Genomic DNA, 54,888 nt, shown 5'->3' on the forward strand with positions numbered 1-54,888 from the left:
GCGCAGTTTCTCGTCGACGTGGAGGTTCCAGGTCGTGGTTGTATCGAAGCAGGCGAGCACGGCCTCCTCGTAGCCGCGTGTCTCGCGGGATTCCTGGAGTTCGACCTGGGTGTTGCAGTTCTTGCAGAACACCCCCTCGAATGGGATGTGGGTGAAGACCTCCTGCCCGCAGACGGGACACCAGAGGAACTCGAACAGTGCCTCGCTGTGTCGGTCAAGTACTTCGAGACTCATTGGTTGACTCACCCGGTCGTACCGGGCCACCACCTCGTGCCCGGCCGAAAAACAGCGCCCACCGCTCACTCACTCACCGTTCGGCGCCATAGACGATGCGTGAGGGGGCTTCGTATCCACAGTCGGGGCAGTCGTACCATCGCTGGATTTTCGCCCCGTCTGCTGCCTTCTCGCCGACGCGAACGTCGTTGTTCGGACACTCCGGACAGCTGAGGTCCGGGACCGGCCGCTCCCGGAGTTCGTCACGGAACGACGTCGCGTCCTTCGTCTCGTATCCCCGCGACCAGACCGGGTAGCCGTCGGCGATGATTGCTCCGCGCCACTTGTACCGGTAGGAATCCGGGGCTCGATGCAGGACGGCTCGCGCACCGGTCTCGGTGTTCCGATACGCAAGCGTCGGCGAGCGGCTCTCGCGTCGCCAGTTGGTGATCCTGGGCATTATTCAGAAGTGGACGTCAGCGGGTACGATCCAGGGCTCCTCACTCTCCTCGAGGAGTCGATCCAGCTGTCCACGGTGGCGAATGCCGGTTCCGTGTTCGGTGTACAGGAAGATCGTCGGGCCGTCGTACGCACCGACCTGGTGGAAGGCGTGCCGGGCGAGGTCCTCGTCGCGCATGATCTCCTCGTCGGAGAGCTCGTCGATGGCCTCCTTCACCCGGTCGAGATTACGCTCGAATTCCTCCTTCGTCGCCTCCCAGCCACGCTCGAGGAGATCTTGGCCGTCATCAGAATCGACGGGGGCTGCAGTCGGGAGCTCACCCCATCGCGCCTTCCCCGCAACGGACGTGTCCTCCTCATCGAAGGTCACGTAGTAGTCGAAGACGGCGCCGGCGTGTGGGTCCGCGCCGACCAAGCGGTCGAACACCGTCTTTCCGGTGGCCAGCGCGTCGTCGTGCGTCGATGCCTCTACGAGGGCGTAAATCACCATATGCATCTCGAACACCTCGAAACGCCGACGCACCGGGAGTGGTTGATCGTTCGCTCCTGCTGCGCCGGCACCCATCGCCGGCGCTCGAAAAACCCTGATCTAGCGGTCGATTCTTAGGACTCGTTCGTTCGATCGACTGTGATGGTCAGGTTTCCGGACTCGTAGTCAGCTTCGAAGTCGACGGTGAACGCATCCGAGTCATATGCGGCGTGGTAGGCGCGGTGACGCCTTAGCGAGCCCGTCGCCTTGAAGTGGAAGAACGCAGCCGACGTGTAGGGCTTACTCTGCGTCTCGATTTGCGTCTCAACTGACGCCGGAAGTGCAATCTGTGGCGTGTCGGTGTCAATACTCGCAGCGAACTCCTTCGCTTCCTCGACGGTCGCCTGTGAATGTGCGGGCGTCTCGCCAGTGAGCACGTTCACCGGTGTCTCCGTCTCATCGGTGAACAGGACATCGTGGAAGGTGCGCGTCCCGAGGACTGCGTCGGGATCTAACTCGCAATCGTGGAATGGATCGTCGTCTGAATTCTCGGGCATCAAATCACGAGCCAACGGTGGGGCTCAGTCCTTTCTGCCCCAGACAAACCACAACTAGTCTCGATGTAGCGGAGGTAAGTCCCGAAAGAAGAGCGTCCTGCCCGCACTTCCCGCCGCAGAATCAGGCGTCGATGATTCGATCGGGCTCGATTCGTGACAACCGCATCGCGTTCCCGGTGACGCCGAGGCTCATCCCCATATCTCCGACAACGACTGCCAGCGCAACGCTGACCAGGCCCAGCGGCACGCCTAACGCGAGCAGAAGCTTCACGCCGAGGCTCGCCCAGATGTTCTGCCGGATCACGCCGTTGGCCGTATGCGACAGGTCGTACAGGTACGGGAGTTTCCCGATGTCGTCGCCCATCAACGCAATATCAGCCGTTTCGAGGGCGGTGTCGGTGCCCGCCGCGCCCATCGCGATGCCGACCTCCGCAGTGGCCAGCGCGGGGGCGTCATTGATGCCGTCGCCGACCATCGCGACCTCCCCGTACTCCGCCTGTAACTCCTCGACTGCGTCGACCTTCTCGTCGGGTAGGAGTTCGGCGCGATATTCATCGACACCGACCTGCTCGGCGATGGCGCGGGCGGTGCCCTCGTTGTCCCCGGTCAGCATCACCACGCGCTCGACGCCCAGCTCGTGCAGGCGTTCGACAGCCCGCTTCGAGGCCGGGCGCACCTCGTCGGCGATGGCGATTGCACCCAGCAGTTCCGACTCCGTCCCGACGATAACGACCGTCTTGCCCTCCCGCTCCAGTGAGGTGAGCGCGTCCTCGGCGAACGCCCCGTCGTCGGCCTCGGTCGCCTCTTCCGCCACGACGCCGCCGTCTGTCTCGCGGCGTGCTCGAGCGAGGTCGAAGCCCAGCTCCTCGAAGAGCGCGGGCTTGCCCGCATAGTACGTCTCGCCGTCGATCTCGCCCCGGATGCCCTTCCCCGTGAGGCTCTCGAAGCCACTCGGGTCGGGCAGGTCGCCCACGCCCGCCTCCTCAGCACGGGCGAGAATCGCCGCAGCGATGGGGTGCTCACTGCGCCGCTCCAGCCCGGCGGCGCGACGGAGCAGATCATCCTCAGTGGTGTCGCCGACCGGGACGACATCGGTGACGGCGAGTTCGCCCTTCGTGAGCGTCCCCGTCTTGTCGAGCGCGACGGCATCGACTTCGCCCATCGCTTCGAGGTAGTTGCCGCCCTTGATCAGGACGCCGTTCTTCGCGGCGCTGGTGATGCCCGACACCACCGAGACGGGTGTGGAGATGACGAACGCACAGGGGCAGGCGATTACCAGCAGGGTGAGCCCGCGGATGAACCAGGTCTGCCAGTCGCCGGCGAAAGTGAACCCGTACCCGGCCACGTCCACCGAGATGGGGTCGGCGATAACCAGCGGCGGGATAGCGGCGGTCAGGATTGCCAGCACGACGACGAGGGGTGTGTAGTAGCCGGAGAAGCGGTCGACGAACTGCTCAGACTCGGTCTTCTTCGCCTGTGCGCCCTGTACCATCTCGATGATGCGCGAGAGCGTCGAATCGCCAGCGGTCGAGGTGACCTCTACCTCGAGGTACCCCTCTTCGTTGATCGCGCCGGCGTAGACCTCGTCGCCGGCAGTCTTGTCGACGGGGACGCTCTCGCCCGTGATCGGCGACTGGTCGACTGCACTCTCGCCGTCGATGACCGTTCCGTCGAGCGGAATCTTGTCGCCGGGGCGGACGACGACGGTCTCGCCAACGTCGACCTCCTCGGCGGGAACGGTCACTTCCTCACCATCGCGAAGGACGGTCGCCTCGTCGGGCGAGAGTTCCATCAGCTCGCGCAGGGAGTCCCGTGCCCTGTCCATCGCGTAGTCCTCGAGCAGCTCGGCGATGCTGAATAGGACGGCCAGCGTGGCGGCCTCGACGAAGTAGCCGATACCGGTCGCCGCGATGATCGCCGTCCCCATCAGCAGGTCGATGTCGAGGCTTCGGTTCTTCGCGGAGTAGTACCCGCTACGGACGACGGGGATGCCGCTGGCGGCGACGGCGCCGAGGAACAGGACATCTGCGATGTGGAGCGGGTACTCGAGGACGCTCGCCACCGTGACGTTCTGTCCGGTGAGGAGGAATTCGAAGAGGAGGCCGAGCGTGACGAACGCCGCGCCGAGCCACGTCTTCTTCGCGCGAGGACTCGTCCAGACCTCCGATGGTGGCGCGATGTCGACGCCGTCGGTCGCCTGGTTGTCCTCATCATCGCCCTCAGCGTCCGAGCCCCCGACGACCTCGTAGCCGGCGCCTTCAATCGCCTTGATTACGTCGGCTTCGCTAGTCCGATCAGGGTCGTACGTGACGTTGGCCGTGCCGGTGGTCGGCTGGAGCGTGGCGTCAGTAATGCCGTCGACACGCTGGAGGCTCTTGTCCACCTTTTGGGCGCAAGAGGGACAGTCCATCTCGGGAACGGCGAGGCGGGCGGTCAGCTCACGTCGCTGTCCGCCGCCGCTCGTTTCTCCTGCTGCGTCCGGATTCTCTGTCATTACCTCACGGTAGGAGTGGGAGTTCCATATGTCTTTGTTGGAATATTCCAACTGCGGCCCTCAGTGCGATGCCAGCCGTTCTTCCGCTACCCGCTCGCCGGCGACATGTTGCTTCGCCAAATGTTCTTCCGCCCGACGGAGTCGGTAGGTGAGTGTTGACCGTGGCACGTCGAGATGCTCGGCGAGTTCGCCGACGTCGACCTCGCGGGGTGACTCGTAGTAGCCGTGTTCGACAGCGGCCTGGAGTGCGGCCTCCTGTGCTGGCGGCAGGCCGCTCGGTGTCCCGTCGCCTCCCCCAGCTGATGTCGTCGTATCCGCGGTGCGGAGCATCTCCATCTGGGCGCATTCCCCGACGGCAACCCCGAGGGAATCGAAGAACGCCGCCACATCGCCCTCGTCGGAGTGAATGAGCCGCCACGTGTAGTGGCGGCCCTCGTGACGGGTCTCGAACAGCACACCGTCGCCGAGGTGGTCGCGGGCGATGTGGGGGACTGAGGCACAGGCAGGGGTCCGCTCCCAGTCGGAGTAGAGGATGAGCGTGTCGTCCGTGCGGTCGAGGACACGGGTGGTCTGGGTTGCGCCGCAGTCCTCGGTGGCGAGACAGTCGGCGTAGTAGTCGCTGTTGCGAAACGCGTCCTCGATGGCGTCGAGTGCGTCCGGAGTGCCGGTGGCATGGTCGACTCGCCAGAGCTGGTCGGCAGTGGCGTGCAGCGAGAGTGAACGAACGCGAGCGTCGGGGTGGTCTGCGAGGGCGTCCGCCACCCTGTTGCAGCCGGGCTCGTATTCGAGAGCGAAGACGAGTTCGCGCATACCCCGACTAAGGCCTGCCACGACATAACCCATGGCTTGGGGCGATGTCTACTGGCGGGTATCAGATCACGTCGTCCGGGTCGTGAACCTCCTGCATTCGCTGTGCTTCGGCCGCGTATTGCTCTTGGAGGTCGGGGTCATCGACCATGCCAAGATTGCCGGGTTCAGCATCGACTGCTGCTGTCGTGTCTCGGACGTCGGTGAAGGACGTGAGTGCGCGTTCCTTCCGATAGTACTGTTCTCCATCGGGCGTCGCGTAGGTGAGGATGATCAGGTTCTGTTCGTCATCGGAGTACGTTCGTTCGACAAGCCAGACACGAAGACCGTCTTCAGATTGATTTGACATACTTGTGTGTTCCCCGGTATCCACTAAGGGATTGGTGTTACGGCTTGCCGAGACTCGCTGTCTCGAAGGGTGATTCTTCGGTCGGAATGAGCAGCTCCTGTCGGTCTCCGACTCGCTCAGCGAGCTTCCGTTTCAGGTACTGTCTCGCCGTCGACGGCGTGAAGACGCCCTTGTCGAGCATGTCGCCGACGACGTCTTTGAGGGCCGCGAACTGGCCCTGCAGGTGGCCGTCGCCGACCGGCTCGCCGTCGTACCAACGCACCGTCGCAAGCGCGCCGTTCCCGACTGTTTCTCCCTGTTCGACCGTCTCCGAGTCGTACTGGAGGCCGAACCACAGCGTCCGATAGGCGGCCACCTCGAACGTCGTCGACACCACGAAGAACGCCTCGTGGTGGAGGTAGTCGAGGTGGTCAGCGACGATCTCCTCAAGGGTGAGCCCGGTGGCGCGGGGCTTCAGCTCGACGACCGTCGACGGTCGATCCTCGTCAGCGAGGTAGCCGTCGATCGCATCTGCCTCAAGGCCATCGGCCAGTTCAGCCAGCAGCTGTTTCGCCCACTTGGAGTCGGTGTCGTCGCCACCGAACGGCGACTCAGCCGAAATTCGGTGCTTGAGCTTGAGATTCGCTGCACCCCAATGAGAGTAGTGGAGCGTGTACTGTCCGTCAGTTCGTTCGTACGCAACGAGTGCGCGGTGGCCCATTGAACAATCACCTCGCAGGACGACCCACGACTGGATCGCCCCGCACCCCTCCCGGGGGACGAACAACGCTACTCGTCGATCGGGTCGGGGGAACTGAGGTCCGCGTGGAGGACTTCGCCGTCGCGAACGACGTACCGTTTCGCCAGCACGGGAAACCGGCACTTGGTAAATCCGGCTGTCTGGATGTCGAATTCTTCGTTCGGTTCGAGATACTCCGCGAGCGACCGGAGGAACTCGTGAGTGACGATGCCACCGTCGTAGTCAGGAAGACCGTTCTCACGGGCCTCGTACACTTCGAAGCTGTCGTAGCCCCAGATAACGAGTTCGCCGTCGTCGTCCACTTCCCAGTTGAGCGTCCCGAAGCAGTGGTTCTCACAGAGCTCGCGGACTGCCTGTGGATCCGATACGAGCGCGCCGGTCGATGTCGTTGCGGCTTGCAATGTTGCCATGGATTGTTCTCGGGAGCGGTCTCGCGCCCCCGCACCCTTTCAGGGGGCGAGCAACTGCTCACGCTGTGACGGCCACATGACGTTGCGCTGCCGATGCGTCGAGCTGTCAGGATTCTCTGTTGATGTCACCGTCCCTCGTCGTATTCGGTTGGGTGAGAAAATCTACCTGCTCGAGGAGCGTCGTCGCGGTGCTAATTCGCTCTCGATCAGCGGGCTCCAATTGGTCGCTGTCGATACTGGTGAGGCTACTGAGCGCGCGGTGGAGTCGATAGCCGGGGGTGTCTCGTGGATCCATGTGTGCGCCTCCGCCAATTCTCGGCGCCGAAAAACACCGGCGGGCAGTCAGCAGGTGTGGTATCGTCGGGTGGTCGCGAGCTGGCTTCTGTTAACCAACAACTCCGAGCCGACACCAGAATTGTTGGTTAATTTGACGTCGTCTTTACTGATCGGCTTCGGGTTCGGGCCCGTAGCGTGGCGTGCCGCACCGCTGACAGCCCCACATTGGCTGCCCGGTCCACTCGTCATCGGGGACAGCCTCGAATTCGCGGAATCGATGCTTCGTCTCCCGATCACACTCTCGACACTCGAGGTGAGTTCTGTTTGGGCGCTCGCGTCGTGGCTGTTCGATATCGGTCTTGTCAACGAATTCCTGGAGCGCAATCGCTGGCACCAGCCAGAGGTCGTCGTCTGCGTCCTCACGTAGGCTTGCAAGACGATCTTCGGAGCGAACCCCACTCCCGTTTTCGTCGTAGAGGAACGTCGCGTGCTCACCATCATGACACGATATCGTCGTCTCTGTCCACGCCGTCCGCTCACGAGCAGCCGCGAGCAGCTGATTACCACATTCAGACGTGATCCGTGTTGCCGAGAGGAGCGAGGGCCACTGATCGACAAGCTGTGGGGCCGGTTCCTCGTCGAGATCGTATATTAGCTTGCAGTCATCGACTACTGGGTCATCATCTCCCTTCGCGAGGAGGGTGGCCGCAGCAGATCCCTTCCCGACTGCGCCGTAGAACGTCGACGCCTCAAAGAGCAGCTGGATGACGTGGCGGTGAGTCCGTTCGGCAGTCGATGTGTCCTGATCATCGGCTGCTTCGAGATGGTTCGTGAGACAGAACCGGCACTTCGACTGGTCGGCGGGGATCGACGCTCCACAGGAATTGCACTCGGTCTCATCTGCTGTCGGGCCGTCTGGATAGTCCGTGTCGACGCCACCAGAGTGTTGCCGCCGGGGCTCGCCACTACTACTGGCGAGTTGATCGTCGGGAACTTGGGTCGCTTCGCCGAGCGGTCGGAGGGCTTCGTAGTCGGCGTACTGGTCGGTCATAGAGTGATCTGGCCGTATCATGCTTCGTCTTCGGGTTTAAACAATAGCTCTCACATCAATTAGCCTACAGACAGGGGGTGTCATAGAACGGTTCGGCTCTATTGAAATCCTCAACGGATAACATATTCTGACGCAGGTCGGTAAGTACAGATGAACTGCTTAGCAATTGTACCTGAGAGGTGGATGTCGAATTAATCGGATTCCAGCAGAGACGGAGGATTCAATTGTTTAATACGTCCGACAGTCTACAACCCATATGCCACAGGCAGTGGCTCCTATCAAGTCCAGTTTGACAGGCAACTCTTCAGCGTTGGCGATCCATCAGAGTAGAAGCGTTGCCAGACCTTCTAGGACCGTTGCAAATATAGCTATCCTTCAGATTGTACTTCATGATGACAAAGGAGTATCCGTCGGATTGGGATACCCGAAGAAATGAGGTCTACAACCGTGACGAGTACACCTGTCAAAACTGTGGTGTCCGTGGTGGCCCAGTCGGAGATGCTGAACTTCACGCCCACCACATCGTCCCGAAGAGCAAAGGTGGCACTCACAAGAAAAGTAACCTCAAAACGCTCTGTAAGGAGTGCCACAACGCAATTCACGGCAATAGCATGGCTCCTTCCGATACTAATACGCAGTCTGATTATTCTTCTTCACTCTCTTTCCCCCTCTCAGAATCCAACTACCCTTATGCAGTATCTGACGAAGTGAATCTTGGGAACCATCTTGTACAGAGCGTTGAAACTATTGAGTTGATCGCCAATCATCTCGAAGAATTAGCCAAACACGCAAAACTCTTCGCTACGCTCGATGACGAAGACGAGACTAATCAACTCCAAGCAGCCTTTTCAGAGGCCAAAGAGAGCGTAAATAGAGAATTGGGATCTTTCGAGGAACACGTCATGGCAACCCGCGACATCACTCCATCAGAGACATCAAATAACTATGGAAAGCTATTCGATGAGGCGTCTGAATTCATCGACAAAGTTCGATCCTATCGAGATCTATCAATCCGTGTTAAGGATACTCGGACGATCGAGAATATCGATATCGCCGATCTCGACGTGATTAGTAGTGACGTGGAAAACACTGCTGAGAAGTACATCGACACTGTCGAAGATATCGTTGCTAATCTTCTGAAGATAATTCGTGATGAGATATCCCATATTGAGGAAAAGTCTAAGCCATTCGCTAATCGGCCTGATTATTGCCCAGTCTGTGGCGAGTCTATCAATAACAGGAATTTCACATACTTCGACGGTGATGTAACGATAGCAGTCTCACGCTGTGATGATTGCCGAACAGAGTGGGCGGCTTCACCCAGCAATATGGAAGTCGTCTCAAGCCCATACGACATCGAAGGCCTTCAAGTCGTGCCCGACGCTCTCAAAGCGGGATACGAAGAAGGATATCGCCTTCCTGCTAATCGAGAGCAGTACAATAAACTAAGTAACCGATATAATTCGGCCAAATCAAAAGTCGTAATTTCGACTATTGTTCTCTCTCTGGTCGCAACTGGCATGGCGTACGTACTCGGGAGCCTCCTGCTTTTCATCGGGGCTATCTTGTTGATCCTACTGATATCACAGCATATGTTGACTCAATGGGTTCCCCAACAGATTCGTACCGACAAGATGTGAATACCCAACCGCGCAAGCACCTTGCATCTCCACTTATCGGCGTGTTCACCGTAGAGATAGATGAAATCAACTTCGCTGAAAGCGTTCTATGACAGCCTCTACAGACAACCGAAAATCAGCAGTGGGGGCGTTAGACAGCCAGTTCGTCCAGTGTGTCGCGGTGGGTCCGCACGGTGACCACCGAGACGTTCGCAACTTCAGCGATGTCCGACTGGGTGAGCCACCGCCCGTCTTCGCGTCCAGCTTTGTACAGACAGGCTGCAGCGAACCCGGACGGCTGAACCCCCGTGGTTGCCCCGGTCGATTCGGATGCTTCTGCCAGCTGCCGAGCCCGCTGCCGGATCTGATCGGAGACGTCGAGCTCCGACGCCAACCGTGGAACGAACGCACTGGGCGTCACGGGCTGGGCAGGAAGGCCAAGCTCCGTATTCAGCGTCGTGTATGCGTTCGTCACTCGCGACTGCTCGACACGCGCCGGGTCGGTGACGTCCTCGAGGGTTCGCGAGAGTCCGTCGCAGCGACAGGCGCCGTAGACGCTCGCGGTGGCCATCGCTTCGATCGACCGGCCCTGCAGGAGGTCCTCGTTCTGGGCGCTCCGGAAGAGCTGGCAGGCCTGGTCACGAATCGTCTCGGACAGCTCGAGTGCGCTCACGATTCGGCGAACTTCACCGAGGCCATGCGCAAGGTTGCGCTCGGCTTTCGACTGAAACCGCCCCCGGCTTTGCTCTCGGCGCAGCCGAGCGACCTGACGGCGCTTCCGTCCGGAGAGTGTATTCCCGTTCGCATCGGTACCCCGACCGATTTCGGTCGACAACCCCCGGTCGTGCCGCGTCGCCGTGAGCGGCGCACCCGTCCGTTCGCGTTCGTCCTCGTCGAATGCTCGCCATTCGGGCCCGTGGTCGATTCGCTGCTCGTCGACGACGAGGCCACAGTCCTCGCAGACTGTTTCGACCGCATTGGTGGTGACTCGACCGTCGCATTCGGGACACTGCTTTGCACTTGAGTCCGTCTGTACATCTTCGTCGAACGTCGTCTCGTAGATCTCGCTGGTTGCCATGATACTCACGAGGGACATTACAATGAATCGCGTCTCTCAGAGCGCCCCTCACCCGTCAGGGGCAGATAAACATCGAGCGGTGCGGAGCCGGCGCAGTGCGATGTTGTGGCGAAAGCCCGGCGGCTGTGTGAGCCGCCCGGAACGTGGAGGTTGGGTGGGGCGGCGGGAAGCGGGTGAACGGGCATCAGCAAAAAAGAAGGCCGCGTTAGCTGACTACTCCCACCACTGGCCGCGCTCTGGGAACAGCACGGTGCTCCACCCGGTCAGGGCCACTGAGACGCGCCCCTGATACCAGTTCCGCGCCGCCCCGTGAATCCGCACACGCTCGCCTTCCTCCATCCAGGGTTGATTCGATTTCTCCCAGACGGTCACCTTCGTTCGTCCGCTCTCGTCCTCGATGAGTCCCACTTGGGCAATAGCCGGACTCGATGACTCCCAAAGCTGTGTAATTGTTCCCTCGATGCTCACCTCCTTTCGGTTCACGTCCTCAACCTTTTCTATCGGGATCACCTGTCCTGGCGCCGTCTGCAACTCCTCGAACACCCCGACGACCGCACTCATCATGTCTTTCCCCGTGACGACCGCCTCGGCCAGCCGCCGACTGATCGCCGCCCGCGACCATCCATCCAGCTTTTCGGCCAACCGCATCGATTGTTCGTTCACCGCTGCCAACTGCTCCTGTTCGAGTTCTGCACGCGGGTCAGCCCGTTCTGGGTCTGCCAGCGGGTCCACGCTCGCTCGCCGCTTCTGGAACTCTGCACGCCGCTCAGCGCTCCGCTTCGCCGCGATGTCTCGCGTTCGTTTTTCTCGACCCTCTTGCGTCCCGAGTTCGGCCTGGGCACTGATGCGCTCCAGCTCAGCCTCTTGCGCCTTGATACGCTCTTCCTGTTCGAGGGTCTTCCCGAACATGTGATCCGGTCCTTCCTCGACTCGCGCGTCCGGATGGTTTGAATCGACTTTCGCCTGCACTTCCATGTCGACCGTCGCCTGGAACTCCGGGGTCTCATCGACGACTTCGAAACCGTCCTCATCGACCGTCGCTTCATCGTGTTTCTCGAATGCCTGTTCATCGACCGAAACTACTTCACTGGTAACGTTCTTACTTGACATTGGAACTCACTGGTTCCTGAAGGCGCTCACGCGCCCGACACCGCGATGCTCCTACATCGCGGATTTCCTCGACGACAACGACCGACAGACTCGTCTGCGCGCTCTCGCTCGCGCCTTCGCGAGCGCCCCCTGGGGCGCGAGCGAGAGCGCGCCCGAGGCGGACGACCATCCAGCCCCGCGCGTCGCCCCGCCCGGAGCGAGCGGCCAGCGCATTCCCCGTTTCGCCCGCGACGCAACCACGTCCGTCGTGGGTCGGCGAGTCCCGGAATCCTCCGGAAGTCCGGGACCGAAACGGGAGAAGCGCTGGCGCCGAGGGCACATGCATTTTAGCCCGGAACGGGCGCTCGCGGTGCGGAGAGCGCCCGCACGCCCGGAATGGTCGGTCGCGAGCGACGCGGAGGGCGGCACGCGGCGCGCGGGGCGTGCCGTTGAGAAACACCATTCAACCGGGCCCGACGCTTAGTGACCCAGCCGACGTCCTGGTGGACGCAGAAAGGGCGAGGCCGTCTCGGTCACCGGGAGACAACGTCTCCCGAACTCACGGCGCAAAGCGCCGTGAACGTCCCCCGATCCCGCTAGCACCGCAGGAACGAGGAGCGCAGCGGTGGTCGCGGGATGTCGAGCGGCCGAGGGCTTTCAGGCTGCGTGTGTCACGTCTCCGATTGGGCGTTCAGCTCTCGAAGGTACCAGCCCGCGGTCGTTCCGATCCAAACGCCCTCGACCGGGCGCATATCGAGATCGGTCGCAGCGGTTCGATGCGTCAGCCCCTCGGCAAGAATCAGTCGAACGATATCTCGAACGGTATCCTTCCCATACTGATCGACGATCGTTGCCATCGCCGCATCAACATATCCGTCCTCGTAATCGTCACGCGGCGCTGCCGCTCGCGACAGCAGGAGCTCACAGACGTCATCGACCGACGCATGGGCACCGTTCCCCGTTCGGTCTTGGACCTCGTAGCGCACGTCGCAATCAGGCATTGTAGCGTCCTCTCTACAGATAAGCAAGGCGAGTGCCTCGGGGCTTGACCCCAAGGCGGTTCACTGAGTGTCGGCCGGCGGATCGAGATACGTCTGCATCGTCTCGATGACGGTCCGGACGAAATCCTCTTGCAGTCGGCCCTGACGCCGGACGATTGCGGCGTGCTTCGGTGAGGCGACCGCCCAGGGAGAGGCGTAACTCTGGCGCGGCATATCGCCCTCGACCCAGTCAGCCGACTCGATTGGGACGGTTGCATCGTGTGGCGTCGTGGTTAGCGTGACCGTCATGTACTCCTCCTCACCGAACGGATGGGCGTCATTATTGAGGATCAGCCATGGGCGTGGATTCTCGGTGGACTTGAACGGATCTGGCCCCCAGACAACATCACCACGCTGATAGCTCATTCCTGATCCTCATCGTCGACGGCGTGCTCCAACCATTCGTCCATATCTTCCTCGCCGAAGCGGTCGTTCGCAGCGCGCGTGCTCTCGAGCATACTGGTGTATGCTGCGATGTCTTCGTCCTCGCCGAGTGTCCAGTAGTTGCCCTTGTGTCGGACGAGGTCCCGATCCTCGAGACGGGAGAGCACGACGCTGATACTCCCAGCTTTCACGTCGGTTGCATCGCGGATCTCGCTCTGCATGAACGCTTGGTCGGGATGCGCAGCGAGGAAGCGCATCACCCGCTCAGCGTTCGTTTCGCCGCCGTTCTGGAGTCGCTCCTCGGAGGATGACTCGAATGTCTCGACGTCGATTGGCATATGTATTCATTGTCGCCGAGCGTATTAGGTGTATCGGCGTATTTCTGGACCAGAACGATTGTCGACACGCCCTCGCAGCTTTTTCGCTGGACGCTCATTCTGACTCGACAACGTGGTCATCAAGGTCGCGCGTCCAGTACGTCGCGGGCCCACCAGGACTACAGCGGACACAGAGGTGTACTGTTCCGTCGAGGTGGCCGAGTTCGACGCGGAAGGACGTGGAGTGCCGGCAGCGTATCGACGATGCGTCCACAGCCGTCGCAGGCATGGTGGTCGAGGTCGTTGGAATCAGGGCGCTCCTGAATAGCGCAGTCGACGCAGATCGGGTGGGTGACCCGGTCGTCTTTCCCCCAAGTGCGGGCGTCGCCGAGTTCCGAGCCGGGGAGCGCACCGCAGAATGCACACCCGGAGAGTGTTTGCTGCAGTTACGCGTCCTCTTCGTCGGCGTCGCAAGCGGCCGTCCACCCGCGATGGAAGACAGCCAACTGTCTGATCGAATCGAAGGCCGCGTTACTGGGCTCGTGGACGAGCACCCGTTCCTCGGCGACAGGGGTAACTACACCCGCCTCGACGAGGTCCGCGGCGAGGTGCCGCGCGCCGGTCTCATCGATGCCCTCGGTCGCAACCTGTGTGGCGTCCTGGTCTTGGGCTACCAGTTCGTCTTCGAATCGCTCATGATCGTGTGATGCGTCGTCGTATCTGTTCGGGCCATTCATATGGAAATCAACTCTAGGCACGCTCACCTGCGCGCCTCGGCCCTCACGGCGCCGAAAAAACTACTGACGGCACTGTGCTCGCTGTGACCGACGTCGGGGAGAGATGACGCTGCTCACTTGTTAACCAACACTCCGGCCCTTGTCGCGGCGAGTGTTGGTTAAGATATCACCTGCTTCGCGTCTCGTGCTGTAACTCTTGGAGGCCCTTCACCGCGAATGTATCAGGCTCGTCGACGGATGCTCCGTGGCTCTGATTCGTCGCGAGGGAAGATGGGCGTGAGAGACGGTTCACTAGCTCCTCCCGGACGTCCTCGCGACTGATTCTTTGCTCGTGCCAGCCAAGGCGTCCGTCGTAGTGACGTTTCTGGAACGTCTCGCCGACGTCGTCGGCTACGATGAACTGCGTCCGCTTCATCCCCCAGACGTTTGAGGAGATGTACTCGGCACCGACGTCTTCGTGGGTGAGTTCGACGAGAGTGCATTCGACGAACGAGACGATCGCTTCACTGTTACGAGTGTTCGGGGACAGGCGGAGATCCGACCAGGGCAATCTCGACGCGTTGAGATGGGCTGGCACTCGGTCAATACCACGGTCTCGCTGGTGCTGTCGCTCAGAATGCATGCGTTGTTTCGGGGTAGTTCGAAACCCCGTCACCCGTCTCGGGGGTGAGAAACGCTACGTCGCGGTCTCGACGTTACTTCGAGTCACTTCCGAACAACCGTTTCGTCCGGCCCCATACGGACGCTGTCTCGGACTCGTTATCGCCTTCACCAGTATCGGCAGGGGTCGATTCTTGGGGATCCCCTGACTCTCGGTCACGGGTTGCCAGCTCCTCGGTGAGTCGCTCGACTTCTGCTTCGAGGGTGTCGATCCGCTCGGTTTTCTCCGTTAGTGTCGCCTCGAGTTCGTCGATACGCTCGCCCAAGAGCCGGTTCTTCTCGGCTAGATACGCACGGCTTCGCTCCGAATCACCGGCGTCGACACCTGGAGACGAGTCGGCAGCTGGGTCGTGGGCGTCCGCGGTGTCGTCGCTGGCGTCCGGCTCGTAGAACTCGGAGGTGGTCGCAATCGATCGCTCGATGGTCTTCTCACCGTACGTCGACCCGTCAGCGTAGTGGACCTCGTCCCATTTCTCGCGGTGGAGTTCCGACTGGCGGAACAGTTGGTCCATCTGCGTCTGGTCACCGCCGGTCCAGAACGCCAGCAAACAGCACAGCGCCATATCTGCCTCGGAGTGGCTGTCGTAGCCGCCCGTGTCTCCGTTCCAGAGCCGCTCGAACTTCTCGCCGTTCGACGCATTCCGTGCTTTCTCGAGGAGTGCCTCATCCTCGAGGTCGACGTCAACGCCAGCGTCGACCGTATCGGTCTCCGTTGACTGGTCGTCAGTGCCATCACGCTGCTCGGACTCGGAGGCTGTGGCACGCTCGGTGTCCTGGACGTACTCACGATGAATCGCTGTGAGCGCGTCCTGCCGGCGTGCTACACGATTCGGTGTCTGCTCGACGTGGTCGCCAGTGACGGTGAAAAAGCGTGCCGTGTCGTACAGTTCGACGCTCCCGCGACGGTTCCGACCCTCCGGGAGTTCACCCTTGATGAGCACGTGGAAGCCGGTGCCAGACGGCGACACCTCCGTGTAGGAGTCGAGTCGGTCGATGATGTCCCGCGCGGCATCGTCGACGTCGCCGGTCTCGGGATCGCGACAGTCGTCTAAATCGACGCCGACGATGGGGTCGTCGTCGGTGAACACGAACCCGATGCCATCAGCGTGCTCCGTCTCGGTGTACTCGAGTGCCGTCTCGACATCACTCCAAGTATCGGATTCCGTCGACGACGCGAACCCACCAGCCCCCGGCGTCACCGGAATCTTCGTCGGTTTCCCATCTCGATCCTCTTCGCGCCAGCACACCCACTGCTCGCGCTCACGCACCCCCTCGGGGAGCCCCGAGACAGCAAGCGACGACTCAGACACCATCGATCCCCCTCGCGGTGAGCGTCCATCTGGACATCGTCCACTCACTATCAAGATGTTGATAACCACCCAACCACCCGGTGGGCTGTTCGCTGTCCTGTCCAACGGGGGCATCCCGTTCTATACTAGTTGGTTTTGGCCTTCGATTTGCCCTGAACATTGCTCCCGTACTGTGGTTTTCCCCTGAACAACCCTCGGATTCTTGGCCTGAACGGCTGCGCTGCCCTGAACAAACCCGATAATGGACCAGAGATTGGTGGATAGAACGGCTAACAAGGGGTGATTGGGATAAGGGCGATGCAGCAAAGTGAGCCAGTCGGCGACCCGCGTGAATTGGATTCATAATTCTGAAAGGAGGAGTCATTCAAGGAGCTGTAATCCGTCTGTGGTCAGATCGATATCAGAGTAGACCGTCACCAAATCGTCGCCGTCTCTGACACGGTCATCCTCATACTCGATGACGTTCGAAAGCTTCCGACCGAACCAGCTCGCGTTTGTCCCATCGATGTCGTGCTGGTCAGTCCACTTCGAGTACGCTTGAAACAGAGTCGCCTTCGGAACCTGCGCCCCATCAGCCTCTCTGATGTACATCGCCGCGAACGCCTCGATGCCGTCACTATCAGGTTCGATCTCCACTCCCTCTGCTGCTGATGAACCTGATCCAGCCGACGGGCCCGACACCGCAGCATCCCCTGAGTCTGGAGTTTGACTATGTTCACCGGTGCTATTGTCGAGCCATAGTTCCTCGTAGTCCGGTGATACAGGCAGTTCGTGAGTAGTACCCTGCTGGAAGAGTGTGGGACTGCCGTCTTTTGGCAGTATCAGCACGAGGTAGCTGTCGCGCGAATACTCCGCGTCTGGCAGGTCGACGTCAGGGAGGAACGGCCGTTTGATAGGTGTCCACGCCGCCTCGAACTCCTCGCTCGACTCGTACGTCTGCGTCTCACCAGGTTGGTGGACGGTGTACTGGCCGGATTCGCGGTCGTGACTGTAGTAGGCTGGCACGTCATCTTTCGAGAGCGGTCCATCATCTGGAACGCGGGCGAACTCCGTCTCACCGTCCGACAGCACGCGCTCACCGCTCTTGCGTCTCCAGACTGTCCGATTCGCGTCGGACGTACAGGGTCGAACGGCGGTGACGCCACCGTGGGCTGTTGCACCACCGCCGAAGGTCACGACCTCGTCGCAGTTGTAGAACTGTTCGGTGCCGTCCGCCCGCTCTCGCAACGGTACCGAGAGAATGTTCTCGACGCGTGATGCCCACTCTGTTTCGGGGTCACCTGGACGAACGACGAAAATCGGGATGCGATCTGCGTCGTGCGCTCGTTTGAGGTTCTGCAAGATTTTCGCGGGCCGATCCGGTGTCGTCGTCTCGGCCTCGATGTTGAACACGACGTCGTGATCTGGGTGCGTCGCGATGGCGTCGGGTTGCTCGCTGCCGTCTTGTTCGAGGATATCGACGCTAAACCCGCGCTCGGTGAGGCCCCGCTCGGTCTCCACGAGCACTGCATCGTGGTCAGACCCGCCTGCCGACTCGACGTCGCCCGTTTCAGGTTGCACTTCTGCTTCGCCGGCCTCGGACAGTCGCGTCACGACATCACCATCCTGCAACTCGACGTCGATCAACCGCGACGCGTTACGGACCTCTGGTAGGTCATCGTCCGCGTAGTCGATGTCGGAATGAGCGTTCTCAAGGCGCGTCGCCAGTTCCTCGTCGACAGCCGTGACGTCCACCCAGCCATTTGCCTCGCGGACGTCCGCTCGGATTTGGACGGCGCGAATCGCGTCAGCCATCGTCTCGGCCAGGATTTTCGTCGGGTCTGCTGCTTCGTTGGCGTCGCTGTAGATGAGGTTCTGCATGATCTCTGCGTCGGTCAGCGGGTCGGTTCCATACCGGTCCAAACTCGCCTCGATGATATCGTCGACTGCATCCGATGACCGTAGCGGGGGATACGGTGGGAACGTCCGGAGGAGGACAGGTTCGGAGTACCGACCGCCCTCTAGTGGGAGTTTCGTCCATGCCTGGTACTGATCGGTCGAGATGAGGTCTTCGGCAGTGTAGTCGCGGAATCGCTTCATCAAGAGCTGGGCGTCGTCGACGTCGTTCACGGAGAAGGCGATGAGGTTGTCGCAGTTGTTCTGCATCGCCTTCCGCGTGTCCTCGCCGAACTGCGAGGGATACTGAGAGGACAAGGTCACGGAGAGACGCATCGATCGGGCGCGGGCGAGCATCGACTCGATATCGAGGTTTTCGCTCGCGATGTCGTCGAACTCGTCACAGAGCACGAAGTACGGCTCTGGATCGGTATCGTGCTCGTAGGAGCGTTGTTGGATGGCACTCCAAAGGTTCCGCATCACGCCGAGCGTGACCATCTTCTTGATGTCTGTGTTCTCGACGGGCGTCCGGACGATGACGATCCGATCGTTGTCGATGATGTCACGGAAGTCAATGGTGCTCTCGCGGTGGGAGATGATCCGCCGGATGACCGAGTTTTCGACCCACGACTTGATGCGTTTGAGCAGCGGGCGGATCGTCTCGTCGTCCATCCGCGCGATTTCGAAACAGAATTCCCTGACGTAGGGATCCTCGACGTCGTAGGCGAACTCTTCACGGCGCTCGGCGTGCAATAGCGTGAAGTACATATCGATCACCGAGAACGGCTGGTCGGACTGCATCATCGCCCGCCCCATCGACTCGGTGATCGACTCCATGTTGATCCCCCAGTACTCGTCCGTATCGAAGATCGCTTTCAGGTTCTCGATGCGATTCTCGATCTCGTTCTCACGCTCTTCTTCAGTCTCGCAGTCGGGGACTTCGAGGAAGTTCAGCCCGACCGTCTTGTCATGCTCGGTTGAACCAGGTTCGATCCAGACGACGTCGTCGAGCCGATTCTCAGGCAGCATCCGCAGGAGTTCGCGTGAGTCGCGGCCTTTCGGGTCGAAGTAGACGAATCCATACCCTGAATACGCCCACTGGACCATCATGTTCAGCAACTCTGTGGTCTTCCCGTAGCCGGTGGTTCCCGTAATCCAGATGTGGCGGAAGAGCGACTCGAAGCGGAGCGGGGCTTCGCGGAATCCTCGCTGGGCGTCCTCGTCGTACCCAATCCACAGCGGCGATGGAGCTGTATCGACACCCGATTCGAGCATCTCGCGGACGTGTGAGCCCGCGACGGTGCCCTCGTTCAGCGTCTCCGTGACGACTGGCTTGCTCCCGACGTAGTCCGTGTCCTGTTCGGTGATATCGTATGTTTCGCCAAGCAGCGACTGTGGATCCGGACTGGTTTCAGTCATCCGACCTGCGTCACCCTCGAAGCTCTCGTCAGACCTCGCTTCACGTGGCGTGTCGTCGCTCTCTAACGTGCCTTCCGACGTAACGTCCTGGTCGGCGTCGTCTCGACCGAAGAAGCGATCAAACACTATCCTCTCCTCCCTGTCTGTCCGGTCGCTCATCAGTCCGCCTTCTGGTCGCAGATTGCTCGTACTGGTCCGTATCGGCGGGAACGCGGTCGCCGCGCTGGGTGTAGCGCCAGTCGATGTTCGGCGTCTCAATCTCGTTGTTCGGGATGTGGGCAACGCCAGCAAGTTCGTCGACGGTCATAATCATGCGACGGTCAGTCCATTCGCGGTTAGCCATTTTATCGACATGCCGCCGGAGCTGTCTCGCACGCTTGCCGTCCTTGCGATGCCAGACTGGCGTATCGTCGAGACCCTGCTCGGTGATGGCGTTGTAGTACTTCCTGAACATCCCGGCGACGCCACGGGCACGGGCCTCGGCTTCGTCTTTGTCCGTGGACGCTGCGAGAACGCGGATGTTGACGTGGAACGCCTGCTGGCCGCGCTGCTGCTCGATGGTTTTGGCGGCCTGTTTGTCCTTCTCGCTCGCTGGCCGCGTGCGGGGATTCAGCCAGCCCACAGAGGTTCCCTGGCGGAGTGCGTGGGCGAGGTCGTCGACGCTGTTGTGCTTGAATCGGTCGCCGTCCGTCCAGGACTGCTTTGCCGGTCGGAAGACGACCTGCGTGACGACCGTGCTGTCGTCGAGTGTGAGCATCTCGCTTGTAATCTCGCCGTACGGGTCGTTTGCCCATTCGTCGCTGTTGTGGTGGCGAATCGGGTAGTACGGAAGTTTCTCCATTTCGAGCCACGCACCAGCGACGTACTCGTCGGGGTCGATAACGGGGAAGGCAACTCCTCCATCGACGGGGAACACCTCGCTGTTGGCGTAGTTGTTGCCGACGCGGCGGCGGAACTTGTCGGCGGCCGCCTCGGTCGCGGCGTGCATGTAGAACGTGATCTTCCCCTCGTCGAACCAGACCTCGAAGGAGTGGTGGTCGCTCGTGTTCTTCCCCCGGAAGTTCGTCGTTACGTCGTGAACTGATTGGAGCAGTCCGGCGCCGTCGACGACGCCCTGGTTCTCTTTGAACGGGCGAATGCGGAGCAAAATCCCCGGCGCATCCTTCGGCTGCTGGACAAGTGGATCGTCGATCGGGAGCTGTGTGGCGTCGTACTGCGAGGTGCCGCCGAAGAGTCGATTACGCATCGTCGCTCACCTCCTCCTCGGGCTGACTAGCGTCCTCCCCGCCGTCAGCGAGCGCGGACGTCTCCTCCGTGCCGTTCCGCCGTGCATTTGCGACCACCGCATCGACGATCTCGTCCTCGGTGAATCCATCATCGAGAATGCGAGTGGCCTCGTCCTCGCAGAGATCGTAGCGACTGGTGAGGGCATTCATCCGCGCCTCGTTCTCCACGAACGCCTCGAAGTCGACCAGTTCTTCAGACTCATCGTTGATGGCTTGCTGGATGAACTCCTTATCTGCTGGTTCGTAGTCGATAACGCGCTTCTCGAAGGGGTCCGCAACGACGTGAAGCGGATACGTCCCGTGTTCCTCGACGCGAACGAGCGCCTGACTGTAGCCGAGATCTTCCTTCCCGGCGTCCGCCCCACGAACGTACTGGCGCTGCTCGCGCGTCAGCCCGATTTTGTTGGCCGTTTCGTCGTCTAGATCGGGCAGTTTGTGGAAGACTTTGATAGGGCACATGCCGAGGATCTTCTCGGCCTGGTCGGTCTCGTAGAACTCCTGGGCGGTCTGCGACAGTAAGACCATCCGGAGGCCGGCGTGGCGCTGGTGGCGGAACGCCGTTTCGAGGAAATCGAGATTTGCCTGGTCTTCGAAGAGGTAGTGGGCCTCGTCGATGGCGAGTTCGACGTTCCGGTCGGTCTTCTTCGCCTGCTGGTAGACCGTCGACAACAGCAACTGCATCAGGAACGTCTGCCGGTCGATTCCCGACGCACTCCCTTCGATCTGCCCGAGGTCGATATAGACGACCTTGTTGTCACCCTCGAGGATATTGACTTCTGAGCGTTCCGCGAGGTTGTCGTACGATCCGCCCTCACGGAAGGGCTGGAATGCGATCGCCAACTCGTCCGCATACTCTGCGGCGCGTTCGCGAGCGGATTCGGACGCGGCGATGTTGTGCTCGTCCGGGTTCTCCGCGACATCAGCGAGAATCCGATGGACATCGGTCATCGTCGGCGAGTTCTCGGGCGTGTGCGTCGAGATATCGTCTTCGACGACACCGGCCTGACGGTACGCCTCGTCGATGACGTACGAGAGTACGCCCGTCTCAGTCCCGAGGTCGATGTCGCGAGCGGTCAGGAAATTTTCGAGGACCGCGTAGACTTCGTCTTTCTTTGCGGACAGCGGGGAGATGCCGTCCTCGGCGTTGAGGACTTCCTGTGGCGTCTCACGGATCTCTAGCGGATTCAGCTGTGTGTCGCCACCCACCGTGATCGTCTTCGCGTCCAGGGCGTCGGCAATGCCTTTGAACCCGCCGACCGGGTCGATCATCACGAGCATCGTGTCCTGCTGGCGCTTCATCATCCGCAAGTGGCGCATAATGTCGCCGAACGTCTTCCCGGCGCCGGGCATCCCGACGACGAGTTCGCTGTGGCCGGTTTCGAGGTTCCACGGGTTGATCTGGACGGGTGAGCCGTTGTGGCCGTGGTAGCCGTACTCGACACCCTCGTCCATCATCATGTAGTTCGACGAGAACGGGAACATCGCCCCGATGGCTTGATTCGTCAGCGTCGACATTCGGTCGCGACCGAGTTCGTTCGCACCGAGGGGCGAGACAGTTGCAAGCCCTTTCTCCTGCCAGCGGTTCGCGACTTTGAGTGTGCAGTTCGCGGGGGCGTCCTTGACGATCGAGCGTAGCCTTGTCGTCTGGTTATCGAGTTCCTGCTTGCTCTCGGCGGATAGTCGGATGAAGACGCCGCCACGGTAGAACGACGCCTTGTTCGCACGGACGAGTGACCGCATGAATTTCCCACGGTCGATATCGTCCTGGAGGTCTTCGGCTTTGAGACTGTTCGCGTCGTGCTGGTTGACCTTTAGATCCGAAATCCAGTCAGCCATCATGTCCTCGGCCGATTGGGTGTCGAATGGGTCGAGATGGATGCTGATGTCCGTCTGTAGCTCAGTCTCCAATAGAAGGCGCTCGAACATCCCGTCGGCAGGCTCTTCTGGGAACTGTTCAATCCAGAACGTCCGAACATACGTGTCGTCGTTGATGACGGCGTAGGTCGTCTCCCAGTCGACCGTCGACGGCGCGATCACCGATTGATGTAGCGTCGACGTGTCGTCGAGGCGGTCCTGATCAGCGATGTCCGTTTCTGATGCCTCACTGTCTCCACTATCGAGGTCGTCCATCGCATCGACGACGTCGTCTGGATCGGGCGTCGACGGTACGTCGTCGCTAATGCCGTGGGCGACGACTGGGAACGTGCCGATTGCGTCAGTGATGTCGCCATACTCCTCCGTCCGTCCCGTCCAGTACTCTTTGGTCACACGGGTGAGGTCGTAGGCGTCGACCGGACTGACTGAGCAGCGGTACAGCGAGGACCCACCGCGGCGAATCTGGCCGAGGCGGGATTCTAACTTGTCTTCCTTGAGTCGGTCACGTTCGGCCTCGGAGAGACCATCGGACTGGAAGCGGCCAAACACGCGCCCCACGACAGGGATGTCGGCGAGGTAGGCGAGTACGCTGTCACCGGTTTCGTCGAGCTGTTCGACATCGGCGTCGCGAACGGCAGTGATAATGTAGTATTCGCGGATGGTCGTGCTTTCGGAGTCGATATCGCCGTTCTGGTCGGTGTTGGTGGTGATGTACTCTTCGAGCAGTCGCTTGAGGACGGGCCGTGAGCGGACGTCGGCGTCACCGAGGCGGCGCTGGTGGTCGCGGACGCTGTCGTCCTGGTCGACTTCCCGGCTAGTGAGATAGAACTTCACGGGGAAGTCGATGGTCGCGTTGACGAACTCGGAGAGCGAGTCCACGGCTTTCGCCCACGCCTCGTCATCCTCGAGGGCCATGTTCGCTGGCTCGACTTTCATAGCGCCGACGAGCGCGCCGTCTGACCGCTCGATGGCGTGTGGGAAGACCTGCCCAACGCGAGTTAGATAGCGGACCTCGCTATCGTCCTCGCCGTGCGTGTACTCTTTGTTCTTGACTGCCCAGCCGAGCCGTGCGGCTAGCCACTCGGTGAGCCACAAGTAGGAGGGCTTCACTTTGTGGAGCACTCCGAGGACGAGGCCGAGCATGATGCCGAACCCGAGAACGGGAATGGTGAGTGCGGCCGGGACGAGTGCTGCACCGACGAGCGTGACGAACGCCACGCCGACGAACAGCATGATCTCGCCGATCGTGTACCCCTGGAAGAACGCTGTCGTGCCGCCGAGTGACTGATGGATCCGTCGGGCGCTGTACTCCTGGTCGTCAGTGTTCGTACTCATGAAATTACCACCGTGAGACTTTCTCTTTCGTATTCTTGAACGCCTGCTTCGACCGGGCCTTCGCCGCCTGCGATGCCCGACTTGCGTCTTCTTTCGCCTTATCGCGCATCCGCCCGGTCTTCGATTGCCGCAGGTTGTTGTAGCGGCCTGCGTGATCCGTCGCTGACTGGGCGGAGGAACCTAGTTTGTAGGCGTTCGAGTCGCCGCCCCCGAGCTGGGCCTGTCCGCTTTTTGTCACTGGGCCAGATTTGTTCTGCGCGTATCCTCGATGCACGTTCCGGGCACCGCGAACCGATTTCCCAGTTCCTTTCTTCGCGGCTGAGGCGGCAGCTGCCGGATTCGTATGGGTTGCTCCCCGACGGGCGATTGTCTGAATCGCGGGGGCAGACCAGTAGACGGTCATAATCGAGGCGATACAGGCTGCCGGAATGAGCACGAGTCCGAGGAATAGCGAGAAGATTCCACTTGCGCTCGCTGTGAGATCCATCTGCCAGCCGATCCGGAAGAGGACTGCAGCAGGAAGTCCCGCGAGAACCAGACCTGGGTAAATGCCGGCGGCACGGCGAGCAATCTTCGAGGCCGGGGTGAGGGGCCATACGTCGAGGGCCCAGAAGACGCCGAGCAACGGCATCAACGGGGTGAGCACGAGAATGCCCAGCCAGCGGAGGCCGTAGACGAGGCCAGCAACGATGAGCAGGAAGTTCGAGACGAGAGCCATGGCGAGAACGACGAAGAGGCCACCGACTGCTGACTCGATGAGACTCCCAAACCCTGCCGACATATCGTTGATTGGGGCAAGCGTGAGGCCAACTGCATTGACGAATTGGAGCGGGATCGACACAAGGGGGAACCAGACGAACGATCCCATGAATACGAGCCCGATACGTCGGAGAAGACGCTTTCGTCGGTAAGGACTGATCGACCCTGACCGCAGACCGATGTAGGCGAGCCCGACGATGAGCAACATTACCGTCAACGGCAGGATATACTGGAGATAGAAATCTGCGTACAGGCTCTGCCATGGCGCATTATCAGGGGTGCCGACGACGATGTACCGGGAGTTGGATTCCGGCGCAGGGACACCGACAATCGGATTGAGGAGCGCCCTAAAAATGTCGTTCGCGAACCCGAGGAGTGCCTCTTTGATGCTGTTGATGACGTTCTCGATGGCGTCCTGTACCTGTTCCTCAAGCCATCCCATTCAGGCATCCTCCCCGTTCGACGTCTTCTGGGTCGAGTCAGTCGGGCCACCGTCGACGATGGTGAGCTCGCACGAGTTGTTCGTTCCACCGTACTCAATCGTCTGTGAGTACGACGGGTTCGCCCCGGCCTGGACGGCTCCAGTTACTGTGAGTGGAGCCGTTCCGAGGTCGCTACAGTTGACGTGTGCCCCCATTCCAAGACGCCCCTCGGTCTGGTAGATCGGAGCCGACGAGTAGACGGTCGTCGTCTCACCGGCTGGAAGGAGTGTATTGTGGCCGAACTCCATCGTCTCCTGTGACTTCACTCGACAGAGCGGGGCGTCCGTCCACCGGGACATGGTGAGGAACGACGGAGCATTCCCCGTATTCTCGATAGAGAACGCGGCGAGTTGCTGCCACGTCGATCTGTCCTTGTCCCAGTCCATGTCCGGATGGTTCTGGGCCCACATGACGTCTGTAATCGTGAGTTCGGGCTCGAGGGAGATCGTCGTCTTGCCGATGGGCTCGTCACCAGCGACGGCGACGACTCGGTACTCTCCGGGAGTGTACCCGTCTTCGGCTTCGCCGAGTAGCTGAAATGTAACCTGTGTCGCTCCCTCATGCACTCGCTGAAGCGAGTTCATCTCACCATTCGGGTTGATGAGATTCACCGAATCAGCGTTGGAGTCGCTGGCAAGTTCGACGACGAGATCGGTCCCGGTCATTGCGACGCGCTCGAAGGCATCGCTCTCATCTCCCGGTGGGGGCGACGTCTCAGAACCCGGACTGGTGGGTTCGGATGGCGATGAGGAACACCCAGAGAGCGCGACGAGAGTAGCGCTAAGGCCACTGAGAACTGTTCGACGGTCAATACACTTGCCGTGAGTGGGAGCTGTTGTGTTGTCGTTCATGTTCGGTTTGTGAGTCCGAGCAGCGCCCCGTCGGACATGTAGTCGAAGCCGAAAACCAGGACCCCAACGGGGATGAACCAGAGAACCGTTACGACGACGAGCTGGATGAGCGTCTGGAGGTCGGGGAAGTTCGCTGGTGTCTTCGTGACATCCTCCGACGCAGCGTAGGGCTGGTCATTCCGCCACCAAGCGGTCGGGGTGTATTGGCCCCGAACGACAATCGCTGGGTCCGAGATGGTAACGACGGCCATCCCACTGCTGTTGAGCGCCGTGGTCTGGTTCGCGATTGTCACACGGCCGGTCGTGACAGCGTCGCCAGTTGCGCTCTCCGTAACCACCGCACGAACGACCGCGTGGGTCGCGTTTGTTTCAGTGACTGTCAGGGTGAGATTCGTTTCGCGGACGGTCTGCTGCTCGGCGAGGGTAACTGTTTGCGATTGTCCGCGGACGATGCCATACACTGTGACTTCGTGGAAGGCACTCCCGTCGAGGGTTGTGGAACTCAGCGCAATCGAATCTGCGTTCACGTACGGATCCGCAGACTCAAGGTCGATGTTCGACGGCAGTGACGGCCCTGTCTGTTCGGTTCCCCACGTTTCCTCGATAGTGAGCGGGCGCTCACCATCGTCGGTCAGTTCAGTTGGTACGTACGGCGCTTGCCGGCTCGGGAACGCGTGAACTTGGACGGGGCGCACTGACGACTCAGCACGAGACGTGTTGGTCGCGGTGCTGGTGACCATCGTCTGCCAGCCGGATCGCCCGGCCGTGTAGAACCACCAGTTACTCCGGGCCCGAACGTCGCCGTCAACCGTGATCGCCGACCACTCCGTGTTCGGATGGACGACCGCGCCGACCCGGTCTTCGTGGGCCTCGAACTGGACGCGTTTGCCAGTAATGTCCGAAAATTGATTGACAACGACGGACTGTGACGTCGACACCGTTTTCGACGCTTCGAGGGTTTCGACGTCGCGAGTCCAGTCGCCGTCACACCCGGATGTCGATGAGTTCCAGTCCGGACAGTCAAGCGTTATGTGGCGGAGCCGTACCGTGATATTAGCCTCGACGGTCAACTGCTGCGATTCCGAAAGATCGGTGTACTGGAGCGTGGCCTGATGTCCGCTCCCCGAGTCAATAGTTCTCCCATCAGCGGAGAGTTCAACGGACTCGATACTCGTTCGCTCGATCGACCAGCGTTCTCGATGCGATCCGTTCGTATCATCTTGGGGGACGGCAACGCGGTAGTCACTGATCGTGCGGACCTGGCCGTCCGGGGCAATGTATCGCGTCGTTCCGTTCGCGTGATGGAGAATCGTCGACGGCTGAACGCCGAAGATGCTAACATACGCATCCTTGATGTACACACCGTCTTCGAGGAATGCACCGGCAGGATGGACCGAGGAACCTCGACCACCGGGGTTGTAATCTCCGAAATCGCCGCTGTTCCAGTTCGAAGCAGCCTGAGGTGGGCGAGCGAACGGGATGTCCGTTGACCGGGCAAGCCGATGTGCGAACTCAGCACGCGATGAGACGTTTGTGTCGTCGAAATCGTCGACCGAGAGGTTGCCGTTGTCGACGTCTTCCGACCAGAGCCGCTGGAAGGTGCTGTTGTTCACACCGTAGGCGGGCCCGTCGTCAGGAACAGAATCCCTGGGATCCGAGGGGGTGACAACGTCCATCCCGCCGGCGACGACAATTCCAGCGGTGCTACTCACGAGGAGGAGGGCAAGCACGGAGGCCATCGGGCGGGGGGCGTGCATTCTATTCCTGCGAGGGTCGCGGGGACAGTTCACTGGCGATCCCAGATGGGGTTAGAAAGGCTTCACGCAGTCCGAGAAGCCAAAGCCCATCTGGCTGCCGACCTTGTCGATGAGTTCGGGCGAGACGAGCGCAAGGACGACGATGCCGAAGCCAATGCCGGACATGACGAGTTTTTCCTTGGCCTCGTTCTTCCGCTCGGGGTTGCCGCCGGCGCGCATGTACGAGAGGCCAGCCTTCCCGGTGTAGAAGCCGGTTGCAGGGAGGCCAAGGCCAGCGACCGCGCCGAACACGAGGTCGATCCCGGTTGCGACGCCAGTGTTGCAGTACACGTCGCCGACCTGATTCTGGGCAGCGGCGGGACCGACAGCGACGACGAGGAACGCGAGCCCCATCGCAAGGGATACAACTCGTGGGGAAACGCGGGTGAGCGTCGGTTTGAGACGGCTGCTGACCGAGGACTCTGTCGGCTGGTCGTCGGTGGAGGGCGATTCAGTGGCCGATGCATCGCTCGCCGGGTCAGAGGGTGAATCGTTCATGCGGGATTTGTCTGCTAGTCGGTGGAGGGATCTGTCTCGAGCAGGGCGTTCAGGTCATCAATGCTGGAGGTCTGTTCAAGAAGGTCATCGAGGTCTCGACTGGTATCGGTGAGCGCCTCCTCGGCGAGTGTCGAGAGTTCGTCCCGATCGATGTCTCGATACGTCATCAGCTCGGCCAATGCTTCACGGAAGAGCCCGGATACGTTGATGCCGGTCGCCCAGCTGAGGAATAAGGCATCGGCGGGCTTGATCGATACAGTAGTGTTGACGGTGTTCCGTGACATTTGTCAGCTGAGTATGTGTGATTGACCGATATTGTGTGTTGTTCCGTGCTGTCATATATGCTTTTTGTGCGGGTTGTATTCCGGTGAATAATACATACTCTCAGTTATATAAGAAACACTACTGTGGTAGTTCTACAATAACATAATCGCAACACAGCAATACGAAGTGAATGACTCTAACTTCTGCGGGTTGGTCTACACAGTGAGATTAAGATGCCGGAGGAGAAACTCGTCATGCGATGGATAGATGCGGTGACTGTGGCAGTGGAATCCTCGATGGCTATCGCTGCGAAAATTGCGGGAACTTCACCTGTGAGGACTGTTTCGAATATCTCCCCACGAAGGGGCTAATCGTAACCAATCACAAATGCCCCCACTGTGACGAGTGGGCCGTGCTCGATCAATACGCGTAATACAGCTTAGACGCGCTCAAGTCACGGAGCTCCAGTACTGTACTCAATTTAGTAGACTGCCAACGACCGAATCCCCGCTGGCACTTGTCCCGCATCGGTCCACATCCCATTGGCATCGCGGTTGATGAGTCTGCCGTCGTTCGTCCCTGCGAGTACAGTCCCGTCGATAGCCGTCCACGCGAGGACGACTTCCTCCGGCCCACCCGGATACGAAACCGTCTCAAACGTCTCGCCGGAGTCCGTCGACTCGGCCAGTATCGCGTCCGCACCGTTCTCCCCGCTCCACGTCCCTGGCGAGCTTCGTGCTGCCGCTGCGTAGAGCCGGCCATCGAGTGCAAAAGCCTCGCGGAAGTACCGATGATCGAGGTCCGTATCAAGGCGCGTCCAGGACTGACCTGAGTCACGTGTTCGGTAGAGGCCATCACCGGTCGACGCGACATACTCGTCGGGGCCCAGGATGAGAACGTGATGCACGTCGTCGTGGACGCCGTCACTTCGCTCCGCTCGTGACGAGCCTCCGCTCGCTTCGCTCGCGGAGACGCCGTCGCGACGCTCGGTCCACGTATCACCCTGATCGTCACTGACGTGGACGCCGCCGACCTCGACACCGGCAACCACGCGGTCGGGCGTATTGGGATGCACACCGAGACTCCGGATGTGGGCCTCGTTGCGGTGGCGCGGCGTATGCCACTGGTCACGCGACGGGAGGTCCTGGAACCCCTCGAGTTCGTCCCACGAATCGCCGTCGTCAGTCGAGACGTAGAGATGCGCCGGGTGCGTTCCCGCATAGAGGCGCTCGCCATCTGTACTCGCGACGACCGAGTACGCTTCCTCCCGTGGAATACCTAGATCCCCCCATGTCTGTCCCTCGTCCACGGAGCGGTACAGTCCTGACTCCGACGCGGCGAACACGCCGTCCACGGCGGGAAACGTGCGGACGCGAGGGGTGTCACCGCTGTCGAGTACCTGATTGGCGTCCTCGACGGGAGCAGTAGCTGTGCGGTAGACGCCGTCTCGAGTGCCGACGAGAATTGTCATGGTGGGAGTACGTCCGCTGTCTGAATAACCCTCGGGGTGCGCCAGGTAGGACTTAACCAACAGACCGTGAAGAACTTCCGCCCTTGTTGGTTAAGGATTTGCCGTCGAAACTGTACTACTCGAGGTCCACGATGTCTCCGCTGCCGTCATCGAGACGATCACGAACCTCCGCGAGGAGTCGCTGCCCCTCCTCGTAGAGGTCCCCTCCTTCGTCACGGTCGCATTCGGCTTCATCGAGCTGATCGATGATCTCGTCGATACGTTCCAGTCGCTCTGTGATCTCGGCGTCTTTCGTCATCCTCAGAGTACCCCCAGCCATAGGGCAGTGATGACGAGCAGGAGCAGCACAAGGATTGCAATGGTGGCCTTGTAATAGACCGGCGAGACCCCCTCTGGCGTGGTCGCTTCGTCGACCGCTTGCGCCAGTTCCCGGTCGTGTTCGTGTTCCTGTTCGAACGTCTCGTACGCTGCATCGAGTTCTTGTGCGAGCGGTTCGAGTTCGCTGGCGATGAACTCCTCACGGGACACGACAGCTGACTCACCTGCTGCCGTCGGCGTGATCGCTGCGGCATCAGCGACGCGGTCAGCGATGAGTCGGTCATCAGTGTGTCCAATCGCGGTGACCACCGGGGTATTCGCGGTGAAGATCGCCTCCGCGACCCGCTCGGTGTTGAAGGCCTGGAGGTTCGAATCGCTCCCACCGCCCCGACCGACAATGATGGCGTCGACGTCCTCCGAGCGGTCGAGATGATGAATGCCGTTCGCGATGGACGTCGGCGCGTTCGACCCCTGGACGGTTGCGTCCTTCACCAGGATGTCGACGGTGGGGTCCTGTCCGTGGATCGCGTTCTGGATGTCGTACCGGGCGTCTCCTCGAAGGGACGTGACGACGCCGACCCGCTCCGGGAACGCCGGCGGTTGCTGTTTCTGCTCGTCGTCGAACCAGCCCCGCTCTTCGAGTTCGCTTCGCAGTCGCTCGACTGCAGCCGCCTGGTCGCCATCGCCGACGACGATCACTTCCCACGGTTTGAGGTCGATTTTCCCACCCTCGACCCAGTAGTCGATATCGCCCTCGAGGATGACTTCGGTCCCGTCCTCGAGGTCGGCGTCCATCTCCCGGTAACGGTTCGCCCAGATCATACAGGGGAGCTCGGCCTCGCCGTCGGTGAGCGTGAAGTAGAGCGCCGTACTGTTCTTGTGGAGGTCAGTGACCTCCCCGATACAGCGGACGCCGTTGAGGGCAGGCGTGTCTTGGACGACCGACGCGATCCGGGCGTTCAGCTGGGACACGCTAAGGACCTCTCTCGCATCGGGTTCGACTGCCTGCCGTTCGGTATCCGGTGCGTCCGCCATCTCCGTTTCTTAACTTCTGAACAGGAACCTCAAAAAGCTACGTTCGAGTGCCGGGGTGGGCTGCGTTACGCAGGCCTACAGGTCGCGGGGCTGGACCGTCTTCCGGTCGTTGGCCTCGGCACGCTCTGCGGCGTCGTCGAGCAGTTCGGCGACCTCTTCGTTGAGGGCGTCGTAGAAATCTGCCGAGACGTTGTGGTCCGAAAGTGCGTCCTTCACGGCTGCTTTGACGATTAGGTCAGACATTCCATCGGGGATTTCTCTTGTCCACCATATAAAGGTTCGAAGTTCTCACGCCGGGTTCTCGCCTCGTCGTATCGAATATTGGCCTTTGAGCACCAGAGAGGACATATGCCATCCCTCAAAAACGAGGAATGGACGGATGCACGATCTAACTTACACAGCGTGGTCAGCGTGAAATAGAGGTACGACGTGAGTGGGAAAACCAGTATCGGGAGAGCAAAAAATAGGGTTCTACGTAGCACCCATCAGACTGTCCGAGGCAACGGTCAACAAGACAAACTCACTACTTGCGTCGCTGTTCTCGGAGGTTCTCGGTTCGAAGTTCGCCTTTCGCATGCCACGTCCGCGGCCGACACGCGATGATAATCGCGCTGAGATAGAAGAGGCCGACAGTCACGAGGATCACGGGACCTGAAATCATGCCGATTGCTGCACTCTCTACCCACGGCGCGGGAGAGAATGCTGTAATACGGACGAGCCACGCAGCAAGCAGCACCCCAAATAGTGGCAGGTACACGCGTCGGAGGCGGTGAGCGATTGCCTCTTCGGCGCTGATTTTGATGGTCGGCGTACGATAATCTTCGCTGAGCTTTGCTCGCCAGTCTGGATCAACGACGCCGGCTGAAGGGTCGAGTCCGTACGCCCAGACGTTCTCCTGGAGAATCCGAACCCGAGTACGCCAGATTTCGTACCCACGATAGCGACGCGCCTCGATCACAAGGAAGACCGAGAGCGTCGCCACGCCGATGAGGAGGATGTAATGTGGGTTGTTCGGACTTGAAAACGCCCATGTGATGATTGCGGCCATGACGATGACCGCCCAGTTTGTTGTCCGGTCGAGGCGCTCGCGCCAGAGCTTCATCCGATGGATTTCGCCGCGATACAGGTGCGCCATCGCGGAACTGGGCCCCATCTCCTCGTCTAGTAACCCTTCCCCGATATTCCGATACTCGGGGTCAGTTGGGTCGACATCCTCAGAGGCGGGACCCGTCATGGATAGCACGTAGAAGTGAGCATATTACTGTTCGGCTGTCGTGCGATTAGGCGTCTGAGAGTTCGCTGAGGACACGTTCGAATCGCTCCCGAACCTCCGCTGCAACCGAGTCCAGTTCAGGGTTATCAACCACGGAAAGCATAACCTCCGGGTCGACTGCGCTCACGCCGATTTCGCCCTCGTCCGTCTCATACACGACGACGTTACAGGGCAGAAGCGTCCCTAACTGGAGTTCTTCTTCGAGGGCCTGCTGCGCAAGCGGGGGATTGCAGGCGCCAAGAATTCGATACTGGCGGAAGTCTTCGTCTAGTTTCTTCTTGAGCGTCTGTTGGACGTCGATATCACAGAGAACCCCGAACCCCTCCTCTGACAGTGCATTCGTCGTCCGTTCGACGACGTTATCGAATTTACCGTCGACACGCTTGTCCAGAGTATAGGACATACTACTCAATTTAGCTACCTCGCTATTAGGTATTGTGTCCGGGGTTCACCAGAGACGGACCGTACTCGGGGCGGTGACTCACCCGGAAGCTGGCCAAAAACGAGTTCCAGCCACGTTCACCAACAGTTAAGCCGGATTTGCATTAGATGAGAAGCTGGATGTCAGCGTCAGCCATATCCTGAATCGCGGTGGCGGCGCCGACACCGGTCGTTACACCGTCGTAGAAGTCGTCCTCGTCGTAGTCCATGAGATCGATGGTCATCTGGCAGGCCTGGAACTTCACGCCCATGTCGAGAGACGTGTCAATGAGTTCCTCGATGGTGGCCGTATCGTTGTCGTCGATCTTCTTCTCCATCATCCTCGTCGTCACACGGTCCATCCCAGGAAGCGCAGCGACGGCATTCGGGACCGGCATGTTCGGGTTGCCGACCGAACTCAACTGTAGGTCCTTGGAGCGCTCTTCGTGGAGGATGTCGAGTCCCCAGAACGTGTGGAAGACTGTGACCTCGTAGCCGAACGCGGCTGCCGTACTCGCGAGGATGAGCGGCGGGTATGCCATGTCCAGCGTACCCTTCGTCGCGATAATCGACATCTTCGGGTCACTATCGTCCTTCGTCGCCGCGGCGAGTTCAGTCTCCAACTCGTCGATGCGGGCGGCGAGTTCCGCACGGGAGGGTACGTCCTCACCTTGTGGTTGTGACGTATTCGTACTCATCGTTAGAACGTGAACACCTGATCGGCGTTCTCGACTTCATCGAGGAACGTAGCCGCACCCGCGAACTTGGTCGTGACAGTCTCATCAATGGCGTCCTGGTCCCATTCGAGCATGTCGAGGGTCGTCGTGCACGCGACTGTCGTGACGAGATCGCCACCATCAGCCACCAGCGCGTCGAGGAGGTCGTACGGGTTTGGCATCCCCTCTTCGAGTAGCGGCTCGATCTCCGAGAGGTCGTTCTCACCTTCGAGGAGATGGGTGAGTCCATCGAAGGTGAAGTAGACGAGAACCTCGGTGTCGGAGGCGAGCGCCGTGTGGCCGAGGTTCATCGCCATCGCAAGGCTCTTCGGGCTGTCGTTGTCGACGATGATTCCGATTTTCTCCATTGGTTTACTCCGTCTTGCGCACGTAGTGCGTGTACACGTCGTCGCCCTCCTGCTGGTCGACGAGTTCGACGCCGTCGGTCGTGTCCGCCCAGCCGCCGAGATCGCTCATGCTCCCCGGGTCGGTCGCGAGGACCTCGAGGATCTCGCCTTCGGCGAGTTGGTCGATGTTTTGCTTCGTCTTGACAACGGGCATCGGACAGTTTTCGCCTTTCACGTCGAGAGTTTCAGTGGCTTCGTACTGTGTCATGGTAGTGACTTCACTACCCAATATTGGGTGGAGTTAGAAAAGGATATCGATAGTAATTCTCTTAGCCCACAACACACTACCTTCTGTCCAAGTATAACTCGTCTCAGTAGCCCTAATAGTGGTTTTTGACCAATAGAGTGTTGTACTATAGTTGAACTACTATACAAAGCCTTATTTGCGAGCAGTAGATAGAGAGGACTGACGATGACCGACGCGGCAAATCCCGAATCGGACGAAACGGTCGCATCAACCACGCCTGCAGAGCTGAAGCAACGCATCGATAGCGGCGAGAACGTGTTCATCCTCGACGCACGCTCCGAAAGCGACTTCGAGGAATGGCACATCGACGGCGAGAACGTCGACGTCGTCAACTACCCATACTTCGAGCTGCTCGACGAGATCCCGGAGGACCTCCACGAACAGCTCCCCGACGACCGCCGGATCACCGCGCTCTGTGCGAAGGGCGGGTCGAGCGAACTCGTCGCGGACAACCTCGAGGACGCCGGCTACGACGTCGACCACCTCGAACGCGGCATGAAGGGCTGGGCGCGCATCTACGAGTACCAGGAACTCGACGTAGACGTCGACGCCACGGTCGCCCAGTACCGCCGTCCCTCCAGCGGCTGTCTCGCCTACCTCGTCGCCTCGGACGGCGAAGCGGCGGTCGTCGACCCGCTCCGTGCATTCACCGACGAGTACGAACAGGACGCGCGAGCCCTAGGCGCAGACATCGTGTACGCGCTCGACACGCACATCCACGCCGACCACATCTCGGGCGTCCGCGACCTCGCCACGGAGACGGACGCAACGGCCGTCCTCCCCGCGGCCGCCGCCGAGCGCGGTGTCGACTACGACCTGGCCTACGAGACAGTCACCGACGGCGACACACTCTCCGTCGGCGACGTCGAAATCGAGACCATCGCCACGCCCGGCCACACGACCGGGATGACCGCGTACAAGGTCGGCGACGTACTGTTCACGGGGGACGGCCTGTTCACCGAGAGCGTCGCGCGCCCCGACCTCGAAGATCCCGAGGCGGCCAAGGACGCGGCCCGCACGCTCTACGAGAGCCTCCAGGAACAGATCCTTCCCCTCCCCGACGAAACGGCCGTCGCACCGGCACACTTCAGCGACGCGGCGACGCCGAACGACGACGGCACCTACACCGCGGAACTCGGCGACCTGGTCGAGCGGATGGATGCGCTCACCATGGACGAAGACGAGTTCGTCGAGTTCATCGTTTCGGACATGCCGCCGCAGCCGGCGAACTACGAGGACATCATCGCGACGAACCTCGGCCAGCAGTCCCCCGACGACGAGGAAGCCTTCGAGCTGGAGCTCGGCCCGAACAACTGCGCCGCGAGCGAAGAGGCGATGACTAACTAACGATGGAGCCACTTCTCGCACCGCTCGTGCTCGAGACGCCCTTCCCCCGCGGGATACTGCCGTACCTCGTCGGCGGCCTCCTCGTCGGCCTCGGCGCGGCAGTCATCTACCTCGCGACGGGCATCATCGCGGGCGCGAGCACGTTCCTCGAATCCACGCTGTCGTACGTCTCCGACGTCGAGCGGTTCAACCGCTTCAAGTATATCCAGTCGCGCGGCTGGCGGGTCGTGTTCACACTCGGTATCGTCAGTGGCGCAGCTCTCTGGGGGCTCGTCCTCGCGCCCGATCCAACGATCTGGACGACTGACGTCCAGTGGTGGCGGCTGCTCGGCGGCGGCGTCCTCGTCGGCATCGGCACCCGCCTCGGAAAGGGCTGTACGTCTGGCCACGGCGTCTGTGGCGTCGGCTCCCTCTCGAACACGTCGCTCGTGAACGTCGCGACATTCATGGCATTCGCCATTGGAACCGCGCAACTCGTCCAAGCACTGGGGGTGACACCATGAGCGACGAGACGCGAAGCCCATGGTTCCTTCCCGTCATCTACGTCGGGGGGCTGATATTCGGCCTCGGCCTCGCCGTCAGCGGCATGGCGCGTCCCGAGGTCGTGCTGGACTTCCTCCAGTTCGACGACTTCGGACTCGTCTTCGTGATGGGCGGGGCCGCCGTCGTCACCGGCATCACGTTCGCCGTCGCAACGCGCTACCTCGATCGTGCGCCGCTCACAGCGAGCGAGTACACGCGCCGCGTGAAGGAGTTCGACCGCAACGTCGTCGTCGGGGGCGTGATCTTCGGCGTCGGCTGGGGGCTCTCAGGAATCTGTCCTGGCGCCGCCTACGCGAGCTTCGGCGTCGGGAACTATCCGATCCTCTGGGCCATCGGCGGGATGTTCCTCGGCGCGTACGCACAGGGATACGTCCGCTCGCTGACGGGCAGCGAGGAGACGAACTAACAATGTCATCAGAACATACAGTCATCAACGTTCGGCAACAGTATTGTGTAGAAACCGAATTAACGAACAACACTATGAGGGTCGTGTAAGATGTTCGGACTCGAGAACTTGAGTGGTTCCGCGCAGGCTGTCGCCACCGTCGGGGTCGTCCTCGCGGAAGCCTTCGCGCTGTACTTGGCGTACGGCGCACTCAGTAATACGGTCGGAACGACTGTCATCGACGCCCTCGGAGGTGACTAACCGTGGCGATCCTCGGTCTGAGCCTTACCATGGTCGCGGTATTCGTCGGATTCGGCCTACTCATCGGCACCCTGTTCGGGTTCTTCGGGATGGGCGGGTCGTTCCTCGTCACACCTGCACTACTCGTGATGGGCTATCCATCGACAGTCGCCGTCGGAAGCGGACTCGCGTTCGTGTTCGGCACGAGCGTCATCGGCGCGCTCCGCCACCGCGACCACGGCCAGGTTGACTACAAACTCGCAGCGATCATGACCGTCGCGATGACCATCGGCATCGAGGGCGGGAAGAGCGTCGTGTTCTTCCTCGAAGCCACCGGGATGGCCGACCTCATCATCAACGTCGCGTACGTCGGCCTGCTCGCCGCTGTGGGGCTGCTCACGCTCCGGGACGCGTGGTCCGACGACGACGATACCGAGACGAGTAGCGACCTCGCGGACCGCGTCCAATCGATTCACATCCCGCCGATGGTGACGTTACGCGGCGGCGTCCGCGTCTCGGGGACGATTATCTTCGCCGTGGGGCTCGTCATCGGCGTCCTCTCGGGCTTCCTCGGCGTCGGCGGCGGGTTCCTCCTCATGCCGGCGATGATGTACGGGCTCGGGGTTCCTGCTGCAATCGCCGTAGGAACTGACATCCTCCAGATCACGATCTCTGGCGCGTTCGGTGCGTTCACCTATGCCCAGTCGGGCTCGGTCGCGCTGCCCGTCGTCGCGTTCCTGCTCGTCGGGAGCGCGCTCGGGGCTCGCGTCGGGGCGGGTGCGACGAACCTCGTCGACGAGGACGAGATCAAGGGCTACTTCGCGGCGATGCTGCTCGCGGGGAGTCTCGCCGTCGCGTCGAACAAACTCGGGACGGTCTACGGGATCGACCTGCTCAACACGTTGAGCACGGTGCTCATCTTCGGCGCGGCGCTGCTCGTCAGTGGCGCCGTCGTCCTCGCCGCCGTCTGCCGGCTCCGGAACGACCGGACCGGGACGTGGTGCCGGCTCACCACGTCGTAGGTCGGTACAGTATTGTGCCGACTATGCAAACACTTTTGAGGCTCTAACACCTACACTCCGTTAGTAATGGCTGAATCAATGAGTGAGATGCTCCGGCGGGACATGCAGTGTGAGGGACTGCTGGAGTGTTTCCACGACCTCAAGACGATCGACAAGGACATCTTCCAGCTGCTTCAGGACCGCCAGGAACCACTCACCGTCGACGAAATCGCAGAACAGGTCGACCGTGAACGGTCGACCGCGTACCGGAGCGTCCAGCGGCTGCTCCAGGCGGGCTTCATCCAGAAGGAACAGGTGAACTACGAGCAGGGTGGCTACTACCACGTCTACCATCCGCGTGACGCCGACGAGATCACCAACGAGATGCAGCGGACGCTCAACGACTGGTACGCGAAAATGGGCCAGCTCATCGGTGAGTTCGAAGAGAAGTACGAAAACGAATCGCAACCCGCAGCACCCGCTGAGAGTTAACACAGCGTTCCTCAGCTAGAGTATCGCCCTAAATTGGCGACAGTCCGTGACCGCGTGCAAACCGACCTCACCACTGGAGCGTCTCACTCCCCCGGCTATCGGACAATTTTTCGGAGAAAGGAGGCAATCCGATACAGCACTGTATTTCGCTCGTACTGTCGCCATCCAGTAAATCCGCCGGTAAGCGTCGTGGCTGTGTAGCCCGCGTCTTCGAGGTACTCGGTCGCTTTCCGAGCGACGATACCCGCCTTACATACTGTGACGACTTCCGTGTCGTCTGGAATCCTGTCCAGATGCGAGTCGAGCGCTTCGAGACGGCCTTGTTGCAGGTCTCGGTAGACCGGTGCGTTGGTGCTGCCCGAAATGTGGTTCTCCCGGTACTCCTGTTCTGGGCGAATATCGAGAACGAAAACGTCGTCGTCGGATCGACGGTCGTCCAGCTGCGAGGGCCCAATACTACTCATCGGTGATACCCACGACGAGGAACGTCTCCGGTCGGGTCGCCTGGAAGTCGATTTCGAAGCCGGCATCGCGAAGTGCTGACGTCACTTCACCGGCAGCAAAGCGTTCTTCCAACGGCGGGCCATCTTTGCCGGCGCCGTCCGCTGACCAATCGCCGATGACGAGGCGACCGCCAGGAGCGAGAACGCGTGCGAGTTCGGAACGTGCCTGTGCACTTGCAAATTCGTGATACGTCATCGTCGAGACTGCGGTATCTAGTTCGTCGGATTCGAACGGGAGACTATCTACACCAGACGTCACGAGCTCGGTGTTCTCCGGAACACCCTTGTCGCGGTAGTACTCGTGCATCGCCTCTTGGATATCAATTGCATAGACCTGACCAACGTGCGGCGCGATTGTATCTGTGTAGAAGCCGGTTCCGCTACCCAGATCAGCGACTGTCTCGAATCCATTCGGATCAAGGGCCCAGAGAAGCTCCTCTCGAGAGAGATACCGATACCGTGTCGCCGCGTCCTCGAGTTTCGTCGCTTTGGCAGCATCGAATGTGTGATGACCCATACCTAGGCAGTTGTGGGCGAATTATGAAATAGTTGGCGACCCAGACATCAGTTACAGCCGGTCTGTTTCAAGCCACTAATTATATTTTGGGGCGATATACCGGCATTGTCGTAGGAATAGGCGAACCCTCCAATAACCCGCTCCCAACACATTTATATCCGCCCGACTGTGTAGTATTGGCTGTAATGAGCAATACTGATATCGAGGCGTCCGAGGTCGCACGCCGCATCGCCGAGGACGACGCCGAGGACCTATTCGTCCTCGACGTCCGCAACGAGGACGACTACGAGGAGTGGCAGATCCCGGGAAGCACGAACGTTCCCATCTACGACGAACTCCTCCAGTACGACTATTCGGGACTGGAAGACAATCTCGACGACCTCCCCGAAGATGAAGAAATCGCTGTCGTCTGTGTCGGGGGCGTCACGTCCGCCCGCGCTGCCGACTTCCTCCGCGAACACGGGTTCGACGCCAAATCCATCCCCAACGGCATGAACGCCTGGGGACGCGTCCACCGCGAATACGACGTGGATAGCGCCGACGGCATCACCCAGATCGTTCGCCCCGGGACGGGCTGTGTGTCCTACCTCGCACACGACGGCGACAAAGCCGTCGTCGTCGACCCGACCCAGTACATCGACCGGTACCTGAACGTCGCGGACGACAACGACCTCGACATCATCGGGGTCGCTGACACGCACGCGCACGCCGACCACGTCTCCGGCGCCCGCCGCCTCGCCGGCGAACTCGACGTCCCCTACTACCTCCACTCCGAGGATGCGGGCGAACTCGACGACGTCACCGAAATCGAGGATGGAGACACCATTGCCGTCGGCGACCGAGCCCTCGATGTGCTGCACACGCCCGGCCACACGCCCGGCAGTGTCTCGTTCCGGTTCGACGACGCGCTCCTCTCCGGGGACACGCTGTTCCTGCGGAGCGTCGGTCGACCCGACCTCGAGGATGGCTCCGAGGAGGCCGTTCGCGAGGCGTCCAGCCGGCTATTCGACAGCCTCACCACGCTAACCGATCTCTCAGACGAGACGGTCGTCCTCCCCGGTCACTTCAGTGATGAGGAGGTTCGGCCGCTTGCGACGGCGCTCGGCGACCTGCAGGCGGAGACGACGAACGAACTGCTGAGCTACGTCGAGGACGGCGACGAGGAGACGTTCGTCGAGACCATCGTCGAGAGTCTCGCCGAGGAGCCCGCGAACTACAACGAGATCAAGCAGATCAACTGGGGCAAAGAACAGCCCAGTGGCGACGTCGAGACGCTCGAACTCGGCCCCAATAACTGCGCCGCGAACTAAGCAGACGAGAACCTGGAACCTACCGTCTCAACTCCTCGGCCGGGTTAGTCGGCGGCCTGTTCTTCCTGCGGGGTTGTTTCGACCTGTAGCGGGTTCGATGTCGTCGTCGTCGCGGTGACTAACCGGAGGAACTGACCCGCGTTCGTGAGCAGTTTGTTCTCCGCCTTTCGAAGGTGTTCCTCGTACGTCGACCGAGCGACGGACGTCTGCTCGGCGAGGTCACGCAGCGACGTCTTCCGTGGCTGTTCGTAGTAGCCCGTTTCGAGCGCTAACTGGAGTGCTGCCACCTGCCGGTCTGTGAGGTTTTCGAAGAGCTGGTCGACCGGGGCCAACATACTGTGCGGAACCTGCTTCTCTGAAATCGGGGTTTTCGAGAGGAGTTCGATCTCCCTATCAGAGCGCAAGTCACCGAGCAGCGCCCGGATGTCTTCTCCATCAAACGCAATCACCGTGTAGTGCTCCCAGCCCTGTCGGTAGATCGTCGGGGACTGATACAGGCAATTATGTTCCTCGAATCGGTCGATGATAGATTCCTCGAGCGAGCAGAGACAGGACTGCGTAACGACGTGATACCCGTCCTCGTCCGCTGACTCGTGCAGCACGGTGCCGAGCTGATCGATCTCCTCGAGTAACTCGTCGGTGGGCGTCGCCTCGGATGTGATTTCGAGAACTTGGCAGTCGCTCAGCGGCCACTCGCGTATCGTTAAGTCCGGATAGTGTTCCGATATCGACCGGTACGGACACTCGTGTTTAACCCGGATCGACGCCTCATACAGACTCATACGAACACATTTGGCCTCGTCAAAATTAACAGTGCCGGTCATGTCCGGCAGTAGTCTGTTGCCGGTCTCCCTCCTACACGGAAACACAGATGGAGGAACTACCGCCGGACGAATTTAGCGAACTGGTACACGACGGCGACGAAGACCTGCTCGTCGTCGATATCCGCCACGAAGAGGACTTCGAGGACTGGCATATCCCGGGGAGTGTCAACGTCGATGTCTACGACGAACTCACTGAAGACCCCGAACAGGCCAAAGACGCCCTCTCCGACCTTCCCCGTGAGAAGCGGATTGTCACGGTCTGTGCCGCAGGTGTCGTCTCCCAGACTGCGACAGAGGTCCTTAACGAGCTGGGCTACGACGCAGTAACGCTTACCGACGGGATGAATGGATGGAGCCGCATCCATCGGCACGCAGAAGTACCAGCCGACCTCGATAGTACGCTCGTTCAGGTCGCGCGTCCGGGAAAGGGCTGTCTTTCACACGCTCTCATCTCGGACGGGGAGGCTGCCGTCTTCGACCCGTCGCACTATCTCGACGAGTACGAACTGATTCTCGACGAGCACGATGCCACCCTCGTCGGCGTCTTCGACACGCACGCCCACGCCGACCACGTCTCGGGTGCGGCAGAACTCGCCGACCGGCACGGCGTCCCCTACTACCTCCACCCGAAAGACGCGCTCGCGCTCGACGCGACACCCCTCGAAGACGGCCAGGCCGTAACGGTCGGACAGACCGACGTCGAGGTCATTCACACGCCGGGCCACAGCGAGGGAAGCGTCTCGTTCGACATCGAGGGTGCGGCGTTGCTCACGGGCGACACACTCTTCCACGAGAGCGTGGGCCGCGTCGAACTCGGCGTCGAAGCAGGCATCGAGAATTCCGATGTCGAACAGAACGCGGCTACACTCTACGAGAGCCTTCAGCGATTGCTCGATCGACCGGACGACGCGCTCGTCCTGCCGGCTCACGATCCTGGGTCCCCTGAACCGCCAGTCGCTGCGACCCTTGCTAAAGTCAAAGACCGGAACGACGATCTGGGCCGCGGCCGGGAGGAGTTCGTCGAGGAACTAGCAGCTGACATTCCGGACCACCCGCCGAACTTCGAGCGTGTCAAGCGGACGAACGTGGGACAAGAATCAGTTCCAGCCAACGAACTCGCCGAGCTGGAACTGGGCCCCAACAACTGCGCCGCCGAGTAATCCATGAGCACGGAACTCGCACAGAAACAGGGTATCCGTGAGCACCTCGGACAGTTCTCACTCCACGTCCTGCTCGTGTTCGCCACCGGATTGACCATCGGGTCCGAACGCGCGGTCGTCCCAGTGCTGGGCCGGGACGTACTCGGGGTGGAGTCCTTGCTCGTCATCGGCTCGTTCGTCGTTTCCTTCGGCTTCGTCAAGGGGCTCCTGAACCTCTACGCCGGGAAATGGGGCGGCGAGTACGGCCGCAAGCCTGTACTCGTCCTCGGCTGGGCGACCGCGCTCCCGCTACCCATCATCCTCATTTACGCCCCGAGCTGGGCGTGGATCACTGTCGGGAACGTCTTACTGGGGGTCAACCAGGCGTTGACCTGGAGTATGGCGATCAACGCCAAGATCGACATCGCGGGCCCCGACCAGCGCGGCCTTGCGGTCGGTATCGACGAAGCGTTCGGGTACACCGGCGTCGCCGTCGGCGCCTGGGTGACGGGCGTCATCGCGGCCCGGACGAGTCTCCGGCCCGAGCCGTTCTACTTCCTCGCGGCCGTCGTCGTGCTCGCGTTCCTCGTCTCCATCTTCCTCATCAAGGAGACCGTCCACCTCGCGGAGTTAGAGGTCGAGGATGACGACCACCACGACGCGAACCTCCCGTTCGTCGAGGTCCTGAAGCGCGCGACCTACGGCGACAAGACGCTGTTCGCCGCCGCCCAGGCGGGACACATCGAGAAGTTCGTCGACACGCTGTTCTGGCTCGCCGTCCCGCTGTATCTCACCAGTCGAGGGCTCGGCATCGCGGCGGTCGGATTCGTCGTCGCCGTCCACAGCGCGATGTACTTCCTCCAGATCGCGACCGGCGGCCTCGCCGACCGGATCGGACGCCGACCACCGGTCCTCGTCGGGATGTTCCTCGCCGGCGCGGGCGTCCTCGGAATGGTTCTCGTCGACGGCTACCTCCCATGGGTTGTACTCTCCGGGGTGTCGGGGCTCGGGATGGCGTTGCTCTACCCGAACCTGATGACAGTGCCTGGAGACGCCGCGCACCCGACGTGGCGTGCGACCGGCATGGGCGTCTACCGGATGTGGCGCGACACCGGCTACGGCGTCGGCGCCATCCTCATCGGCCTCTCGATGGAGTTGCTGAGCATCGAGGCCGCGTTCTACGTGATTGCCCTGTTGATGTTCGTCTCGGGAGCGATCGTGTACGTCTGGATGAAGGAAACCCATCCCGACTTCGGGACGCACGAACCGCCCGCTCCGGAGTAACCAGGTACAGCTCTCTCACTGACTTCCCGAGGCATCACGTCGAACCCGTTCGCCAGCACAGTATTGTGACATTCGTGCAAAACAACTAAATCGTCGCGCGTCGAAGAACCACAGCATGGCGGAGAATTTAGAGGAGATTCGACAGCGGAAACTGGAGAAGCTTCGTGACAGAGCCGAGTCAGCGCAGACGACCGAGGCTACCACGCAGACTCCAATGACGCCGATCCAGATCAACGGACAGGCCGCGCTGACTGAAACTGTCGACGAGCACGACGTCGTGCTCGTGGACTTCTACGCGGACTGGTGTGGGCCGTGCCAGATGCTCGAACCAGTCGTCGAAACCATCGCCGCCGACACCGACGCGACGGTCGCAAAGGTCGATATTGACGCGAACCAACAGCTCGCCGCCGAGTACGGCGTTCGAAGCGTCCCCACGCTCGTCCTGTTCGCGGACGAGCAGCCGGTTGAGCGGCTGATCGGAATGCAAGACGAATCACGGCTTCGCACCGTTATCGAAAACCACATTTGAGCGACCCACAATGGCCGACAACCACTCGTCATCAGACCAGCAGACCGCCAGTAATCAGTCGATCTCCGACGTTGCGCGAAGACTTGAATCGCCGTTGACCGACACCGTCGGTGAGTCACTGGTCGGCATCGCCACCTACGAGAACGGCGAGTACAGCGTCCCGTACCGGGACAGCGATGCGTCCGCCCAGTACACGACGGCGGATATCACCGCGATCCTGGAGAACGTTCAGCTAGAGGGCATCGGTATTCCAGCGTACGAAGACCACCACGGACAGTCGTTACGCGCGACTGCTCGCGTCTACGAGGATGTAGTTACAGTCTTGGTGCCGGTCACGGACACTACGGGCCTCGTCGTCGCCCTTCGAAACGATACGGAGCACGACCCGTACGAAGTCATCCAAACGGTCGAAGCCGCGGTTTCAGAGCGATGAATGAGGGGAGTCTCGCCGAGTACGTGCACACCCACCGCGAGGAACTGGTCGCGCTCGGTCTGGATCTCCTCGCAATCGATACGTCCAACCCACCCGGCGATACGCGCGAAATCGTTGCCGAGATCGAGGAGTTCCTCGACCCGCTTCCCGTCGACGTCGAGCGGTTCGCGGTCGATCCGGCGAAGCCGAACCTGCTCGTTCGGGTTCCCGGTGAGTCGGACCGCACGCTGCTATACAACGGCCACCTCGATACCGTTCCGTTCGACGACGAGGCGTGGGCGCACGACCCCCTGGGAGAACGTGTGGATGACCGCGTCTACGGCCGGGGCGCAACCGATATGAAGGGCGCTGTGGCGTCGATGCTGTTCACGATTCAAGCCTTCGCAGCTACCGACACTGAGCCGTCCGTCGACCTCCTGTTTGCGTTCGTGAGCGACGAGGAAGTAGGCGGTGACGCAGGCTTGCCCGCGCTACTAGAGAACGGAGAGCTCAACGCGGATGCCTGTGTTATCGGGGAGCCGACCTGCGAGGCGGGCCGGCACTCCGTCACGGTCGCGGACCGGGGCAGTATCTGGCTGACGCTCGAAGCCAGCGGCGAGAGTGCCCATGGCTCCCGGCCAGTACTCGGCGTCAACGCAATTGACCGACTCTACAATGCCGTGGAGACCGTGCGCGAACGGTTCGGCACCCAGCGACTCGATATTGACCCTGACGTGGAGCCGATCGTCGAAGAGTCCATCGAATACTACAGCCCGTCGATGGGCGAAGACGCCGCTCGCGATCTGTTCCAGTATCCCTCGATCAATCTCGGCATCCTTGAGGGGGGCGACGCGATTAACAGCGTCCCGCAGTCCGCTCGCGCCGAAATCGACGTGCGGTTGACAGCGGGTGTCCACACGCCCGACGTGCTCGCGGGGATTCGGGAGTGTGTTGCCGACTGCAAGGGTATCACGATAGCCGACGTCTCGTGGAGCGTCGGGACCGCCGAGCCTCCCGGCAGTCCGTTCGTCGAAGCTGTCGCGTCGACGGCGGCGGACGTCACGGGCGAGCGTGTCTTCCGGCGGAGTGCCACGGGCGGCGGGGACGCCAAGACCCTCCGAAACGCGGGGGTGTCGACTGTCGAGTTCGCGCTCGGAACCGACACCGTCCACGCGCCCGACGAATACGTCCCCGTCGACGTGTTCGTCGACAACGCGGTCGTCTACGCACAGCTTCCGACTGCGTGGCAGTTCCAGATAGATCAGTAGCCGCCCATAGATACATTGTACTGACTACTTCGATGGGGAGACTCCAACTGGTGTTCTTCAAAACCGAGTGGACTTCTTCTAATTGCAATCCCTTGTAGCGTGCTGCCCACTATCCGCACTGGGCGCATTTTTGCAGACCCTGCAAATCGCCATTCCAGCCATATATGGCGAGGGCGCAATCCGGGTATGGATATTCCGTCTCCGATCACACGACGGCGTGCGGTTCTTGGTGGTATCGGAACGGTCCTCGCTGGTGGTAGCATCGTCTACGGAGCTTCGAGACTAGACGCAAGCCAGGATTCGAAAGTTCCGACTGCGGCCCCGTTCCACACCAGTTCCAACACGACCGGGTTTGAAATTGACCTGCAGGGCCATCCGATAATGGGGCCATTAGACGCCCCTATCGATATGTACTACTGGAGTGACTACCAGTGCCCCTTCTGCCGTCGCTTCGAGCAGAATACGCTTCCGAAGATAATCCGGAACCACGTCCAATCGGGCACCGTTCGGGTCGTCTTCATCGAGTTTCCCTACATGGGCAAAACGTCGATGACCGCTGCGGTGATGGATCGCTGTGTCTGGCGGCAGGTGAGAGAGGACACCCCCGAGGCGTATTGGCGGTGGCATTCGACGCTCTTTGACAAGCAGGGCTCAAAGAACTCGGGATGGGCGTCGAAAGCGAATCTCCTGGAGATCACTCGAGGCGTCGACGGTGTCGATGCAAGTGCTGTCGATTCGTGTATGCAGACCCATCGAAGCGAGATTGAGGCGTCGATTAACAAGGATATGAGCCGGGCGGCACAGTTCGGGATCCGTGGGACGCCTGCGTTCATTCTCTACAATCGCGATGTAGATGCCGCTGGCAAACTCGTCGGGGCACAGCCATACGACCGATTCGACGAAGCAATCACACGGGTGCAGAACGCATGATCGCCCTGCGTCTCGAACACCACACCGAACAGCTTCTGGCAGCACTGGCCTATCCGCTGACGTCTACGATACGGGGACTCCTGTTCGTCGGGGTCTCCGTCGCAACCTACGTCCTTCTAATTTTGAGTTCATTCCCGGAGTACTCGATGCAGATGCTCGGTGCCAACCTCAGGTATCTCGATACTGCACTCGTGGCGCTCACTGCGAACACGTACGCGACAATTGGAGCCATCGGCCTCGGGCTGATTGTTGGGTATGCAATCTTAACTGGCGTCGCGGTCACGAACGTAGCTGGTCGAGTAGCTCAGGTCGGACTCTCAGGATCCAGAGGGTTGTCGAGTGCGATTCCCGGTCTGCTCGCATCCGGCTGTGCGAGCTGTGGCGCGGGTGTTCTCGGCCTCATGGGGTTCGCTGGTGCATTAGCAGCGATGCCGTTTCACGGGAACCTGCTCCGTGTTGGTGGCCTCACGCTTCTGATTGGGTACCTCGCTCGTGCTGGCGACCCACGCTACTGTACGATCGACTCAGCTACGGAGGGGGAGTGACCGATGGCACTGTTTGCTTCATCATCACTACTAGTGGCGGCGTACGCTGCGGGTGTCTTGATGTTCTTTGCTCCGTGTAGTGTTGGGCTCCTCCCTGCGTACCTCTCGTACTTTTATACACAAGGCGAAGATGCAGTGCGAGCAGACCAATCGGACGCGTCTGGTCCTGTCCGGATAGCATTCCTGGTTAATGGCATTCTTGTGTTTCTCGTCGGGGCGATTCCGCTCTTCTACATGTCGGTTGCCGGTATTCGGGTTTTGCTCCCCGGCTATGAGTTGATCGTTCCACTCGCGAAACTCGGAACAGGGAGTTACTATCCCCCAGTCGCCGTTGTCGTCGTCGGCACACTCCTCATGCTCTTGGGGCTCGGCCGACGCGCAGTGATTGATGGGCTTCGCGTCGGCGGGTTCGTGACGGCCGGCGTAGTCACCGTCTATCTGCTTATTGGCGGTGTCGTGCTTCTCCTCGGCCAGTGGATCGAACCGTATCTCGTGTCGATGGAACTCCTCGTTGGGCCGCTCTTGATCGGTATCGGTATCATGTACTACTACAACCTTTCTCCGCTGCAGTCGATCCGCCTCCCTGAGCGAGATTCAGCAACGATTCCAGCCTTCTTTGTGTTCGGTATCGTGTACGGAGTTGGCAGCCTAGCGTGTAATCTGCCGGTCTTTCTGGGGATGATTCTCACGTCATTCACGACGGAAGGGCTCGTGCAGGGACTTGCCGTGTTTGGCTCATTCGGAGCGGGTATGGGGACACTCGTTCTCGGTGTCAGTGTGGTCGCACGCGTTACGGGGAGTTCACTCTCGCTTGGCAAATACGGACAGTCCGCTCGCTACGCTGGCAGTCTGGCCTTCGTCGTGATCGGCGTCTACGTGACGTGGTACTCGCTCCGGTCGTTCGGGTATCTCCCTGGCGGAGCGATGTTCGGATAGACCGGACAGTAGTGACTCATCCTTGTCTAGAGGACTCACGTTTCGCAGGATTTGGAGTCTGACCGAAATCGGTATACAAAGCCGAGAACCCCAACTGTTAGTGCCGCCACTAGTATTCGGATGAGTCCGCCTCCGAGGGCCGCCGTTGCACCACCAGCAGCGGTAGCTCCGGCAGCGCCTGTCGCGGCCGGAGCGGCAAAGAGACAACAGAGACTCAGTGCGCCACCGAGTCCGAGCAGTGACCAGCGGCGCCGTGAACCCGTCTCGTCGGTTGGTTCTGTTTGAGTATCTGTCATTTGGCTGGTCTACTGATGTGTGGTCGTCTGCTTCGGTTCTACCTCACAGGACTCACACGGACGTTGCGAGCGAACGTACAGAAGCCCGGCGAAGAGCGCAACACTCACAACTCCCAGAAGCGGCCGGAGCGGGTCGAAGTACGTCATTAGCGCGGAACTGCTAAACAGGGCAAGCAAAAACGCGTTGCAGATCGGGCATCCAAACGCTAGAAATCCGAGAACAGCACCCGCAGTTGCAGTCTTTTCGTCGCCACGCTGCTCCGTTGTTCGCTGTAACACGTAGAAGCCCAGGAATCCAGCAGTGAGAGCGAGAAAGAGATAATCCAACAGCGTTCGGGGAACCATCCGAACGTAGACCGGATTGGGAATCAATCCAGTGACGACCCCGAACAGTACAAACGACCCGACGCTGATAGCCGCCGCTTTGAGATGCCGTCTCTGAAACCGTCTCATCAGTACTATCGCTCGAGTTGCTGGGCTGTAAAGGACGCTGTCTGTTTGCACTATTCGCAAAAAGCCTTGTACGACAATACGACTCTCTGAACGGGGAAATCTCAGCCCACGAACCTGGATCGGGTGAACCACCGAATCTTTACGCCCACCTCACAATGCAGAGATATGGAGAGTCGTGAGGGCAATCCGTCCGCGTCCCTCCTCGAAGTCTTTGCGGACGACTACTCACGCACGATTCTACTTGCAGCTGAGGAGGAGCCACGAACGGCAAAGGATCTTAGCGAGGTCTGTGACGCGTCGCTGGCGACCATTTACCGTCGCATCTCCACATTACGGGGCCATGATCTCATTGCCGTCCATTCGACGATCGGCTCCGGTGGAGAGCACAAACAGCTGTTCGAGACGACGGTCGAGGCGTTCCACGTTTCAATCGCCGACGGTGAGTTCGAACTCTCCGTCGAAACACGTGATGAACTCGCCGATAATTTCGCTTCGCTTTGGGAGAACTTCCGGGAGAGCACATGATCAGCCCGTCAATCGTCGTCGTCAAGCTGATTACGCTGTTTCTCAGCCTTCTGGTCGCGTACCTCGCCTTCTACGCATACAAGCGGAGTGAGAGCCATCCAATGCTCTACGTTTCTGTCGGCTTCGTATTCATAGGAATCGGAGCTATCTGTGAAGGCCTCGTCTACAGTGTGTTGGGAACGTCGCTGTTCTCAGCGGCCCTCATACAGGCAGTACTCGTCTCATTTGGGATGGTGCTGATATTACGTTCGGTGATGTCTGATTCGAATAACGAGGCTATCTAACCCGACAATTGTGTGCTCGTGGCATCCACGGATGGCCCTCGCATCGCTTTACTCTCATTCAATAGCTCTGAGACGAAAGACATGTCCGGCCTATATTGTATAGTAAGCCCAAGACTATTAACGATCTAGTGCATAGAGTCTGTTAATGGCAACACAAACAGCGAAGACGGACAGCGTGGGTTCACTCGACGATGGCGACCTTGAGACGGCCGTCGAGGACAGCGGCGTCACTCTTGTCGAATTCTACACGGAGTGGTGTGGGACCTGCAAGCGGATGAAGCCGGTTCTCGAAACACTCGCGGAAGACACTGACGCGGCGATTCTGACGATCGACATCGAGTCGAATCTCGAAACGGCGATCGAGTTCGGTGCCCAGAGCACGCCCACGTTCGTCCTGTTCGCCGACGGGCAACCGGTGAAACAGCTTCGTGGCGGCCAGAACGAACAGACACTCCGCGACCTGATCGCCCGGTATCGGGACTGACTCACCGACAACGAGATGAACCCCAGAGAACTTCGCGCCGACACGCCCGCCCTGCACGACGACGTCTACCTGAACTTCGGCGCCCACGGACCGAGCCCGCGGTACGTCGTCGAAGCTGCTGACGAGTTCGTGCGGTCACACGAGTACGAGACGAATACTCGAAACGACCCCTACGAGGTTGCGTTCGACGAATACGACCGCGTACGGGAGCGTGTCGCCACCTTCGTCGGTGCGGACGACGACGAAATCGCACTCACGGAGAGCACCACCGCGGGCATCAACGCTATCGCGAACGCCATCGACTGGGAGCCCGGCGACACCGTCGTTCGAACCGACCTCGAGCACCCAGCCGGAACGCTTCCGTGGCAACGCTTGGAACAGCAGGGCGTCGACGTTCGAGTAGTCGAGACCAAAAACGGTCGAATCGATCTCGACGTCTTCGCCGAAGCCGTTGAGGATGCACGACTTGCGTGCTTCAGTGCGGTGACGTGGACACATGGCACCCGGTTGCCCGTCAGCGACCTCGTCGACATCGCCCACGAGGCGGGTGCGTTCGCGCTCGTCGACGCCGTGCAAGTGCCGGGACAGCTCCCGATGGACGTCGACGAATGGGGTGCTGACGCGGTCGCAGCAGCCGGCCACAAGTGGCTCTTGGGACTCTGGGGCGGTGGCTTCCTCTACGTCGACGGCGACGTCGCTGAATCGCTCACGCCCAACACGGTCGGTTACCGGAGCGTTGAGACACCGACGGCGGACCCCTACGAGTTCGCGGTCGGTGCTCGACGGTTCGAGGTCGGCTCGTCGAACCCCGCCCCTCACGTCGCCCTAGCCGAGGCGATTGATGCGATCGACGAGATCGGAATTGATCGCATCGCGGAGCGAATCCAGACCCTGGCCGGACGGCTCGTGGACGGCATCCCGGACGGTCAGCTCTACAGTCCCAATCCGCCCGAGTCGGGCCTCGTCACGATCGACGTCGACGATCCCGAATCGACGGTCGAACGACTGGCGACAGAGGGATTCGTCGTGCGCTCGCTCCCGAGCCCGAACGCGATCCGGGTATCCGTCCATGCAGTCAACACTCGGGAGGAGGTCGACGGATTGCTCGACGCGCTCGAATCGGAGTGGAACTGACGTCGAAGTGCGATGGGTTGTCCGCCCCACACGTTCACTATCTCTACAATTGTAGGGGCGAGTGTGAGTCCCGGCAGGACGAGTTCTAGCGCTTACGTGGGTGTTACGCCGGTTTCTATGCCTTGCTTGCTTCGTGGCCCCAGACTGCTCTTTGAATTGTGTGGAGTATTGTGGAAATTGAGCAAGACTTAATGGTCGGCAGTCCGTAGGGACAGGTGATGGCAACCGATACTGCAACCGACGCAGGCAGCACTCCTGCGAACGAACCGATCCACGTCGATAGCGCCGACGACCTCGATGCCCTCGTCAGTGAGCACAACGTCGTCCTGACGGACTTCTACGCCGACTGGTGTGGCCCCTGCCAGATGCTCGAGCCGACCGTCGAGACTATCGCCGCCGAGACCGCCGCGACGGTCGCGAAGGTCGACGTCGACGCGAACCAGCAACTCGCAAGCGCCTACGGCGTCCGCGGCGTCCCGACGCTCGTCCTGTTCGCCGACGGCGAGCAGGTCGAGGAGATCGTCGGCCTCCAGGGCGAAGACCAGCTCCGAACGCTCGTCGACTCCTACACGAACTAGATGAGCACGGACGTACACGACCTCGTCATCGCCGGCTCGGGAATCGCCGGCCTCTCGGCAGCGGTATACGCGGCCCGCGCCGACCTCGACCCCCTCGTCCTCGAGGGCGACGAGCCGGGCGGCCAGCTCACGCTGACGACCGACGTCGAGAACTACCTCGGCTTCCCCGACGGCGTCGGCGGCATGGAACTCGTCCAGCGCGGTAAAGAGCAGGCTGAGCAGTTCGGCGCTCAGTTCGAACACGGTCGCATCGAGGACGCGGCCCTCGACGGCAGGCCGTTCGAGCTATCGCTGTCGACCGGCGACACGATTCACACGCGCGCGCTGATCGTCGCGACCGGTGCGAGCGCGCGCTGGGTCGGCGCCGAGAACGAGGACGAGCTCATGGGGTATGGACTCTCGACGTGTGCGACCTGTGACGGCGCGTTCCACCGCGGCGACGACGTGCTCGTCATTGGTGGCGGCGACAGCGCCATGGAAGAGACGTTGTTCCTCGCGAAGTTCGCCGATTCCGTGACGGTCGTCCACCGCCGCGGGGAACTGCGTGCGTCCGAGATTATGGCCGACCGTGCTCGCGACCACGACGACGTCCAGTTCCGGTGGAACACGGAACTCGAAGCCATCCACGGCTCACAGGAAGAGGGCGTCACCGGTGCCACACTCGTCTCCCACCCCGATGGCTACCCTACGGAGAAGGTCGAGTCCGGGATCGATGTCGAGCGGGAGACCGTCGATGTTGGCGGCGTGTTCTACGCGGTGGGCCACACGCCGAACACGCGGTTCCTGGATGAGACTGCCGTCGAACGAGACGAAAGCGGCTACATCTTCACGCAGGCAGACGATGTCGGCCGCCCTACGGCCCGGACGACCGTCGAGGGCGTGTTCGCTGCCGGGGACGTCGCTGATCCCCGATACCGCCAGGCAATCACGTCCGCCGGAACTGGGAGCATGGCCGCACTCGACGCCGAAGAGTTCCTTGAGACGCTGCGCGAATCAGACGAGCTGACGGCGGCTGCGACCGCCTAACTGTTCACCCTTCTCAGGATCACTGAATGCCGGATCTCAGTTTCGACTATCGTATTCGGTTTCGCTGATTCTCCCCTCGGCTAATCACAACTGCTACACCGGTGTCTCCCCAACTCTCTGGCATGACCGAGTATCGTCCCGACACGGGGTGTGGGAGATGAATCGACGGCGGGCGGATGCAGTAGTCGGCTTCCTCGTCGCAGCCGTCGTGGTCATTGGCGGTGCGCTCAGCTGGGACGCGTATCAACAACAGCAGGCCTTCGAGCAGATGGGGTCGATGATGGGTACGTCCATGGGGGCGGTGCACGGCACGATTCCGCTCTGGTATGTGCTCGGAACCGTCCTCGTTACAGCTGCCATCGGTGGGGGGTATCTCCTGGTCCGAGACGACATCACTAGCACAAACCCCGGTGAGCGTGTACAGACAGAGAGACCGAACGTAGCGGGTTCCGAGAGCCCCGGTTCATCGGAGGAATCAACCCAGTTAGAGGGTGGCATCAATCCGGAGTCCCAACCGCAGGCTCGCGTATTAGACCTCCTCCCGGAGGACGAACGTCGCATCCTCAAGCCGATCCTCTCTTCGCCTGGCATTACGCAGATTGAACTCCGGGACCGCTCGGACTTCTCAAAGAGCAAGGTGAGCCAGACGGTGAGCGCCCTCGAAAAACGTGGCCTGTTGTACCGCGAGCGCCAGGGGCGGACCTACCGCATCTATCCGAGCGACGACCTGCAGCAGAATCAATCGCCCTAGCCACAGGTACAGCAACCCATACCCGTAGGAACCATCGGTCGACCGTGAGGTATCCCGGTACCGTATTGGGTAACGGTTCTAATCAGCGGCTTGTGCCTGTTCTGTCGACTGACTCTGCCCCATCTCGGCGGGGTTTTTCATCCCTTCTTTCACGCCGAAATAGACGAGAGCGGCGTTGACCGGGTACGCGAAGACGAATCCAACGGACAGTGAGAACGCCAGTGCCCCCCAGAACAGGAGGTCGGAGATGTGGGCCTGGCTGGCAATCAGGAGGTCCGTTCCGATGGCAGCGATCTCCATGATGGTGATGCTCGGCGTCTCGCTGTAGAGAGCGTCCAGCATCGCCTCGCCGAAGCCGACGCCCTCCTGCATCAACGGTCCGACGGTGAGTGCGTACCCGAACAGGTACGCGAGCGCGAACGTCCCGGCCGTGATGACGAGCGTGCTCTGGAGCGCGAGCAGCCCCGCGAGGAGCACGAACCCGAGGACTTCGCCAGCCCCACAGCCCGAGTAGCAGTGCGCGGTCGACCGGAAGCCACGCCGCCACAGCGAGTCAGTACTAATCTGGGTGCGACCGGAGTACCAGTAGACAGCGAGGCCGAACGGGCCGGAGTAGAGGACGACCAGCGTCCAGACGCCTTTCATCAGCGATGGCAGCGCCTGATTCCGCTCGCGGATGTCCCACAGGAGAGTGCCGACGGACGCGACGACGAACAGCGCCCAGACACCCATCACGAGCGGGTCTGACAGAATCGGTTTCATGACGT

Annotated in this window: 64 protein-coding genes and 1 pseudogene (1 of these 65 only partly in view); 23 read left to right on the plus strand and 42 right to left on the minus strand. The window is 60.7% G+C overall.

Annotated features, from left to right (window positions below):
* From U3A55_RS03395 to U3A55_RS03440, 11 genes are all read right to left on the minus strand, one after another.
* Nucleotides 1-234, minus strand: a 234-nt coding sequence (locus tag U3A55_RS03395) for a DUF7567 family protein (protein ID WP_442978261.1), incomplete at its 3' end; no start/stop codon positions are given.
* A gap of 73 nt (nt 235-307) precedes the next feature.
* Nucleotides 308-673, minus strand: coding sequence for a DUF7568 family protein (locus U3A55_RS03400; RefSeq protein WP_330990124.1), 366 nt, complete (start codon nt 671-673; stop codon nt 308-310).
* 3 nt (nt 674-676) lie between these two features.
* Nucleotides 677-1,168: a hypothetical protein gene (locus U3A55_RS03405; RefSeq protein ID WP_330990232.1), complete on the minus strand. Its 492-nt coding sequence runs from the start codon at nt 1,166-1,168 to the stop codon at nt 677-679.
* Between the two features lie 107 nt (nt 1,169-1,275).
* Nucleotides 1,276-1,698 carry a hypothetical protein gene (locus U3A55_RS03410; RefSeq protein ID WP_006183447.1) on the minus strand — a complete coding sequence of 141 codons (423 nt, stop codon included), beginning with the start codon at nt 1,696-1,698 and terminating at the stop codon, nt 1,276-1,278.
* A gap of 121 nt (nt 1,699-1,819) precedes the next feature.
* A complete protein-coding gene (locus U3A55_RS03415; RefSeq protein ID WP_015299293.1) occupies nt 1,820-4,192 on the minus strand; it encodes a heavy metal translocating P-type ATPase in 2,373 nt (790 codons plus the stop codon).
* Nucleotides 4,193-4,252: 60 nt separating this feature from the next.
* On the minus strand, nt 4,253-5,002 hold the full coding sequence (locus U3A55_RS03420) for a helix-turn-helix domain-containing protein (protein WP_006183449.1): 750 nt from the start codon (nt 5,000-5,002) through the stop codon (nt 4,253-4,255).
* A gap of 61 nt (nt 5,003-5,063) precedes the next feature.
* Nucleotides 5,064-5,348 carry a hypothetical protein gene (locus U3A55_RS03425; protein WP_049983734.1) on the minus strand — a complete coding sequence of 95 codons (285 nt, stop codon included), beginning with the start codon at nt 5,346-5,348 and terminating at the stop codon, nt 5,064-5,066.
* A 37-nt stretch (nt 5,349-5,385) separates the two neighbouring features.
* The gene (locus U3A55_RS03430; RefSeq protein WP_135806882.1) at nt 5,386-6,048 is read right to left on the minus strand and encodes a DUF6735 family protein; all 663 of its coding nucleotides are present in this window, start codon (nt 6,046-6,048) and stop codon (nt 5,386-5,388) included.
* A gap of 68 nt (nt 6,049-6,116) precedes the next feature.
* Complete coding sequence (locus tag U3A55_RS03435) at nt 6,117-6,497, minus strand: hypothetical protein (protein ID WP_006183452.1); 381 nt, start codon at nt 6,495-6,497, stop codon at nt 6,117-6,119.
* A 106-nt stretch (nt 6,498-6,603) separates the two neighbouring features.
* Nucleotides 6,604-6,792 carry a hypothetical protein gene (locus tag U3A55_RS15185; protein WP_096396460.1) on the minus strand — a complete coding sequence of 63 codons (189 nt, stop codon included), beginning with the start codon at nt 6,790-6,792 and terminating at the stop codon, nt 6,604-6,606.
* A gap of 144 nt (nt 6,793-6,936) precedes the next feature.
* Nucleotides 6,937-7,824, minus strand: a complete 888-nt coding sequence (locus U3A55_RS03440; protein WP_330990125.1) for a biosurfactant protein 1 — start codon at nt 7,822-7,824, stop codon at nt 6,937-6,939.
* A 392-nt stretch (nt 7,825-8,216) separates the two neighbouring features.
* On the opposite strand from U3A55_RS03440, the gene U3A55_RS03445 reads away from it, so the two are divergent.
* The gene (locus U3A55_RS03445; RefSeq protein ID WP_330990126.1) at nt 8,217-9,464 is read left to right on the plus strand and encodes an HNH endonuclease; all 1,248 of its coding nucleotides are present in this window, start codon (nt 8,217-8,219) and stop codon (nt 9,462-9,464) included.
* A 130-nt stretch (nt 9,465-9,594) separates the two neighbouring features.
* On the opposite strand, the gene U3A55_RS03450 is transcribed toward U3A55_RS03445, so the two are convergent.
* The 26 genes and pseudogenes from U3A55_RS03450 to U3A55_RS03575 all read right to left on the minus strand — a co-directional run bounded on the left by U3A55_RS03450 (nt 9,595) and on the right by U3A55_RS03575 (nt 34,346).
* Nucleotides 9,595-10,521: a transcription initiation factor IIB gene (locus U3A55_RS03450; protein WP_330990233.1), complete on the minus strand. Its 927-nt coding sequence runs from the start codon at nt 10,519-10,521 to the stop codon at nt 9,595-9,597.
* 213 nt (nt 10,522-10,734) lie between these two features.
* On the minus strand, nt 10,735-11,631 hold the full coding sequence (locus tag U3A55_RS03455) for a DNA-binding protein (RefSeq protein ID WP_330990127.1): 897 nt from the start codon (nt 11,629-11,631) through the stop codon (nt 10,735-10,737).
* Nucleotides 11,632-12,281: 650 nt separating this feature from the next.
* On the minus strand, nt 12,282-12,611 hold the full coding sequence (locus U3A55_RS03460) for a hypothetical protein (protein ID WP_330990128.1): 330 nt from the start codon (nt 12,609-12,611) through the stop codon (nt 12,282-12,284).
* Between the two features lie 60 nt (nt 12,612-12,671).
* Entirely contained in the window at nt 12,672-12,899 is a 228-nt protein-coding gene (locus U3A55_RS03465; RefSeq protein ID WP_330990129.1) for a hypothetical protein, read from the minus strand.
* 113 nt (nt 12,900-13,012) lie between these two features.
* The gene (locus U3A55_RS03470) at nt 13,013-13,372 is read right to left on the minus strand and encodes a MarR family transcriptional regulator (protein ID WP_135823179.1); all 360 of its coding nucleotides are present in this window, start codon (nt 13,370-13,372) and stop codon (nt 13,013-13,015) included.
* 94 nt (nt 13,373-13,466) lie between these two features.
* Nucleotides 13,467-13,797: pseudogene (locus U3A55_RS15190) on the minus strand (DUF7558 family protein).
* Entirely contained in the window at nt 13,798-14,088 is a 291-nt protein-coding gene (locus U3A55_RS03480) for a hypothetical protein (protein ID WP_330990234.1), read from the minus strand.
* A 166-nt stretch (nt 14,089-14,254) separates the two neighbouring features.
* On the minus strand, nt 14,255-14,710 hold the full coding sequence (locus U3A55_RS03485; protein WP_442978262.1) for a hypothetical protein: 456 nt from the start codon (nt 14,708-14,710) through the stop codon (nt 14,255-14,257).
* 73 nt (nt 14,711-14,783) lie between these two features.
* Nucleotides 14,784-16,061 (minus strand): phage NrS-1 polymerase family protein, encoded by a 1,278-nt coding sequence (locus tag U3A55_RS03490; RefSeq protein WP_442978268.1) that lies wholly within the window; start codon nt 16,059-16,061, stop codon nt 14,784-14,786.
* Nucleotides 16,062-16,418: 357 nt separating this feature from the next.
* On the minus strand, nt 16,419-19,511 hold the full coding sequence (locus tag U3A55_RS03495; RefSeq protein WP_330990133.1) for a type IV secretory system conjugative DNA transfer family protein: 3,093 nt from the start codon (nt 19,509-19,511) through the stop codon (nt 16,419-16,421).
* Entirely contained in the window at nt 19,471-20,598 is a 1,128-nt protein-coding gene (locus U3A55_RS03500; protein ID WP_330990134.1) for a hypothetical protein, read from the minus strand. Before U3A55_RS03500 ends, U3A55_RS03495 begins: the two co-directional genes overlap by 41 nt.
* Complete coding sequence (locus tag U3A55_RS03505) at nt 20,591-23,848, minus strand: VirB4 family type IV secretion system protein (RefSeq protein WP_330990135.1); 3,258 nt, start codon at nt 23,846-23,848, stop codon at nt 20,591-20,593. Before U3A55_RS03505 ends, U3A55_RS03500 begins: the two co-directional genes overlap by 8 nt.
* Nucleotides 23,849-23,852: 4 nt before the next feature.
* Nucleotides 23,853-25,049 carry a hypothetical protein gene (locus U3A55_RS03510; RefSeq protein WP_006183472.1) on the minus strand — a complete coding sequence of 399 codons (1,197 nt, stop codon included), beginning with the start codon at nt 25,047-25,049 and terminating at the stop codon, nt 23,853-23,855.
* Complete coding sequence (locus U3A55_RS03515) at nt 25,050-25,754, minus strand: hypothetical protein (RefSeq protein ID WP_330990136.1); 705 nt, start codon at nt 25,752-25,754, stop codon at nt 25,050-25,052.
* Between the two features lie 182 nt (nt 25,755-25,936).
* Nucleotides 25,937-27,697, minus strand: coding sequence for a hypothetical protein (locus tag U3A55_RS03520; protein ID WP_330990137.1), 1,761 nt, complete (start codon nt 27,695-27,697; stop codon nt 25,937-25,939).
* Nucleotides 27,698-27,748: 51 nt separating this feature from the next.
* Nucleotides 27,749-28,234, minus strand: a complete 486-nt coding sequence (locus U3A55_RS03525; protein WP_442978263.1) for a pilin — start codon at nt 28,232-28,234, stop codon at nt 27,749-27,751.
* Nucleotides 28,235-28,248: 14 nt separating this feature from the next.
* Entirely contained in the window at nt 28,249-28,518 is a 270-nt protein-coding gene (locus tag U3A55_RS03530) for a hypothetical protein (RefSeq protein ID WP_330990138.1), read from the minus strand.
* Between the two features lie 461 nt (nt 28,519-28,979).
* Nucleotides 28,980-29,969, minus strand: a complete 990-nt coding sequence (locus U3A55_RS03535) for a WD40/YVTN/BNR-like repeat-containing protein (RefSeq protein ID WP_135830705.1) — start codon at nt 29,967-29,969, stop codon at nt 28,980-28,982.
* 115 nt (nt 29,970-30,084) lie between these two features.
* Complete coding sequence (locus U3A55_RS03540) at nt 30,085-30,267, minus strand: exodeoxyribonuclease VII small subunit (protein WP_135830704.1); 183 nt, start codon at nt 30,265-30,267, stop codon at nt 30,085-30,087.
* 2 nt (nt 30,268-30,269) lie between these two features.
* Complete coding sequence (xseA, locus tag U3A55_RS03545; RefSeq protein WP_330990141.1) at nt 30,270-31,322, minus strand: exodeoxyribonuclease VII large subunit; 1,053 nt, start codon at nt 31,320-31,322, stop codon at nt 30,270-30,272.
* A 75-nt stretch (nt 31,323-31,397) separates the two neighbouring features.
* A complete protein-coding gene (locus U3A55_RS03550) occupies nt 31,398-31,565 on the minus strand; it encodes a DNA-binding protein (protein ID WP_004048632.1) in 168 nt (55 codons plus the stop codon).
* 280 nt (nt 31,566-31,845) lie between these two features.
* Nucleotides 31,846-32,556, minus strand: a complete 711-nt coding sequence (locus U3A55_RS03555) for a DUF2270 domain-containing protein (protein WP_330990142.1) — start codon at nt 32,554-32,556, stop codon at nt 31,846-31,848.
* 46 nt (nt 32,557-32,602) lie between these two features.
* A complete protein-coding gene (locus tag U3A55_RS03560; RefSeq protein ID WP_232590376.1) occupies nt 32,603-32,998 on the minus strand; it encodes a DUF302 domain-containing protein in 396 nt (131 codons plus the stop codon).
* 142 nt (nt 32,999-33,140) lie between these two features.
* On the minus strand, nt 33,141-33,713 hold the full coding sequence (locus U3A55_RS03565) for a DsrE/DsrF/DrsH-like family protein (protein ID WP_330990143.1): 573 nt from the start codon (nt 33,711-33,713) through the stop codon (nt 33,141-33,143).
* A 2-nt stretch (nt 33,714-33,715) separates the two neighbouring features.
* The gene (locus U3A55_RS03570; RefSeq protein ID WP_058984916.1) at nt 33,716-34,099 is read right to left on the minus strand and encodes a DsrE family protein; all 384 of its coding nucleotides are present in this window, start codon (nt 34,097-34,099) and stop codon (nt 33,716-33,718) included.
* Between the two features lie 4 nt (nt 34,100-34,103).
* Nucleotides 34,104-34,346: a sulfurtransferase TusA family protein gene (locus U3A55_RS03575; RefSeq protein WP_058984917.1), complete on the minus strand. Its 243-nt coding sequence runs from the start codon at nt 34,344-34,346 to the stop codon at nt 34,104-34,106.
* A gap of 204 nt (nt 34,347-34,550) precedes the next feature.
* On the opposite strand from U3A55_RS03575, the gene U3A55_RS03580 reads away from it, so the two are divergent.
* From U3A55_RS03580 to U3A55_RS03605, 6 genes are all read left to right on the plus strand, one after another.
* A complete protein-coding gene (locus U3A55_RS03580) occupies nt 34,551-35,732 on the plus strand; it encodes an MBL fold metallo-hydrolase (protein WP_330990144.1) in 1,182 nt (393 codons plus the stop codon).
* A gap of 2 nt (nt 35,733-35,734) precedes the next feature.
* On the plus strand, nt 35,735-36,235 hold the full coding sequence (locus U3A55_RS03585; RefSeq protein ID WP_058984919.1) for a YeeE/YedE family protein: 501 nt from the start codon (nt 35,735-35,737) through the stop codon (nt 36,233-36,235).
* Nucleotides 36,232-36,681: a DUF6691 family protein gene (locus U3A55_RS03590; RefSeq protein ID WP_230892603.1), complete on the plus strand. Its 450-nt coding sequence runs from the start codon at nt 36,232-36,234 to the stop codon at nt 36,679-36,681. The genes U3A55_RS03585 and U3A55_RS03590 overlap by 4 nt, the downstream gene beginning before the upstream one ends.
* Before the next feature lie 90 nt (nt 36,682-36,771).
* A complete protein-coding gene (locus U3A55_RS03595) occupies nt 36,772-36,921 on the plus strand; it encodes a DUF7512 family protein (protein ID WP_230892604.1) in 150 nt (49 codons plus the stop codon).
* A 29-nt stretch (nt 36,922-36,950) separates the two neighbouring features.
* On the plus strand, nt 36,951-37,922 hold the full coding sequence (locus U3A55_RS03600; protein ID WP_197407824.1) for a sulfite exporter TauE/SafE family protein: 972 nt from the start codon (nt 36,951-36,953) through the stop codon (nt 37,920-37,922).
* Between the two features lie 66 nt (nt 37,923-37,988).
* A complete protein-coding gene (locus U3A55_RS03605; protein WP_330990145.1) occupies nt 37,989-38,393 on the plus strand; it encodes a helix-turn-helix domain-containing protein in 405 nt (134 codons plus the stop codon).
* 95 nt (nt 38,394-38,488) lie between these two features.
* On the opposite strand, the gene U3A55_RS03610 is transcribed toward U3A55_RS03605, so the two are convergent.
* Together U3A55_RS03610 and U3A55_RS03615 are read right to left on the minus strand one after the other, a co-directional pair.
* A complete protein-coding gene (locus tag U3A55_RS03610) occupies nt 38,489-38,857 on the minus strand; it encodes a rhodanese-like domain-containing protein (protein WP_330990146.1) in 369 nt (122 codons plus the stop codon).
* Nucleotides 38,850-39,413 (minus strand): class I SAM-dependent methyltransferase, encoded by a 564-nt coding sequence (locus U3A55_RS03615; protein ID WP_330990147.1) that lies wholly within the window; start codon nt 39,411-39,413, stop codon nt 38,850-38,852. The genes U3A55_RS03610 and U3A55_RS03615 overlap by 8 nt, the downstream gene beginning before the upstream one ends.
* A 185-nt stretch (nt 39,414-39,598) precedes the next feature.
* Here U3A55_RS03615 and U3A55_RS03620 point away from each other — a divergent pair, with 185 nt between their 5' ends.
* Nucleotides 39,599-40,723 (plus strand): MBL fold metallo-hydrolase, encoded by a 1,125-nt coding sequence (locus U3A55_RS03620; RefSeq protein ID WP_232590366.1) that lies wholly within the window; start codon nt 39,599-39,601, stop codon nt 40,721-40,723.
* Between the two features lie 44 nt (nt 40,724-40,767).
* Here the strand turns inward: U3A55_RS03620 and U3A55_RS03625 are convergent, their stop codons facing one another.
* On the minus strand, nt 40,768-41,505 hold the full coding sequence (locus tag U3A55_RS03625; protein ID WP_330990148.1) for a helix-turn-helix domain-containing protein: 738 nt from the start codon (nt 41,503-41,505) through the stop codon (nt 40,768-40,770).
* 89 nt (nt 41,506-41,594) lie between these two features.
* Here U3A55_RS03625 and U3A55_RS03630 point away from each other — a divergent pair, with 89 nt between their 5' ends.
* From U3A55_RS03630 to U3A55_RS03665, 8 genes are all read left to right on the plus strand, one after another.
* The gene (locus tag U3A55_RS03630) at nt 41,595-42,707 is read left to right on the plus strand and encodes an MBL fold metallo-hydrolase (protein ID WP_330990149.1); all 1,113 of its coding nucleotides are present in this window, start codon (nt 41,595-41,597) and stop codon (nt 42,705-42,707) included.
* A 3-nt stretch (nt 42,708-42,710) separates the two neighbouring features.
* Nucleotides 42,711-43,970 (plus strand): MFS transporter, encoded by a 1,260-nt coding sequence (locus tag U3A55_RS03635; RefSeq protein WP_330990150.1) that lies wholly within the window; start codon nt 42,711-42,713, stop codon nt 43,968-43,970.
* Between the two features lie 115 nt (nt 43,971-44,085).
* Complete coding sequence (trxA, locus tag U3A55_RS03640) at nt 44,086-44,499, plus strand: thioredoxin (RefSeq protein WP_330990151.1); 414 nt, start codon at nt 44,086-44,088, stop codon at nt 44,497-44,499.
* Between the two features lie 10 nt (nt 44,500-44,509).
* A complete protein-coding gene (locus tag U3A55_RS03645; RefSeq protein ID WP_330990152.1) occupies nt 44,510-44,932 on the plus strand; it encodes a hypothetical protein in 423 nt (140 codons plus the stop codon).
* On the plus strand, nt 44,929-46,179 hold the full coding sequence (locus U3A55_RS03650) for a M20 family metallopeptidase (protein WP_330990153.1): 1,251 nt from the start codon (nt 44,929-44,931) through the stop codon (nt 46,177-46,179). Before U3A55_RS03645 ends, U3A55_RS03650 begins: the two co-directional genes overlap by 4 nt.
* A gap of 186 nt (nt 46,180-46,365) precedes the next feature.
* Nucleotides 46,366-47,109: a DsbA family protein gene (locus U3A55_RS03655; RefSeq protein ID WP_330990154.1), complete on the plus strand. Its 744-nt coding sequence runs from the start codon at nt 46,366-46,368 to the stop codon at nt 47,107-47,109.
* Nucleotides 47,106-47,654 carry a hypothetical protein gene (locus U3A55_RS03660; protein WP_232590352.1) on the plus strand — a complete coding sequence of 183 codons (549 nt, stop codon included), beginning with the start codon at nt 47,106-47,108 and terminating at the stop codon, nt 47,652-47,654. Before U3A55_RS03655 ends, U3A55_RS03660 begins: the two co-directional genes overlap by 4 nt.
* A gap of 3 nt (nt 47,655-47,657) precedes the next feature.
* Nucleotides 47,658-48,590, plus strand: a complete 933-nt coding sequence (locus tag U3A55_RS03665; protein WP_330990155.1) for a cytochrome c biogenesis CcdA family protein — start codon at nt 47,658-47,660, stop codon at nt 48,588-48,590.
* Nucleotides 48,591-48,895: 305 nt separating this feature from the next.
* On the opposite strand, the gene U3A55_RS03670 is transcribed toward U3A55_RS03665, so the two are convergent.
* A complete protein-coding gene (locus U3A55_RS03670; protein ID WP_230892614.1) occupies nt 48,896-49,339 on the minus strand; it encodes a hypothetical protein in 444 nt (147 codons plus the stop codon).
* 165 nt (nt 49,340-49,504) lie between these two features.
* Between U3A55_RS03670 and U3A55_RS03675 the strand changes: the two genes are divergently transcribed.
* The 7 genes from U3A55_RS03675 (at nt 49,505) to U3A55_RS03705 (ending at nt 54,121) form a co-directional block, all read left to right on the plus strand.
* Nucleotides 49,505-49,864 carry a winged helix-turn-helix domain-containing protein gene (locus U3A55_RS03675; protein ID WP_232590349.1) on the plus strand — a complete coding sequence of 120 codons (360 nt, stop codon included), beginning with the start codon at nt 49,505-49,507 and terminating at the stop codon, nt 49,862-49,864.
* A complete protein-coding gene (locus U3A55_RS03680; protein WP_330990156.1) occupies nt 49,861-50,148 on the plus strand; it encodes a DUF7521 family protein in 288 nt (95 codons plus the stop codon). The genes U3A55_RS03675 and U3A55_RS03680 overlap by 4 nt, the downstream gene beginning before the upstream one ends.
* A gap of 145 nt (nt 50,149-50,293) precedes the next feature.
* Nucleotides 50,294-50,632, plus strand: a complete 339-nt coding sequence (locus U3A55_RS03685) for a thioredoxin family protein (RefSeq protein WP_330990157.1) — start codon at nt 50,294-50,296, stop codon at nt 50,630-50,632.
* Nucleotides 50,633-50,647: 15 nt separating this feature from the next.
* Nucleotides 50,648-51,766, plus strand: coding sequence for an aminotransferase class V-fold PLP-dependent enzyme (locus U3A55_RS03690; protein WP_330990158.1), 1,119 nt, complete (start codon nt 50,648-50,650; stop codon nt 51,764-51,766).
* A gap of 218 nt (nt 51,767-51,984) precedes the next feature.
* Nucleotides 51,985-52,344: a thioredoxin gene (gene trxA / locus U3A55_RS03695; RefSeq protein WP_279530239.1), complete on the plus strand. Its 360-nt coding sequence runs from the start codon at nt 51,985-51,987 to the stop codon at nt 52,342-52,344.
* The gene (locus U3A55_RS03700; protein WP_330990159.1) at nt 52,345-53,370 is read left to right on the plus strand and encodes an NAD(P)/FAD-dependent oxidoreductase; all 1,026 of its coding nucleotides are present in this window, start codon (nt 52,345-52,347) and stop codon (nt 53,368-53,370) included.
* 157 nt (nt 53,371-53,527) lie between these two features.
* A complete protein-coding gene (locus U3A55_RS03705; protein WP_330990160.1) occupies nt 53,528-54,121 on the plus strand; it encodes a helix-turn-helix transcriptional regulator in 594 nt (197 codons plus the stop codon).
* Nucleotides 54,122-54,199: 78 nt separating this feature from the next.
* On the opposite strand, the gene U3A55_RS03710 is transcribed toward U3A55_RS03705, so the two are convergent.
* Nucleotides 54,200-54,888 carry the 3' portion of a DUF4396 domain-containing protein gene (locus tag U3A55_RS03710; protein ID WP_330990161.1) on the minus strand. Its footprint extends 55 nt past the window's final position, so only the last 689 of its 744 coding nucleotides appear in the window; its start codon lies off the right edge, out of view; its stop codon occupies nt 54,200-54,202.

It is taken from the genome of Salarchaeum sp. III (assembly GCF_036418315.1).
Taxonomy (GTDB): Archaea; Halobacteriota; Halobacteria; order Halobacteriales; family Halobacteriaceae; genus Salarchaeum.

Excerpts from the sequence above, each read along its gene's own strand:
- U3A55_RS03400 (WP_330990124.1), bottom strand. The coding sequence starts at position 673 with ATGCCCAGGATCACCAACTGGCGACGCGAGAGCCGCTCGCCGACGCTT.
- U3A55_RS03405 (WP_330990232.1), bottom strand. The coding sequence starts at position 1,168 with ATGCATATGGTGATTTACGCCCTCGTAGAGGCATCGACGCACGACGAC.
- U3A55_RS03410 (WP_006183447.1), bottom strand. The coding sequence starts at position 1,698 with ATGCCCGAGAATTCAGACGACGATCCATTCCACGATTGCGAGTTAGAT.
- U3A55_RS03415 (WP_015299293.1), bottom strand. The coding sequence starts at position 4,192 with ATGACAGAGAATCCGGACGCAGCAGGAGAAACGAGCGGCGGCGGACAG.
- U3A55_RS03420 (WP_006183449.1), bottom strand. The coding sequence starts at position 5,002 with ATGCGCGAACTCGTCTTCGCTCTCGAATACGAGCCCGGCTGCAACAGG.
- U3A55_RS03425 (WP_049983734.1), bottom strand. The coding sequence starts at position 5,348 with ATGTCAAATCAATCTGAAGACGGTCTTCGTGTCTGGCTTGTCGAACGA.
- U3A55_RS03430 (WP_135806882.1), bottom strand. The coding sequence starts at position 6,048 with ATGGGCCACCGCGCACTCGTTGCGTACGAACGAACTGACGGACAGTAC.
- U3A55_RS03435 (WP_006183452.1), bottom strand. The coding sequence starts at position 6,497 with ATGGCAACATTGCAAGCCGCAACGACATCGACCGGCGCGCTCGTATCG.
- U3A55_RS15185 (WP_096396460.1), bottom strand. The coding sequence starts at position 6,792 with ATGGATCCACGAGACACCCCCGGCTATCGACTCCACCGCGCGCTCAGT.
- U3A55_RS03440 (WP_330990125.1), bottom strand. The coding sequence starts at position 7,824 with ATGACCGACCAGTACGCCGACTACGAAGCCCTCCGACCGCTCGGCGAA.
- U3A55_RS03445 (WP_330990126.1), top strand. The coding sequence starts at position 8,217 with ATGACAAAGGAGTATCCGTCGGATTGGGATACCCGAAGAAATGAGGTC.
- U3A55_RS03450 (WP_330990233.1), bottom strand. The coding sequence starts at position 10,521 with ATGGCAACCAGCGAGATCTACGAGACGACGTTCGACGAAGATGTACAG.
- U3A55_RS03455 (WP_330990127.1), bottom strand. The coding sequence starts at position 11,631 with ATGTCAAGTAAGAACGTTACCAGTGAAGTAGTTTCGGTCGATGAACAG.
- U3A55_RS03460 (WP_330990128.1), bottom strand. The coding sequence starts at position 12,611 with ATGCCTGATTGCGACGTGCGCTACGAGGTCCAAGACCGAACGGGGAAC.
- U3A55_RS03465 (WP_330990129.1), bottom strand. The coding sequence starts at position 12,899 with ATGACGGTCACGCTAACCACGACGCCACACGATGCAACCGTCCCAATC.
- U3A55_RS03470 (WP_135823179.1), bottom strand. The coding sequence starts at position 13,372 with ATGCCAATCGACGTCGAGACATTCGAGTCATCCTCCGAGGAGCGACTC.
- U3A55_RS03480 (WP_330990234.1), bottom strand. The coding sequence starts at position 14,088 with ATGAATGGCCCGAACAGATACGACGACGCATCACACGATCATGAGCGA.
- U3A55_RS03485 (WP_442978262.1), bottom strand. The coding sequence starts at position 14,710 with ATGCATTCTGAGCGACAGCACCAGCGAGACCGTGGTATTGACCGAGTG.
- U3A55_RS03490 (WP_442978268.1), bottom strand. The coding sequence starts at position 16,061 with ATGGTGTCTGAGTCGTCGCTTGCTGTCTCGGGGCTCCCCGAGGGGGTG.
- U3A55_RS03495 (WP_330990133.1), bottom strand. The coding sequence starts at position 19,511 with ATGAGCGACCGGACAGACAGGGAGGAGAGGATAGTGTTTGATCGCTTC.
- U3A55_RS03500 (WP_330990134.1), bottom strand. The coding sequence starts at position 20,598 with ATGCGTAATCGACTCTTCGGCGGCACCTCGCAGTACGACGCCACACAG.
- U3A55_RS03505 (WP_330990135.1), bottom strand. The coding sequence starts at position 23,848 with ATGAGTACGAACACTGACGACCAGGAGTACAGCGCCCGACGGATCCAT.
- U3A55_RS03510 (WP_006183472.1), bottom strand. The coding sequence starts at position 25,049 with ATGGGATGGCTTGAGGAACAGGTACAGGACGCCATCGAGAACGTCATC.
- U3A55_RS03515 (WP_330990136.1), bottom strand. The coding sequence starts at position 25,754 with ATGACCGGGACCGATCTCGTCGTCGAACTTGCCAGCGACTCCAACGCT.
- U3A55_RS03520 (WP_330990137.1), bottom strand. The coding sequence starts at position 27,697 with ATGCACGCCCCCCGCCCGATGGCCTCCGTGCTTGCCCTCCTCCTCGTG.
- U3A55_RS03525 (WP_442978263.1), bottom strand. The coding sequence starts at position 28,234 with ATGAACGATTCACCCTCTGACCCGGCGAGCGATGCATCGGCCACTGAA.
- U3A55_RS03530 (WP_330990138.1), bottom strand. The coding sequence starts at position 28,518 with ATGTCACGGAACACCGTCAACACTACTGTATCGATCAAGCCCGCCGAT.
- U3A55_RS03535 (WP_135830705.1), bottom strand. The coding sequence starts at position 29,969 with ATGACAATTCTCGTCGGCACTCGAGACGGCGTCTACCGCACAGCTACT.
- U3A55_RS03540 (WP_135830704.1), bottom strand. The coding sequence starts at position 30,267 with ATGACGAAAGACGCCGAGATCACAGAGCGACTGGAACGTATCGACGAG.
- xseA (WP_330990141.1), bottom strand. The coding sequence starts at position 31,322 with ATGGCGGACGCACCGGATACCGAACGGCAGGCAGTCGAACCCGATGCG.
- U3A55_RS03550 (WP_004048632.1), bottom strand. The coding sequence starts at position 31,565 with ATGTCTGACCTAATCGTCAAAGCAGCCGTGAAGGACGCACTTTCGGAC.
- U3A55_RS03555 (WP_330990142.1), bottom strand. The coding sequence starts at position 32,556 with ATGACGGGTCCCGCCTCTGAGGATGTCGACCCAACTGACCCCGAGTAT.
- U3A55_RS03560 (WP_232590376.1), bottom strand. The coding sequence starts at position 32,998 with ATGTCCTATACTCTGGACAAGCGTGTCGACGGTAAATTCGATAACGTC.
- U3A55_RS03565 (WP_330990143.1), bottom strand. The coding sequence starts at position 33,713 with ATGAGTACGAATACGTCACAACCACAAGGTGAGGACGTACCCTCCCGT.
- U3A55_RS03570 (WP_058984916.1), bottom strand. The coding sequence starts at position 34,099 with ATGGAGAAAATCGGAATCATCGTCGACAACGACAGCCCGAAGAGCCTT.
- U3A55_RS03575 (WP_058984917.1), bottom strand. The coding sequence starts at position 34,346 with ATGACACAGTACGAAGCCACTGAAACTCTCGACGTGAAAGGCGAAAAC.
- U3A55_RS03580 (WP_330990144.1), top strand. The coding sequence starts at position 34,551 with ATGACCGACGCGGCAAATCCCGAATCGGACGAAACGGTCGCATCAACC.
- U3A55_RS03585 (WP_058984919.1), top strand. The coding sequence starts at position 35,735 with ATGGAGCCACTTCTCGCACCGCTCGTGCTCGAGACGCCCTTCCCCCGC.
- U3A55_RS03590 (WP_230892603.1), top strand. The coding sequence starts at position 36,232 with ATGAGCGACGAGACGCGAAGCCCATGGTTCCTTCCCGTCATCTACGTC.
- U3A55_RS03595 (WP_230892604.1), top strand. The coding sequence starts at position 36,772 with ATGTTCGGACTCGAGAACTTGAGTGGTTCCGCGCAGGCTGTCGCCACC.
- U3A55_RS03600 (WP_197407824.1), top strand. The coding sequence starts at position 36,951 with ATGGTCGCGGTATTCGTCGGATTCGGCCTACTCATCGGCACCCTGTTC.
- U3A55_RS03605 (WP_330990145.1), top strand. The coding sequence starts at position 37,989 with ATGGCTGAATCAATGAGTGAGATGCTCCGGCGGGACATGCAGTGTGAG.
- U3A55_RS03610 (WP_330990146.1), bottom strand. The coding sequence starts at position 38,857 with ATGAGTAGTATTGGGCCCTCGCAGCTGGACGACCGTCGATCCGACGAC.
- U3A55_RS03615 (WP_330990147.1), bottom strand. The coding sequence starts at position 39,413 with ATGGGTCATCACACATTCGATGCTGCCAAAGCGACGAAACTCGAGGAC.
- U3A55_RS03620 (WP_232590366.1), top strand. The coding sequence starts at position 39,599 with ATGAGCAATACTGATATCGAGGCGTCCGAGGTCGCACGCCGCATCGCC.
- U3A55_RS03625 (WP_330990148.1), bottom strand. The coding sequence starts at position 41,505 with ATGAGTCTGTATGAGGCGTCGATCCGGGTTAAACACGAGTGTCCGTAC.
- U3A55_RS03630 (WP_330990149.1), top strand. The coding sequence starts at position 41,595 with ATGGAGGAACTACCGCCGGACGAATTTAGCGAACTGGTACACGACGGC.
- U3A55_RS03635 (WP_330990150.1), top strand. The coding sequence starts at position 42,711 with ATGAGCACGGAACTCGCACAGAAACAGGGTATCCGTGAGCACCTCGGA.
- trxA (WP_330990151.1), top strand. The coding sequence starts at position 44,086 with ATGGCGGAGAATTTAGAGGAGATTCGACAGCGGAAACTGGAGAAGCTT.
- U3A55_RS03645 (WP_330990152.1), top strand. The coding sequence starts at position 44,510 with ATGGCCGACAACCACTCGTCATCAGACCAGCAGACCGCCAGTAATCAG.
- U3A55_RS03650 (WP_330990153.1), top strand. The coding sequence starts at position 44,929 with ATGAATGAGGGGAGTCTCGCCGAGTACGTGCACACCCACCGCGAGGAA.
- U3A55_RS03655 (WP_330990154.1), top strand. The coding sequence starts at position 46,366 with ATGGATATTCCGTCTCCGATCACACGACGGCGTGCGGTTCTTGGTGGT.
- U3A55_RS03660 (WP_232590352.1), top strand. The coding sequence starts at position 47,106 with ATGATCGCCCTGCGTCTCGAACACCACACCGAACAGCTTCTGGCAGCA.
- U3A55_RS03665 (WP_330990155.1), top strand. The coding sequence starts at position 47,658 with ATGGCACTGTTTGCTTCATCATCACTACTAGTGGCGGCGTACGCTGCG.
- U3A55_RS03670 (WP_230892614.1), bottom strand. The coding sequence starts at position 49,339 with ATGAGACGGTTTCAGAGACGGCATCTCAAAGCGGCGGCTATCAGCGTC.
- U3A55_RS03675 (WP_232590349.1), top strand. The coding sequence starts at position 49,505 with ATGGAGAGTCGTGAGGGCAATCCGTCCGCGTCCCTCCTCGAAGTCTTT.
- U3A55_RS03680 (WP_330990156.1), top strand. The coding sequence starts at position 49,861 with ATGATCAGCCCGTCAATCGTCGTCGTCAAGCTGATTACGCTGTTTCTC.
- U3A55_RS03685 (WP_330990157.1), top strand. The coding sequence starts at position 50,294 with ATGGCAACACAAACAGCGAAGACGGACAGCGTGGGTTCACTCGACGAT.
- U3A55_RS03690 (WP_330990158.1), top strand. The coding sequence starts at position 50,648 with ATGAACCCCAGAGAACTTCGCGCCGACACGCCCGCCCTGCACGACGAC.
- trxA (WP_279530239.1), top strand. The coding sequence starts at position 51,985 with ATGGCAACCGATACTGCAACCGACGCAGGCAGCACTCCTGCGAACGAA.
- U3A55_RS03700 (WP_330990159.1), top strand. The coding sequence starts at position 52,345 with ATGAGCACGGACGTACACGACCTCGTCATCGCCGGCTCGGGAATCGCC.
- U3A55_RS03705 (WP_330990160.1), top strand. The coding sequence starts at position 53,528 with ATGAATCGACGGCGGGCGGATGCAGTAGTCGGCTTCCTCGTCGCAGCC.